This window comes from Bradyrhizobium sp. AZCC 1719 (assembly GCF_036924525.1).
GTDB lineage: Bacteria > Pseudomonadota > Alphaproteobacteria > Rhizobiales > Xanthobacteraceae > Bradyrhizobium.
The window spans coordinates 399,122-456,106 of sequence record NZ_JAZHRU010000001.1; the positions used below are offsets into that span (position 1 = coordinate 399,122).

Annotated in this window: 53 protein-coding genes (2 of these 53 only partly in view); 24 read left to right on the plus strand and 29 right to left on the minus strand. The window is 63.9% G+C overall.

Annotation, left to right across the window (positions count from 1 at the left end; genetic code table 11):
• On the plus strand, positions 1-421 hold the 3' portion of the coding sequence (gene ybaK / locus V1292_RS01965; RefSeq protein WP_334370071.1) for a Cys-tRNA(Pro) deacylase. Its footprint begins 53 nt before the window's first position; 421 of the gene's 474 nt are visible here — the last part of the coding sequence; the start codon falls outside the window, past its left edge; its stop codon occupies positions 419-421.
• A 22-nt stretch (positions 422-443) separates the two neighbouring features.
• On the opposite strand, the gene V1292_RS01970 is transcribed toward ybaK, so the two are convergent.
• Positions 444-749: a hypothetical protein gene (locus V1292_RS01970; protein ID WP_334370072.1), complete on the minus strand. Its 306-nt coding sequence runs from the start codon at positions 747-749 to the stop codon at positions 444-446.
• Positions 750-985: 236 nt separating this feature from the next.
• Between V1292_RS01970 and V1292_RS01975 the strand changes: the two genes are divergently transcribed.
• Positions 986-1,924, plus strand: a complete 939-nt coding sequence (locus tag V1292_RS01975; RefSeq protein ID WP_334370073.1) for a DMT family transporter — start codon at positions 986-988, stop codon at positions 1,922-1,924.
• Between the two features lie 34 nt (positions 1,925-1,958).
• Here the strand turns inward: V1292_RS01975 and V1292_RS01980 are convergent, their stop codons facing one another.
• Complete coding sequence (locus V1292_RS01980; protein WP_334370074.1) at positions 1,959-3,497, minus strand: L,D-transpeptidase; 1,539 nt, start codon at positions 3,495-3,497, stop codon at positions 1,959-1,961.
• Between the two features lie 345 nt (positions 3,498-3,842).
• On the opposite strand from V1292_RS01980, the gene V1292_RS01985 reads away from it, so the two are divergent.
• A complete protein-coding gene (locus V1292_RS01985; protein WP_334370075.1) occupies positions 3,843-4,658 on the plus strand; it encodes an MlaD family protein in 816 nt (271 codons plus the stop codon).
• Between the two features lie 105 nt (positions 4,659-4,763).
• On the plus strand, positions 4,764-5,918 hold the full coding sequence (locus tag V1292_RS01990) for an alpha-hydroxy acid oxidase (RefSeq protein WP_442895590.1): 1,155 nt from the start codon (positions 4,764-4,766) through the stop codon (positions 5,916-5,918).
• Between the two features lie 120 nt (positions 5,919-6,038).
• On the opposite strand, the gene V1292_RS01995 is transcribed toward V1292_RS01990, so the two are convergent.
• From V1292_RS01995 to V1292_RS02005, 3 genes are all read right to left on the minus strand, one after another.
• Complete coding sequence (locus tag V1292_RS01995) at positions 6,039-6,617, minus strand: amino acid synthesis family protein (protein WP_334376912.1); 579 nt, start codon at positions 6,615-6,617, stop codon at positions 6,039-6,041.
• Positions 6,617-7,483, minus strand: a complete 867-nt coding sequence (locus tag V1292_RS02000; protein ID WP_334370077.1) for a fumarylacetoacetate hydrolase family protein — start codon at positions 7,481-7,483, stop codon at positions 6,617-6,619. The genes V1292_RS01995 and V1292_RS02000 overlap by 1 nt, the downstream gene beginning before the upstream one ends.
• Before the next feature lie 160 nt (positions 7,484-7,643).
• Positions 7,644-8,345, minus strand: coding sequence for a GntR family transcriptional regulator (locus V1292_RS02005; RefSeq protein ID WP_057842170.1), 702 nt, complete (start codon positions 8,343-8,345; stop codon positions 7,644-7,646).
• A 111-nt stretch (positions 8,346-8,456) separates the two neighbouring features.
• Here V1292_RS02005 and V1292_RS02010 point away from each other — a divergent pair, with 111 nt between their 5' ends.
• From V1292_RS02010 to V1292_RS02030, 5 genes are all read left to right on the plus strand, one after another.
• Positions 8,457-9,452 carry a zinc-dependent alcohol dehydrogenase family protein gene (locus tag V1292_RS02010; protein ID WP_334370078.1) on the plus strand — a complete coding sequence of 332 codons (996 nt, stop codon included), beginning with the start codon at positions 8,457-8,459 and terminating at the stop codon, positions 9,450-9,452.
• A 52-nt stretch (positions 9,453-9,504) separates the two neighbouring features.
• The gene (locus tag V1292_RS02015; protein WP_334370079.1) at positions 9,505-10,413 is read left to right on the plus strand and encodes a VOC family protein; all 909 of its coding nucleotides are present in this window, start codon (positions 9,505-9,507) and stop codon (positions 10,411-10,413) included.
• 63 nt (positions 10,414-10,476) lie between these two features.
• Positions 10,477-11,487: a Bug family tripartite tricarboxylate transporter substrate binding protein gene (locus tag V1292_RS02020; RefSeq protein ID WP_334370080.1), complete on the plus strand. Its 1,011-nt coding sequence runs from the start codon at positions 10,477-10,479 to the stop codon at positions 11,485-11,487.
• Between the two features lie 319 nt (positions 11,488-11,806).
• Entirely contained in the window at positions 11,807-12,742 is a 936-nt protein-coding gene (locus V1292_RS02025) for a DMT family transporter (protein ID WP_334370081.1), read from the plus strand.
• 269 nt (positions 12,743-13,011) lie between these two features.
• Positions 13,012-13,938, plus strand: a complete 927-nt coding sequence (locus V1292_RS02030) for a Bug family tripartite tricarboxylate transporter substrate binding protein (protein WP_442894592.1) — start codon at positions 13,012-13,014, stop codon at positions 13,936-13,938.
• A 121-nt stretch (positions 13,939-14,059) separates the two neighbouring features.
• Here the strand turns inward: V1292_RS02030 and V1292_RS02035 are convergent, their stop codons facing one another.
• Positions 14,060-15,745: a methyl-accepting chemotaxis protein gene (locus V1292_RS02035; protein ID WP_334370083.1), complete on the minus strand. Its 1,686-nt coding sequence runs from the start codon at positions 15,743-15,745 to the stop codon at positions 14,060-14,062.
• Between the two features lie 254 nt (positions 15,746-15,999).
• Between V1292_RS02035 and V1292_RS02040 the strand changes: the two genes are divergently transcribed.
• The 4 genes from V1292_RS02040 to V1292_RS02055 all read left to right on the plus strand — a co-directional run bounded on the left by V1292_RS02040 (position 16,000) and on the right by V1292_RS02055 (position 20,440).
• Entirely contained in the window at positions 16,000-17,043 is a 1,044-nt protein-coding gene (locus V1292_RS02040) for a C-terminal binding protein (RefSeq protein WP_334370084.1), read from the plus strand.
• Between the two features lie 72 nt (positions 17,044-17,115).
• Positions 17,116-18,462, plus strand: a complete 1,347-nt coding sequence (locus V1292_RS02045) for an ABC transporter substrate-binding protein (protein ID WP_334370085.1) — start codon at positions 17,116-17,118, stop codon at positions 18,460-18,462.
• A 129-nt stretch (positions 18,463-18,591) separates the two neighbouring features.
• Complete coding sequence (locus V1292_RS02050; protein WP_334370086.1) at positions 18,592-19,548, plus strand: carbohydrate ABC transporter permease; 957 nt, start codon at positions 18,592-18,594, stop codon at positions 19,546-19,548.
• Positions 19,541-20,440 (plus strand): carbohydrate ABC transporter permease, encoded by a 900-nt coding sequence (locus V1292_RS02055; RefSeq protein WP_334370087.1) that lies wholly within the window; start codon positions 19,541-19,543, stop codon positions 20,438-20,440. Before V1292_RS02050 ends, V1292_RS02055 begins: the two co-directional genes overlap by 8 nt.
• Here V1292_RS02055 and V1292_RS02060 read toward each other — a convergent pair whose 3' ends face one another.
• From V1292_RS02060 to V1292_RS02085, 6 genes are all read right to left on the minus strand, one after another.
• Positions 20,441-21,274: an energy transducer TonB gene (locus V1292_RS02060; RefSeq protein WP_334370088.1), complete on the minus strand. Its 834-nt coding sequence runs from the start codon at positions 21,272-21,274 to the stop codon at positions 20,441-20,443.
• A 4-nt stretch (positions 21,275-21,278) separates the two neighbouring features.
• Positions 21,279-21,719 carry a TonB system transport protein ExbD gene (gene exbD / locus V1292_RS02065; RefSeq protein WP_334370089.1) on the minus strand — a complete coding sequence of 147 codons (441 nt, stop codon included), beginning with the start codon at positions 21,717-21,719 and terminating at the stop codon, positions 21,279-21,281.
• 3 nt (positions 21,720-21,722) lie between these two features.
• A complete protein-coding gene (gene exbB, locus V1292_RS02070) occupies positions 21,723-22,484 on the minus strand; it encodes a tonB-system energizer ExbB (RefSeq protein ID WP_442895591.1) in 762 nt (253 codons plus the stop codon).
• A 55-nt stretch (positions 22,485-22,539) separates the two neighbouring features.
• Complete coding sequence (gene hutX, locus V1292_RS02075; RefSeq protein ID WP_334370090.1) at positions 22,540-23,055, minus strand: heme utilization cystosolic carrier protein HutX; 516 nt, start codon at positions 23,053-23,055, stop codon at positions 22,540-22,542.
• Between the two features lie 13 nt (positions 23,056-23,068).
• Positions 23,069-23,404: an antibiotic biosynthesis monooxygenase family protein gene (locus tag V1292_RS02080; protein WP_334370091.1), complete on the minus strand. Its 336-nt coding sequence runs from the start codon at positions 23,402-23,404 to the stop codon at positions 23,069-23,071.
• 135 nt (positions 23,405-23,539) lie between these two features.
• Entirely contained in the window at positions 23,540-25,897 is a 2,358-nt protein-coding gene (locus V1292_RS02085) for a TonB-dependent hemoglobin/transferrin/lactoferrin family receptor (protein ID WP_334370092.1), read from the minus strand.
• Between the two features lie 254 nt (positions 25,898-26,151).
• On the opposite strand from V1292_RS02085, the gene V1292_RS02090 reads away from it, so the two are divergent.
• The 5 genes from V1292_RS02090 (at position 26,152) to V1292_RS02110 (ending at position 30,680) form a co-directional block, all read left to right on the plus strand.
• On the plus strand, positions 26,152-26,358 hold the full coding sequence (locus V1292_RS02090) for a hemin uptake protein HemP (protein ID WP_334370093.1): 207 nt from the start codon (positions 26,152-26,154) through the stop codon (positions 26,356-26,358).
• A 19-nt stretch (positions 26,359-26,377) separates the two neighbouring features.
• The gene (locus V1292_RS02095; protein WP_334370094.1) at positions 26,378-27,328 is read left to right on the plus strand and encodes a heme/hemin ABC transporter substrate-binding protein; all 951 of its coding nucleotides are present in this window, start codon (positions 26,378-26,380) and stop codon (positions 27,326-27,328) included.
• On the plus strand, positions 27,325-28,416 hold the full coding sequence (locus tag V1292_RS02100; protein ID WP_334370095.1) for a FecCD family ABC transporter permease: 1,092 nt from the start codon (positions 27,325-27,327) through the stop codon (positions 28,414-28,416). The genes V1292_RS02095 and V1292_RS02100 overlap by 4 nt, the downstream gene beginning before the upstream one ends.
• On the plus strand, positions 28,413-29,213 hold the full coding sequence (locus tag V1292_RS02105) for a heme ABC transporter ATP-binding protein (RefSeq protein WP_334370096.1): 801 nt from the start codon (positions 28,413-28,415) through the stop codon (positions 29,211-29,213). The genes V1292_RS02100 and V1292_RS02105 overlap by 4 nt, the downstream gene beginning before the upstream one ends.
• A gap of 114 nt (positions 29,214-29,327) precedes the next feature.
• Entirely contained in the window at positions 29,328-30,680 is a 1,353-nt protein-coding gene (locus V1292_RS02110) for an esterase-like activity of phytase family protein (protein WP_334370097.1), read from the plus strand.
• 152 nt (positions 30,681-30,832) lie between these two features.
• Here the strand turns inward: V1292_RS02110 and V1292_RS02115 are convergent, their stop codons facing one another.
• From V1292_RS02115 to V1292_RS02165, 11 genes are all read right to left on the minus strand, one after another.
• Positions 30,833-32,491 carry a mucoidy inhibitor MuiA family protein gene (locus tag V1292_RS02115; protein WP_334370098.1) on the minus strand — a complete coding sequence of 553 codons (1,659 nt, stop codon included), beginning with the start codon at positions 32,489-32,491 and terminating at the stop codon, positions 30,833-30,835.
• A 158-nt stretch (positions 32,492-32,649) separates the two neighbouring features.
• Positions 32,650-34,239, minus strand: a complete 1,590-nt coding sequence (gene serA / locus V1292_RS02120; RefSeq protein WP_334370099.1) for a phosphoglycerate dehydrogenase — start codon at positions 34,237-34,239, stop codon at positions 32,650-32,652.
• A gap of 168 nt (positions 34,240-34,407) precedes the next feature.
• Positions 34,408-35,580, minus strand: coding sequence for a phosphoserine transaminase (locus tag V1292_RS02125; RefSeq protein ID WP_334370100.1), 1,173 nt, complete (start codon positions 35,578-35,580; stop codon positions 34,408-34,410).
• Between the two features lie 79 nt (positions 35,581-35,659).
• Positions 35,660-35,854, minus strand: coding sequence for a hypothetical protein (locus V1292_RS02130; protein WP_334370101.1), 195 nt, complete (start codon positions 35,852-35,854; stop codon positions 35,660-35,662).
• Between the two features lie 176 nt (positions 35,855-36,030).
• Positions 36,031-36,501, minus strand: coding sequence for a GNAT family N-acetyltransferase (locus tag V1292_RS02135; protein WP_334370102.1), 471 nt, complete (start codon positions 36,499-36,501; stop codon positions 36,031-36,033).
• Between the two features lie 17 nt (positions 36,502-36,518).
• Positions 36,519-37,109, minus strand: a complete 591-nt coding sequence (locus tag V1292_RS02140; RefSeq protein ID WP_334370103.1) for a glutathione S-transferase family protein — start codon at positions 37,107-37,109, stop codon at positions 36,519-36,521.
• Between the two features lie 81 nt (positions 37,110-37,190).
• Positions 37,191-38,012 (minus strand): outer membrane protein, encoded by an 822-nt coding sequence (locus tag V1292_RS02145; protein ID WP_334370104.1) that lies wholly within the window; start codon positions 38,010-38,012, stop codon positions 37,191-37,193.
• Between the two features lie 213 nt (positions 38,013-38,225).
• Entirely contained in the window at positions 38,226-39,056 is an 831-nt protein-coding gene (locus V1292_RS02150) for an outer membrane protein (protein ID WP_334370105.1), read from the minus strand.
• A 286-nt stretch (positions 39,057-39,342) separates the two neighbouring features.
• A complete protein-coding gene (locus V1292_RS02155; RefSeq protein WP_334370106.1) occupies positions 39,343-40,602 on the minus strand; it encodes an MFS transporter in 1,260 nt (419 codons plus the stop codon).
• A 145-nt stretch (positions 40,603-40,747) separates the two neighbouring features.
• Positions 40,748-42,094 carry a phosphoglucosamine mutase gene (gene glmM, locus V1292_RS02160; protein ID WP_334376914.1) on the minus strand — a complete coding sequence of 449 codons (1,347 nt, stop codon included), beginning with the start codon at positions 42,092-42,094 and terminating at the stop codon, positions 40,748-40,750.
• Between the two features lie 207 nt (positions 42,095-42,301).
• The gene (locus V1292_RS02165; RefSeq protein ID WP_334370107.1) at positions 42,302-42,481 is read right to left on the minus strand and encodes a hypothetical protein; all 180 of its coding nucleotides are present in this window, start codon (positions 42,479-42,481) and stop codon (positions 42,302-42,304) included.
• A 105-nt stretch (positions 42,482-42,586) separates the two neighbouring features.
• Here V1292_RS02165 and V1292_RS02170 point away from each other — a divergent pair, with 105 nt between their 5' ends.
• Positions 42,587-43,723, plus strand: coding sequence for an alpha-hydroxy acid oxidase (locus V1292_RS02170; RefSeq protein WP_334370108.1), 1,137 nt, complete (start codon positions 42,587-42,589; stop codon positions 43,721-43,723).
• 173 nt (positions 43,724-43,896) lie between these two features.
• On the opposite strand, the gene V1292_RS02175 is transcribed toward V1292_RS02170, so the two are convergent.
• The 3 genes from V1292_RS02175 to V1292_RS02185 form a co-directional block, all read right to left on the minus strand.
• Positions 43,897-44,523, minus strand: a complete 627-nt coding sequence (locus V1292_RS02175; protein WP_334370109.1) for a hypothetical protein — start codon at positions 44,521-44,523, stop codon at positions 43,897-43,899.
• 126 nt (positions 44,524-44,649) lie between these two features.
• Positions 44,650-45,489, minus strand: a complete 840-nt coding sequence (locus V1292_RS02180) for a shikimate dehydrogenase (RefSeq protein ID WP_442895592.1) — start codon at positions 45,487-45,489, stop codon at positions 44,650-44,652.
• Positions 45,490-45,616: 127 nt separating this feature from the next.
• Entirely contained in the window at positions 45,617-47,665 is a 2,049-nt protein-coding gene (locus V1292_RS02185; protein WP_334370111.1) for an elongation factor G, read from the minus strand.
• 556 nt (positions 47,666-48,221) lie between these two features.
• Between V1292_RS02185 and V1292_RS02190 the strand changes: the two genes are divergently transcribed.
• From V1292_RS02190 to V1292_RS02210, 5 genes are read left to right on the plus strand one after another with little or no spacing between them, the layout of a single operon-like run.
• On the plus strand, positions 48,222-50,531 hold the full coding sequence (locus tag V1292_RS02190) for a TonB-dependent receptor family protein (RefSeq protein ID WP_334370112.1): 2,310 nt from the start codon (positions 48,222-48,224) through the stop codon (positions 50,529-50,531).
• A gap of 44 nt (positions 50,532-50,575) precedes the next feature.
• Complete coding sequence (locus V1292_RS02195) at positions 50,576-51,544, plus strand: ABC transporter substrate-binding protein (RefSeq protein ID WP_334370113.1); 969 nt, start codon at positions 50,576-50,578, stop codon at positions 51,542-51,544.
• A gap of 5 nt (positions 51,545-51,549) precedes the next feature.
• On the plus strand, positions 51,550-52,359 hold the full coding sequence (locus V1292_RS02200; RefSeq protein ID WP_334370114.1) for an ABC transporter permease: 810 nt from the start codon (positions 51,550-51,552) through the stop codon (positions 52,357-52,359).
• Positions 52,341-53,099 (plus strand): ABC transporter ATP-binding protein, encoded by a 759-nt coding sequence (locus V1292_RS02205; protein ID WP_334370115.1) that lies wholly within the window; start codon positions 52,341-52,343, stop codon positions 53,097-53,099. The genes V1292_RS02200 and V1292_RS02205 overlap by 19 nt, the downstream gene beginning before the upstream one ends.
• Positions 53,096-54,310, plus strand: a complete 1,215-nt coding sequence (locus V1292_RS02210) for an NnrS family protein (protein WP_334370116.1) — start codon at positions 53,096-53,098, stop codon at positions 54,308-54,310. Before V1292_RS02205 ends, V1292_RS02210 begins: the two co-directional genes overlap by 4 nt.
• Positions 54,311-54,337: 27 nt before the next feature.
• Here the strand turns inward: V1292_RS02210 and V1292_RS02215 are convergent, their stop codons facing one another.
• From V1292_RS02215 to V1292_RS02225, 3 genes are all read right to left on the minus strand, one after another.
• Positions 54,338-54,817: a DUF992 domain-containing protein gene (locus V1292_RS02215; protein WP_334370117.1), complete on the minus strand. Its 480-nt coding sequence runs from the start codon at positions 54,815-54,817 to the stop codon at positions 54,338-54,340.
• 326 nt (positions 54,818-55,143) lie between these two features.
• Positions 55,144-55,656, minus strand: a complete 513-nt coding sequence (locus V1292_RS02220) for a DUF992 domain-containing protein (protein ID WP_334370118.1) — start codon at positions 55,654-55,656, stop codon at positions 55,144-55,146.
• 133 nt (positions 55,657-55,789) lie between these two features.
• On the minus strand, positions 55,790-56,985 hold the 3' portion of the coding sequence (locus V1292_RS02225) for a pyridoxal phosphate-dependent aminotransferase (protein WP_334370119.1). The gene runs 7 nt beyond the window's last position; 1,196 of the gene's 1,203 nt are visible here — the last part of the coding sequence; the start codon falls outside the window, past its right edge; the stop codon is at positions 55,790-55,792.

The following is a 56,985-nucleotide window of genomic DNA, read 5'->3' on the forward strand; positions in this document are numbered from 1 at the left end:
CGCCCTGCACGCTTACGACTACGACCCGGATGCCGCGAGCATTGGGCTGCAGGCGGCGGAAGCGCTCGGCGTAGAGCCCGCGCGCGTGCTGAAGACGCTGATGGCCGAGGTCGACGGCAAGCCGGTCTGCGCCATGGTGCCGTCGGACTGCGAGGTCAGCATGAAAAAGCTCGCGACCGCGTTCGGCGCCAAGGCGGCGAAGATGATGCGGCCGGCGGATGCCGAACGGCTGACCGGCTATCATGTCGGCGGCATCTCGCCGTTCGGACAGAAGAAGCGTGTGCCGGTCGCGATCGAAGAAGCTGCGCTCGGCCATGCCAGCGTATTCCTCAATGGCGGCCAGCGCGGCCTGCAGGTCGAACTCGATCCCAACGACGCCGTGAAGGCTGCGGGCGCGATCGCGCGCGCTCTCGTGGCGTGAGCGGCCTTCGCCGCGGCGGAGCCTATTTGGCGAGTCTGGGCTGCGTCTGCGCCCATCGCATTGCCTCGATGATGGCCTGGCGCAATTTCGGGCGCTGCTCTTCATCGCATTCGATGAACGCCAGAATGGAATTGGCGCGAACGGCAAACTGGTGACGTGTTTCGGCTTCGGCTTCTTCGGCCGACATCGGCTTGTTCACGGAATGACCCATCATCTGCAAAAATTCAGTGTCACGGACAGGCGAAACGCTTGAGAGCGGAGTCGCGCAAACCGTGGTCCCAACGATCGAACGAACGCCCAATACTGAAAATAGCCCGGAATAACTCACTGCATGCGCCCCCGAAAAACAAACCAAGGTTGGGTCACATGAATCAATCGTCCTTTGATTGCATATTTGCCTGCCTGCTGGCAACCCCAAACAGCCAGCAAGGCGGGCTGCATGGTCGCGATGCATCTGCACCATTGATGAGCGGCGCAAATCGGTGTCTGTGACCAGGGCCGGGCCACATTCCGGCCCGGCGTCGATCGCCGGGCGGGCCGCGGCACCATGAACCGGTCCCTCGAATGTCGGCTACCGAACAGACTTCACCCGCACGATCCGGGAACTGGCTCGCCAATCAGCCTTATCTGCTGCTCAGCATCACCGCGCTGTGCTGGGCCGGCAATGCCATCGTCGGGCGGCTGGCCGCCGGCCACATTCCGCCGGTGACGCTGTCGTTCCTGCGCTGGTCGTTCGCGTTCCTGATCATCTTGCCGTTTGCCTGGAAGCATCTCGTCAAGGACTGGGCTGCGATCCGCGGCCGGCTCGGCATCATGGTCGTGCTCTCGATCACCGGCATCGGCGCCTTCAACACGCTGCAATATTGGGCGCTCGAGCACACCCAGGCGCTGAACACGCTGTTGTTGCAGTCGGCGGGACCGCTGGTGGTCGCGGTGTGGTCGCTCGTGCTGCTCGGGGTGCGGTTGACGCTGGCGCAGGCGGCCGGCGTTCTGCTCTCGATGGCCGGCGTGCTGGTGATCATCCTGCACGGCGATCTCACCACGCTGTCGAAGATCGACTTCAATATCGGCGACCTGATTTTCCTGGTCGCGCTCGCGATCTTTGGGATCTATTCGGTGCTGTCGCTGAAGCGCCCGGATATCCACGGCCTGTCGTTCGTCGCCTTCACCTTCGGCGCCGGCGCGGCCTGCCTGATTCCGCTGTTCATCTGGGAGCTGTTCGCGCGGCCGCTGATGCAGATCGACGCCGCGAATCTGCTGACGCTCGCTTACGTCGCGCTGTTCCCGTCGACGATCGCCTATCTCTGCTTCAATCGCGGCGTGCAGATGATCGGCGCCAACCGCGCAGCACCCTTCTTTCACGTGGTACCGGTGTTCGGCACCGTCATGTCGATCATCTTCCTCGGCGAGCACCCGCAGGCGTTCCACTTCATCGGCTTTGCGCTGGTGCTAACGGGAGTGTTTGTCGCGTCACGAAAGCCTCGAACTGCCCAGGACCTGTGAGCGAACATACGGCCTGCGCGCGGCGTGCCGCGTCTCACCACGTCCAGCCCGGTTGCATCTGTTGATAGTACTGCCCGCCGCGCCGGCGCGTAGTGCCAGGCTGGGGGTTCGAATTGGGCGAGAAGAAGGGGAAGAAGCTATCGCCACCCCAGTCGTTGCCGCTTGCAATGACATCGGGCGTAGGCTGGCGCGTAATGAAGCCGCCCTGCGGCTGGTTGCTCAGCACCGCGACGAACTCGGTGCGATAGTTGGTCTCGCGGCTCAGCGGCTCGTCCGAGACGATGATCGAGGATCGCGGCAATGCGGTCGGCGCGATGCGATCGAGCACATCCTGCGGGATGGCGATGCGGTCGAGTGCGCTTTTGGCGTCATCGGCGTCATCGATCGTGACCGCGGTCCAGCGCAAGCCCTTGTCGCTATGCGCCATCGCCGTGAAAACATGCGTGCCGATCCGCTTCTCGGGATTGCGGATCGTGACCGGAACCTCGATGGACGCATCGAACACCTCGCCGCCGCCGTCCGGCGCCGGCTTATGCGTGTTGCGCCGCACGTAGAGCTTCTGTGTCGCGCGGCTGATGTAGACGGAGACCGGCTCGAGCGCGAGCTTCGCCTCGCCCGCCGCCTTGGCGGCGTCGGCCTTCCTGGTCGCGGCCGCCTTGGCCGCATCCTTGGCCGCGGCGGCGGTCGGCCTCGACGTCGCGTCAGCCTGGGCGGTATCGAGCTGCGTCCCCAGCTCCGCGGCCCTGGCGGCGGCCTTCTGCTTGAGGTCCTCGGCTCGCGCCCTGGCCTCGTCCGTCTTTGCGGCGCCGATCGCTCTGTCGGCTACCGCGAGCTCAGCGTCGGCGCGCTTCTTGAGCCCTTCCAGCTTGCGCAGCGACGCCGTGAGGGATGCTGCCTCGCGTGCCGCTGTTACGGCGGCTTTCTTCGCCTCGTCGGCCGTCCTGGCGGCCTCCGCGGCCTCGCGCGCGAACGTCTCGGCACGCACCGGCGCGGCTGCGACGGCCTGCGCGTTTGGCACAAGCAGCGCGGGGTGAGAAAACTCGACCGGAGCCGCGTCGTTTGGCGAGATGATCACCCGCATTCCGATCCGCGTCTTGTCGAACAGCTTTTCCGCAAAGCCGAAGGGCATCCGCACGCAGCCATGCGAAGCCGCATACCCGGGCAGCGGCCCGCCGTGCAGTGCAATGCCGTTCCAGGTGATGCGCTGCATGTTCGGCATCTCGGCATCGTCATACATGTTCGAGCGGTGGTCCTTGTTCTTCTCGACGACGGTGAAGACGCCGGCCGGCGTCTCGCGTCCCGTGGTGCCGGTCGACACGGGCGCGCGCAGGATCCAGCCCTCGGCGTCGTAGAGAGTGACCTGCTGGGACTTGATCGACACGATCGCCATGATCGGCTCGCCTACATCGCGCGGCGCTGTCGCCTCAGTGGGTGCCGCGGGGCGCGCTTGTCTCGCCGCGGCGTCGACGGTCAACGCCGTAAGTAGCGCCATCGCCACGAGCGCCGCATTGGCGGGAGGCCCCCAGCGCCGCATCGCCACTCCGGATTGCGCCGTCGTAAATGGAGTTACCATGCGATGCCCCGGTTGAAATGCCTGCCCGCGCTTACATCGATGAAGTGTCGGATTTTGGATCAACTATCCGCCGCCGCCATCCACGCCGCCAATTCGCTCCTAAAAGGACGGCAAATCTCTCATATACGACGGCCAGCGCAGGAGGAAGGATCGTTTGCGGCTGAAATTGGCCCCAAACGGATTCGCTGTCCTGGCGGCCACTGTCCATTTTCAGAGCAGAGCGGACGAGAGGTGCATCGGTATGGCCGAGCTTTGAGTACACGTCGCAGTTCCGGGTGGTTCGCGGCGGTGACTTGCCGTCAGAAAGCCGTTATCTCTTAGGCCTGCTTCGTCAAGGCAACTTCGATGAAAGTCCGCGCCAGTAATGTGATGATCGGCACCTTGACCCTGGCCCTGATCGCCGGGTCGCTCGGTGCGTGGCTTGGCTATCAGAAGCTCGCCGGGATCAAGCAAAGGGTGCCGTTCCGCGTGATCTTCGAAGGCTCGGCTTCCGGCCTGCGCAACGGCGGCAGCGTGAATTTCGCCGGCATCCGGGTCGGCGAAGTGGTGTCGCTGAAGCTCGACCATCCGCGCCGCGTGGTCGCGCTCGCCATGATCGACGGCAACACGCCGGTGAAGAGCGACACCCAGGTCGGCCTCGAATTTCAGGGGCTGACGGGAATCGCCGCGATCTCGTTTACCGGCGGCACCGATGAGGCGCCGCCGCCGCCCAAGGGCGCGGACGGCATTCCGGAGCTCACCGCCGATCCGGAAGGAATGCTCAATACCCAGGAAAAAATCCGCGTCGCGCTGCGCAACGTCGACCGCGTGATTGCCGACAACGAGGTGGCGATCAAGGATACTTTGCGGAATTTCGAGACGTTCACCGCCTCGCTCTCAAACAGTGGCGCGAAGATCACGTCCATCATCGCAACCGCCGAATCCGGCATCGGCGCGGTCGACGGCGCAATGGACAAGACCAAGGATTTCCTCGGCAGCCTCGCTAGCGACAAATATGGCGGCGAACTGCTGCCGACCGTGATTTCGCTGCGCGAGCTGATCGAAAGTTTCGACAAGAAGTCCGGGCGGGTGATCGCCGAGACGCGAAAAATGCTCGGCGACGTCAGCGAATCCGTCAACAAGGCCGGCCAGAAATTTGGCGGGCCGCCTCCCCGGCGCTAACCTGCCTTCCGATAACAACCAAAAAAAGATGGAACGCCCGACGTGCTCGACAAATCCACAAGCTTGGCTGCGCCGCCTCCGACCGTGACCCGCACCGAGAGCGCAGTGCCGCGGGCTCTTCAGAAGTATCTTTCGCTCGACGATTTCGAATCCGTTGCGCGTCGGCGGATTCCAAAATTTCTCTACGGCTATATTTCCGGTGGCGCCGAGACCGATGCCGCGCTGCGCGACAACCGCAAAGCCTTCGACGAATACGGCTTCGTGCCGCGCGTGCTCAACGACGTCTCCGGCCGCGACCAGACCGCCACGCTGTTCGGCAAGACCTACGCCGCGCCGTTTGGCATTCCACCGATGGGCTCCTCGGCGCTGTGCGCCTATCGCGGCGATATCATGCTGACGCAGGCCGCTAGGTGCGAGAACGTGCCGATGATCTTGAGCGCCTCGTCGCTGATCACGCTGGAGGATGTCCGCGCCGCCAATCAGGCCACGTGGTACCAGGCCTATCTCGCAGGATTGCCGGAGCGGATCGAGCCGCTGGTCGATCGCGTGGCGGCGGCCGGCTACGATACCTTCGTCGTCACCGCCGACGTGCCGGTGCCGCCCAATCGCGAGAACAACATCCGCAATGGTTTTCAGGTGCCGCTTGCGATCACGCCGCGCGTGTTCTGGGACACGGTCACGCATCCGCACTGGCTGTTCGGCACCTGGGCGCGCACCGTGATCAACCACGGCATGCCGCATTTCGAGAATATGGACGCACAGCGCGGCCCGCCGGTGCTGGCGAAAAACCTGATGCGCAACATCGGCGCCCGCGACCAGCTCGCCTGGAAGCATGTCGAAATGATCCGCAAGAGGTGGAAGGGCAAGCTCGTGGTCAAGGGCCTGGTCTCGCCGGCGGATGCGAAGGTCGCACGCGAGAGCGGCGTCGACGGCGTGATGCTCTCCAACCATGGCGGCCGTCAGCTCGATTACACGATCTCGGGCCTGCGCACGCTGCCGGAGATCGCGGCCGAAGCCAAGGGCATGACTGTCATGGTCGACGGTGGAATCCGCCGCGGCACCGACGTGATCAAAGCGCTCGCGCTCGGTGCCCATTTCGTCTGGGTCGGCCGCCCCTTCCTCTATGCCGCGATCGCCGGCGGCCAAGCCGGCGTGCAACGCGCGATCGCGCTTCTGAAAGCCGAGATCGACCGCGATCTCGCGTTGCTTGGCATCCGCAAGCTCAGCGAGATCACGCCGGATCTGGTGCGGAAGTTCTAGCGTGATACGTAGGGATTCGTAGGGTGGGCAAAGGCGCTATTGCGCCGTGCCCACCATTCAACATCGCGCTTGTGACGGTGGGCACGCTTCGCTTTGCCCACCCTACCAGGCGTTAGCGCCTCACCGCTGCCCGTCGTGCACTGAGATCTGATCCACCGAAAGCCCGCCGATGCGCGCGTGGGCGCGGCCGCCGGTTGCCATCACCAGTCCGAACACGATCTCGTCGCGCCGCGGCGCGTCCCAGATCGTCATCTCGGCGGTGCCGAAATGACTGCGGACGTAAGCCGCCTCGATATGGCCGAGCGGCACCATCAGCCGCGTGCCAATCGCGCCGACGGTCTTGGCCGCAGGCACGATCGCCTTGGCCTGCGCGATCACTTCGCGGATCGCAGCGCCACCCGCCTCGTGCCAGACCGCGCCGTGCTCGAGCTCGCCGTCGCCGCCGACGATCGCACCCTTGCCATAGGCTTCGACAACGTCCTTGCCGCCCAGCCGCTCGCACAACGTCCGCGCCAGTTGCCGGCCGAGATCGCGCAAGCCGGCCTGAAACGACATCAGATCCGGCTCATAGCGGCCGGCATAGGGATTGTTGATGACGGCAAGCACGGTGCCGATCAATAGCGGCTGTGGCCGGCGCGGCCCGCGCTCGTGCCAGACTTCTTCGATCGAGACTTGCGTCTTCCTGATATCGTAGGCCATCACTGCGCGGCCTCATCGAACACGGGGTTACGCAGCACGCCGATCTTCTCCACCTCGACCTCGACGACGTCGCCCGGCACCAGGAACATCGGCGGCTTGCGCGTAAAACCGACGCCGGCCGGGGTGCCGGTAGCGATGACGTCGCCCGGCATCAGATCGAAGATCTCGGAGGCGTAGTTGATCAGCCGCGGAATCGAGAAGATCAGGAACGAGGTGTCGGACTTCTGTACGGTCTTGCCGTTGATGCGTGTCTCGAGCTTCAGCTTGGTCGGATCGGGCAATTCGTCCGTCGTCACCATCCACGGCCCGAACGGCCCGGTGCCGACGAAATTCTTGCCGGCCGCAATCTGCTGCGCATGCATCTGATAGTCGCGCACGCTGACGTCGTTATAGATCGAATAGCCGGCGACATGGCCCATGGCGTTGGCCTCGGAAATATAACGGCCGGGCTTGCCGATGATGACGGCGAGTTCGCCTTCCCAATCGAGATGCGTCGACACTTTCGGCCGGATCACCGGCGCGTCATGCCCGACCTGGGAACGCCAGACGCGCAGGAAGATCGGCGGAAACGCCGTAATCTCACGCTTCATGCCGTGGGCCACCGCCTCCTGGTGGTGGTCGAGATAGTTGCGCACGGCGCAGACGATCTTTTCAGGACGCGGGATCACCGGAAGGTATTTGACGTCGGCGAGCTTCAGGTCGGGCTTGTGGCCGGCCACGATATGATCGCGCTTTTCGAAATCGGGGCTTGCGATGAAGTCCTGCAGCGTGGCGTGGGACAGCTTGCTGCCGAGGTCGACCACGCCATCGCCGACGATCGCTCCCCAGGTCTCCCTGCCATTGTTCAGAAATGAAAGCAGCCGCATGGGACGTGTATCCTTCTCGGTTGGGACGGGCTGATGAACTGGAATTTCGTCAAAGACGACTATTTTCGAAAATATCGCCGAACGCAACCAAAATCCGCCGCCAGGGCGGCTTCCACCGAGCACTTTTATGAGAAAGGCGTCCGCTAGCGGGCGCAGGCGATCAGCCGGCGCTGATCACGCCGGAAGCGTATTTTGCGACGTTGTTGGAGGTGGTCTGGATGTGGCTGGCGATCAGATTGCACGCCTGATCGGCATTGCGCCCGATCGCGGCCTGCATCAGCGCGCGATGCTCGCCGGCCTTGTCGCGCGGGTGCGGCCGGAACATGGCCGACAGATTGCGGTAGCGCTCGGCGCGATCGAACAGCGAGTTTCGCACGGCAAGCAGCGTCGGCGATCCCGATGCCGAAACCAGCGCTTCATGGAACTGGCGGTGCGCCGCCTTCCATTCGGTATTGCTTGCATAATCTTCCGGGGCCCGCTCCTCGATCCTGGCGAGCCGGTGAAGCGACGAGATAACCCTTATTTCCCAGTCGTCGTCGCCCTTTTCGATCGAGCGTCGCATCAGATCGACCTCGATCAGGATGCGGGCATGCGTCAGGTCGTGCAAATCCTCGAGCGTCACCGGCGCGACCTTGTAGCCACGCTGCTCCTCGGCGACGACGAGCCCTTCCGCCGCCAGCAACGTCAACGCTTCGCGCAGCGTCGTGAAGCTGGCGCCGAACGACAGGCGCAGCGCATCGAACTTCAGCGATTCATTCGGCTTGAGCTGGCAGGTGACGATCTCGTTTCGCAGCCGGTGTGCGATGTCGGAGGCGAGCGTCTTGCCGAACTCCTTGCGCGCCTTGAGGGCTGTCGTTGTCATTGATTCTCTCGCGACCCCGAAGCCCGCGATCCTAACCAAAAAGAATCCCGTTGCAATGATTTTCGCAATGAGACATATTTTCGAAAATAGCTAAATTGAGGAGCCGCTCGGATGAAGGCTGTACTGGTGCATCGCCCTGGAGGCCCGGACGCGCTCGACTATGTCGATGTGCCGATGCCTGCGCTGGGCAAGCGGGACGTTCTGATCCGCGCCCAGGCCTTCGGCGTCGGCCAGCCTGACAAGCTGATCCGCAGCGGCGTCTACAAATGGATGCCGCCGCTGCCGGCCAATCCCGGCAATGATGTCGCCGGAATCCTCGAAGCCGTGGGTGCGCAGGTGAGCGGGCTGGTCGTCGGCCAAAGGGTGCTCCTGAGCGCGCGCGACCTCGCCCAGCGCGGCGGCTGCTACGCCGAATATGTCGCCGCGCCTGCGGACGCGGTGCATGTACTGCCCGGGAACGTTGCGTTCGAGGACGCGGTGTGCCTGCCGAACTACCAGGTCGCCTGGGCACTGCTGCACAATTGCGGCTCCGCTACGCCGCCCCACTCCGCCCTCGTCATCGGCGCGGCCGGCGGGGTCGGGACGTCGCTGGTGCAGCTCGCAAAACTGGCCGACATGAAGGTGATCGGCACCGTCTCCACGCCGGAGAAGGCCGCCTTCGCGCGAAAGATGGGGGCCGATGAGATCATCTTCTATCGCGATGAGGACGTCGTCGCCCGCACCCGCGCTCTAACTGACGGACGCGGTGTCAGTCTCGTCCTCGATCACGTCTGCGGCCCCGAATTCTATTCCTATCTCGGTGCGCTCGATAAATGGGGCACCATCGTCTCCTACAACGCGTTTGCCGGACTGCCGACCGAAAACCTGATGGGCGAGATGCGGAAGTATCTCGACATCTGCCCGGCGATCCGCTGCTTCTCCTTTCACATCTACGATAACGACCGCGAAGGCCGGCGCGACATCATGCGAAAGGTGATCGGCTATCTCGCCGAGGGCGCCATTCGCCCGTCGATCTCTCGGCGCTTCAAGCTTTCCGAAGTTCGTGCCGCGCATGAACTGCTCGATTCCGGTGCGGCGTTCGGCAAAATCGTGATGACCCCGGATTGAGCTGGATGCCCGCACAGCCCAAACATTCTGCCTGAATTCAAGAGGTCACGAGATGATCAAGGTCAAGCGGCTGCGACACGTCACTTTCACCACGCCAAACATCGAGGCGCAGCTCGACTACTACCAGTCCATCATAGGGCTCGGCGTCATCCAGCGCAGCGATGGCCGGATCCTGCTCGGCACCGAGTCCGAGGAGCTGACGCTGGTTCTCGAACGCGGCGCGGCCTCGCAATTGACCTCCATCGCCTATGAAGTTGCGCCCAGCCTCGATCCGGCCGACCTGCAGAAATCGCTGGCAAGCTTCAGTATCAAATCGGAGATCAGGAGCGACACGGCGCCGGGAATAGCGAAGGCACTCGTCTTCGACGATCCGGACGGACACCGGATCGAATTGTTTTCCAGATGGGAGTTCTGCAAGGCCGTTGAGCCGATCCGTGGCCTTGCCGTCGCCAAGCTCGGCCACGTCGCGCTCCATACGCCCGATCCCGAGCGAACCGCCAAATTCTTTGGCGACCTTCTCGGCTTCCGCGTCTCCGACCGCATCGAGGAAAATTTCGTCTTCATGCGCTGCGGCCCCGAACACCACGCGATGAACTTTGCGCGCGGCACCGACGGCCGCTTGCATCATCTCGCCTTCGAGCTGCGCGACGCCTCGCACATGCACCAGGCCTGCGACCTGCTCGGCCGCAACAAGTTCCAGATTCTCTGGGGACCGGTGCGGCATGGACCCGGCCACAACGTGGCGGTCTACCATTACAACCCCGACGGCTACTTGATCGAGCTCTATTACAGCATGGATCTGATGCTCGACGAAGAGCTCGGCTATTTCGAGCCGCGTCCCTGGCACCACGATCGTCCGCAGCGGCCGAAGACCTGGATCGGGTTGCCGCGCGACGTCTGGGGCGTCGGGCCAGCCAAGGAAGCAAGCGAATTTTCTCCGGCGATGCGCGGCGTGAAGTAATCGCGCACGCCACCACCAGCCGGAACTGACGTTCAAAAAAACAAAACACGAGGGATGAACCAGATGGCTCGATCGTTGAACGTCCTGCGTGGACGGTTGCTTGCCCTGCGCTGCTGCATCGCTGCCGCAGCGCTTAGCCTCACCTGCCTGGTGCCTTCCATCGCCGCTGCGCAAACTTATCCCAACCGGCCGATCCGGCTGCTGCACGGCTTTGCGGCGGGCGGCGCCGCCGACACTATGGCGCGCATCGTCTCCGACGGGCTTTCCAAGCGGCTGGGGCAGGCGGTGGTGGTGGAAGCAAAGCCGGGCGCCGGCGGCAATCTCGCTGCGGACGCCATCGCCAAGTCCGCGCCGGACGGCTACACGATTGGCCTCGTCACGGGGGCACATGCGATCTCGGGCGCGCTGTACAAGCAGCTCGCCTATAGCCCGATCGATAGTTTCGATATGCTGTCGACGATGGTCTACTACGCACTGGTGATCGCGGTGCGCGCCGACCATCAGGCGAAGACGCTTTCGGACCTGATTGCGCAGGCGAAAGCCAAGCCCGATGCCCTGAGCTACGGCTCGGTCGGTTTCGGCAGCACGCATCATCTCGCGGGCGAGCTGTTGAACGTCACCGCCGGCACAAAGATGGTGCACGTCCCCTATCGCGGTGACTCACTGACCGTCACCTCCCTGCTCGCCGGAGACGTTCCCGTGATCGTCGGGACAACCGTGCTGCTCGCAGGCCAGATCGAAAGCGGCGCCATTCGCGGCCTCGCCGTTACCTCGCCCGCGCGCACCAAGCTGCTGCCGAACGTGCCTTCCGCACAGGAAGCCGGCGTTGCGGGTTTCGACGTTCGCACCTGGGCCGGGCTGGTAGCTCCGAAGGGCACGCCGCCCGATATCGTGAAGCGACTGAACACGGAGATCCAGTCGATGCTGGCCGACCCTGCAACGAAGACGGCGCTGGAGACGGCAACCGGCGGCGAGGTCCGCGGCAGCACGCCGGAGCAAATGCGCGCGCTGATCACGTCGGAGATCGACAAGTGGTCGAAGGTGATCAACGACGCGGGTATCCCGCGCATTTGAGGGGTTGCAGTATCTCACCACGTCATTGCGAGGAGCAAAGCGACGAAGCAATCCATCTATCCGTGATGCCGCACGATGGATTGCTTCGCTTCGCTCGCAATGACGAACAGTAGCTGACGTTCGCGGTCAATCGAGAAGCCGCGGCGTACTGGATACTCCGCTTTCGCGGGGTATGACAGCGGGGGTGCTTCGCGCAGTGCCGTCGCAGTTTCCCAGCGCCATGAAGGAAAAGGCGCAAAACTGATGCGCAAGGCATTGTAGCATTGCGCGCGCGGGACTTGTCGTGCGGCGGAATTTTCGCCCTACTCGCTTCGCGACCATGACCAAGCCCGCACCAGTATCGCCTGCCTTCCATCCGGTCCGGTGGCTGACCAACCAGCCTTACCTGCTGCTGAGCCTGACTTCGCTGTTCTGGGCCGGCAACATCGTGCTGGCGCGCCATGTCGCCGGGCACGTACCGCCGTTGACGCTGTCCTGCGTCCGCTGGATCGGCACCTTTCTGATCCTGCTGCCGTTCGCCTGGCCGCATCTGAAGCAGGACTGGCCGGTGCTGCGCGCGCATCTGCCGATGATGCTGTTCCTGTCGCTGGTCGGATTTGCCTACAACAATGCGATCTCCTACTGGGCGCTGCAATATACCGAGGCGCTGAATGCGCTTCTGATCCAGTCGGCGGGGCCGCTGTTTGTCGCGCTGTGGTCGCTGGCGCTGTTCGGTGTCCGCCTGACGGGTGCGCAGCTCGCCGGCATCACCATCTCGCTCGTGGGCGTCCTGACCATCATCCTGCGCGGCGATTTTAGCGCGCTCGCCGGCATCAGCTTCAACCGCGGCGACCTGATGTTTGCAAGCTCGCTGGTGTCGTTTGGCCTCTATTCGGCGCTGATCCCGCGCCGGCCGGTGACGCACGCGCTGTCGCTGATTTCATTCACCACCTGCTGCGGCGCGCTGATGCTGGTGCCGTTCTCGATCTGGGAATTTTCGACCGGCACCACGCTGAAATTCGACCTGATCTCGATGGCAACGCTCGGCTATGCCGTGATCTTTCCCTCGACGCTGGCGTACCTGTTCTTCAATCGCGGACTGGCGCTGATCGGGCCCAACCGTGCCGCGCCGTTCTTCCACCTGGTGCCGGTGTTCGGCTCGGCGATGGCGATCCTCTGGCTCGGCGAACAGTTGCGATTATTCCATCTGGTGGGCTATGCGCTGGTGCTGGCCGGCGTCGTGATCGCTTCAAGGCGAGCTTCGGCCAAGGCATGAACTCTCGTGTCCCGGCCGCGGTGCAGCGCGACTTCGCGCTGCTCCGCAGAGCCGGGATCCAGCCACAGTGGGCCCCGGTTCAGCAGCGCATCACTTCGTGCTGCGCTGCGCCCGGGGCACGGCATGTTGCGTGGTGTGTCCTGCGGGCTTCCACTTTGTCCCTCGGCAGGCTAGCTTGCCGGCCATTTCAACAGAACAACAACCGAGGAAACAACTATATGTTCGCGTTATTGAAGCGGTATCGGCCTGTCGCCGCAGCGGCTCCCCTGATGCTGGCGATGATCGCCACGGCTGCCGCGCAGGCCCCCTACCCGAACCGCAACATCACGCTGGTGCTGCCGTTCGCGGCCGGCAGCGGCACCGATACCACCACGCGCATCATTTCGAAGGAGCTCGGCACCGCGCTCGGCGCCGGCATCGTGATCGAAAACAAGCCGGGCGCCAACGGCTCGCTCGCCGCAAGCCAGGTCGCCCGCTCCGCGCCGGACGGCTACACGCTGATGGTGTCGACCAACACACCGCATTCGGCAAATCCTTATTTGATGAAGAACATGACCTACGACCCGGTCAAGGACTTCACGCCGATCGCGCGCAGCGGCGACCTGCCCTTCATGCTGGTGATCCACCCGGATATTCCGGCGAACTCGGTGGCCGAACTGATTGCGCTGGCGAAGAAGGAGCCGGGTAAATACTCCTATGCCAGCGGCAGCTCGGCTGCGATCGTCTCCGGCGCAACGTTTGCCCGCCTCGCCGGCATCGATCTGCTTCACGTCCCCTACAAGAGCTCGCCGCCCGCCTTGACCGATCTGATCGCCGGCCGCGTCTCAATGATGTTCATCGACGTGCCGACCGGCCTGCCCCACGTCAACGCCAAGGCGCTGAAGGCGCTCGCGGTCACCACCAAGCAGCGCTCGGCATTGTTGCCCGATCTCCCGACCATGAACGACACGGTGAAGGGTTTTGATATCACCTCGTGGCAAGGCTATTTCGGCCCCGCCGGCATGCCGAAGGATATCGTCGCCAGGCTGAACGCGGAAATCCGCAAGGTCGTCGAGCGCCCCGACATCAAGAGCCAGCTAGCGGAGCGCGGCATGGAAGCATTCTCCGGCACGCCGGAAGAGTTCGACGCCTTCGTGAAGGAGCAGCTCGTGGTGTGGGAGAAGCTGATTGCGGGCGCGGGAATCGAGAAGCAGTAAGGCGGCTGCCGCATTGTGTAGGGTGGGCAAAGGCGCCTTAGCGCCGTGCCCACCATCTATTCGTTGGACCGTCTTTGTGAATGGTGGGCACGCTACGCTTTGCCCACCCTACAATTCTGCCTTACGCCACGCGCACCTTGCCTAGGAACTCATCCACCGCGCTGCGCAGCATGCCGGACTGGGTGTCGAGTTCACGGGCGCTCGCCAGCACTTCGGATGCTGCCTTGCCGGTTGCGGCCGCAGCGGTGCTGACGCCGCCGATATGGGCCGAGATCTCGTTCGATCCGGCCGCCACCGACTGAATGTTGCGGGCGATTTCGCGGGTGGCGCCGCCCTGCTGCTCGACGGCGGTCGAGATCGAGACGGTGATCTCGCTCATCTGCGCGATGGTCTCGGAGATGCCGCCGATCGACGCCACGGCTTCGCTGGTGGAAGCCTGCATGGCCGCAACCTGCGCGGAGATTTCCTCGGTCGCCTTCGCGGTCTGGTTGGCGAGCGCCTTCACTTCCGACGCCACCACCGCAAAGCCGCGGCCGGAATCGCCGGCGCGCGCCGCTTCGATGGTGGCGTTCAGCGCAAGCAAATTGGTTTGGGCAGCGATCGAGTGGATCAGCTTGACCACTTCGCCGATCTTCTCGGCGCCGGTCGAGAGCGCGCCGACGGTGGCGTTGGTACGCTCGGCGTCGCTGACCGCCTTGGCGGCGATCTCGCTGGAGCGCGTCACCTGGCGGGAAATCTCGGTGACCGAGCTAGAGAGCTCCTCAGCGGCGGACGCCACCGTGCCGACATTGTCGGACGAACGCTGCGACGCTGCGCCGACGGTCGCCGCCCGCGCGCTGGCGTCGCTGGCGGTCGTGGTCATGGATTGCGCGGTGCTCTGCATACCGGCGGCCGCCGTCGAAACCGAGCGGACGATGCCGGTCACGCTGCGTTCGAAGTCGCTGGCGATGCTTTCCATCGCCGCCCGCCGTTCGGCCTCGGCGCGCGCCTGCACCTCGGCTTCCTTCTGCTCAAGCCCGCGGATGCGAACCGCGTTGTCCTTGAAGATCTGCACGGTCGCGGCCATCGCGCCGATCTCGTCGCCGCGGCCGATGCCGGGAATTTCGCCGTCGAGCCGGCCCTCGGCGAGGTCCTGCATGCGGGCGCCGAGCTGACCGAGCGGCTTCGAGATACTGCGGCCGATCATCCAGGCGATGCTGCCTGCAACCAGCGCGATGCCGAGAATGGCAAGCCCGAGCACTGCCGCGATCGGCTTCATTTTGGCGTCGAGGTCGTCGAGATAGGCGCCGGTGCCGACGAACATGTTCCAGCCCGGGATCGGAACCGCGTAGGAGAATTTGCGGATCAGCTCTTCTTGTCCGGGTTTGCGGAATTCATAGCGCAGCATGATTTCGCCGTTCGCCGCGATGCCGTCGCGCAGTTCGCGCACCAGCTTTCGGCCACCGGTGTCGATATCCATACGGTTCTGGCCGATCTGGCTGGGAACCGGGGCGAGCACGGCGACGCCATCCATCGTGTAGGCGAACACGTAGCCGTTGCCATTGTCGAAGGTCAGCGTATTGCCGCGCTTGCTGAACTCGGCAATCGCCGCCTCCTTGGTCATCTGGCCGGCGGCAACCTGCTTCTGCAGGCCGAGCGCCATGTTGCGCGCCATATCGACGATCGCCTTGGTCTGCTCGATCCGAGCATTGAGCATCTCACGCTGCATCAAATAGCCCGCGAGCACACCGGCGACGCAGAGGCCGAGCAGGGTCACGCCCACCAGAATGCCGAGTTTGGGGGTGATCTTGAGATTGGTCAGCTTCACGGGGATCTCCGGAAAATAGGCGCGTAGCACGCGATTGGCCGATTGATTCGGCGCACAATATCGTGAGACCCTTTAGCGCTTTGTTACGAAGGCCAGCGGAAATCCGGCAGAAAGCGATGCTGCCGACCAAGCAGCAACCGGCAATTGTAGCCGAAGCAAGTCAAGTCGCGTAAAAGGTGAAAAGTACGTCAACGATGAAAGTGGCGGCGCCCGCCGCCTCAACCAACACCGAAAAATAAAATCGGGAGCAGGAAATGCCGAAATTCAGGGTGGTGACGCCGAAGGGCGCGAGCTTCACGGTCGCCGGCGGCGGCTATGACTATGAGAAGGAAGCGCTCGATCCGATCGGGGCCGAAATCATCGAGGCGCCGGCCAACGAGGCGGAATTCATCGCTGCCGCAAAAACCGCGGACGCGATCTACGCCAAGGGCATGCCGATTACCAAAGCCGTCATCGACGCGCTGGAAAATTGCAAGGTGATCACGCTCGGCAGCGTCGGCGTCGACAGTGTCGACGTCAAGGCCGCCACCGCCCGCGGCATCCCGGTCACCAACATTCCCGACACCTTCATTGAAGAGGTCGCCGACCACGCCATGATGCTGCTGCTGGCGGGTTTTCGGCGGCTGGTCGAGCAGGACAAGATGGCGCGCACCGGCCGCTGGTCCGAGGGCCGGCCTGCGCTTTTGAAGATCCCGCGGCTGATGGGCCAGACGCTCGGCTTCATCTCGTTCGGCCGGGTGGCGCGCGCCGTCGCCAAGCGCGCCGCCCCCTTCGGCCTGCGCATGATGGCCTATGACCCGTTCATCCAGGAAACGCTGATGTACGACCACGGCGTGATCCCGGCGACGTTGTCGGAGGTGCTGCAACAGTCGGATTTCGTCTCGATGCACGCGCCGGCCCGGCCCGAGGTGCATCACATGCTGACCGAGAAGCATTTCCGCCAGATGAAAAATTCGGCCGTCTTCATCAATACCGGCCGCGGCGCCACCGTGGACGAGGAAGCGCTGATCAAGGCGCTGCAGGAGGGCTGGATCGCGCACGCCGCCCTCGACGTGCTGGAAAAGGAGCCGCCGGCGCACAACAATCCGATACTTTCGATGGAAAACGTCACCCTGACCGCCCATGTGGCGTCGGCCTCGGCACGTTTTGACGAGGCGCGCAAGCGCCGTGTGGGCTACGAATTGTCACTGGTCCTGTCCGGCATGTGGCCGGTAAGCTGTGTCAATCCGTCGGTGCTGCAAAACACCTCGCTCCGTCGCTGGCAACCCGTCAGCATGGACCGAGGGCCCAACAGCTAACACGGCGAAAGCGTTTTGAACGACAGGGTTCACCGGCGATTCAACGCCGGGAACCGATACAGGGAGAGCACCATGAGGAACGACATCACCCGTCGCGATGCGTTGGCTTTGGGCGCCTCGGCAGCGGCTCTGGCCGTGACCGGCGCATCGGCGCAAACCGCATCCACCATCAAAGCCGCCGACGTCCCCGCCCCCAAGTTCGCAATCGAAAAAGGCGCATCCTTGCGCATGCTGCGCCCGGTCCGCTTCGTGCAGGCCGATGAGGACGTGTTCCGCGCCAACGCGGCCAAATTCTCCAAGGAGACCGGCATCGAGGTCAAGGTCGACTTCGTCGGCTGGGAAGACATCAGCCAGCAGACCGCGGTGACCTCGAATTCCGGCGCCGGCCCGGATATCATCATCGGCTTCTCCGATGCGCCGCACATCTATGTCGACAAGCTGGTCGAACTGAACGACGTCACCGATTATCTCGGCAAGCGCTATGGCGGCTGGCTGCCGCTGGCGCAGACGTACGGCAAGCGCGGCAAGAGCGACAAATGGATCGGATTGCCGTTCGGCGCGACTGCCGGCCCGCTGATCTACCGAAAATCGGTGCTGCAATCGATCGGCTACGACAAGGTCCCGGAAGACAGTGCCGGATTTGTGGACCTTTGCCAGAAGCTGCACAAGGCCGGCAAGCCGGCCGGCTTCGCGCTGGGCAACGCCAAGGGCGACGGCAACGGTTTTGCCAACTGGGCGCTGTGGTCGCACAACGCTTCGCTGCTCGATGAAGAGGGTAATATCATCATCAACAGCAAGGAGACCATCGAAGCGCTGAAGTGGGTCAAGGCACTGTACCCGACCTTCATCGCCGGGACGTCGTCGTGGAACGACGTCAGCAACAACCGCGCCTACTCCTCGCAGGAAATCTCGCTGACCGCCAACGGCGTCTCGCTGTACTTCTCGCTGAAGAACGATCCGGCGACCAAGGCGATTGCCGAGGACAGCGAGCATCAACTGCTGCCGAAGGGCCTTGCCAAGGTCTCGCCGATGGCCGGCCTGACGCTGAACGCGATGCTGTTCAAGCACAGCCCCTATCCCAATGCCGCAAAGGCGTTCCTGCAATTCATGATGGAAAAGGAACAGTACGAGCCGTGGCTCAACGCCAACTCCGGCTACTGGTCGCAGCCGCTTGCCGCCTATGCCGACGCCGCGGTCTGGTCCAGCGACCCCAAGGTCTCGATCTTCAAGAACACCATGCAGAGCACCTACTACGATGGCTACAAGGGGCCGATTTCGACCGCAACCGGTGCGGTCAGCGCCGACTACGTGCTGATCCAGATGTGCGCCGCGGTCGCGACAGGTGCCCAGACGCCGGAGGCCGCCGCTGCGGAGGCGGAGCAGCGTGCGAAACGGTACTTCCGGCGGCAGGGGCGGTAGGGCCGCCGCTGAACCGCACTCTGGATCAACCGTCATTGCGAGCGAAGCAAAGCAATCCATAGCGCCGCAGAGGAGGAATGGATTGCTTCGTCGCTTCGCTCCTCGCAATGACGACGGTGGACGCATTCAATGTCTGTAACTACTCTCCCATCGCGCGGCGTGGCGCTCCGGCAACCGGGCTGGATCGCGCGCCTGTTCGACTACAAGCCGTTCCTGATCGTGATGTGCCTTGCGCCGGCGATCGGGCTGTTGACGGTGTTCCTCACCTACCCGCTCGGCCTCGGCGTCTGGCTCGCCTTCACCGACACCACGATCGGCCAGCGCGGCATCTTCATTGGCCTGGAGAATTTCCAGTATCTGTGGACCGATCCCTTGTGGTGGGGCGCGGTGTTCTACAGTGTGTTCTACACGGCGATCGCGACCTTCGGGAAATTCGCGCTCGGCTTCTGGTTGGCGCTCCTGCTCAACAACCACTTCCCGCTCAAGAGCCTGTTGCGCGCCATCGTGCTGTTGCCGTGGATCGTGCCGACGGTGCTGTCGGCGCTGGCGTTCTGGTGGATCTACGATCCGCAGTTCTCGATCATCTCCTATCTCTTGGTCGACGTGCTGCATATCCGCTCGACCAACATCGACTTCCTCGGCACGCCGTGGCCGGCGCGCTTCTCGCTGATCGCAGCCAACATCTGGCGCGGCATTCCGTTCGTGGCGATCTCGCTGCTGGCGGGGCTGCAGACCATCTCACCCTCGCTCTATGAAGCTGCGATGCTGGACGGCGCCACCGCCTGGCAGCGCTTCCGCTACATCACCTTGCCGATGATGATGCCGATTCTGGCGATCGTGATGACGTTCTCGATCATCTTCACTTTTACCGACTTCCAGCTCGTCTATGCCATCACCCGCGGCGGTCCGGTCAATTCCACGCACCTGCTGGCGACGCTGGCGTTCCAGCGCGGCATCGCCGGCGGCGAGCTTGGCGAGGGTGCAGCGATCGCGGTCTCGATGATCCCGTTCCTCGTGTTCGCGACGTTGTTCAGCTACTTCGGCCTGGCGCGTCGCAAATGGCAGCAGGGAGAAGCCAATGACTGACGCAGCTGCCCAACAATCCACCAACGCCGCCAGCGCCACGCCAGACACCATGGCGTGGGATTCCCGCGCGCGGCGGGTGATGATGATCTATCTGCCGCTGGCCTGCTTCGTGCTGATCCTGCTGTTCCCGTTCTACTGGATGGCGATCACCTCGTTCAAGCCGAACGCGGAGCTTCTGAACTACAAGCAGCACAATCCGTTCTGGATTTCCTCGCCGACGCTGGCGCACATCAAGCATCTCTTGTTCGACACCGCCTATCCGACCTGGCTCAAGACCACGATGTTCGTGGCGATCGGCTCCACCTTCCTGTCGCTGTTCGCTTCGACGCTCGCAGCTTACGCGATCGAGCGCTTGCGCTTCCGCGGCAGCCCCTATGTGGGCTTGGGTATCTATCTCGCTTATCTGGTGCCGCCCTCGATCCTGTTCATTCCGTTAGCCACCGTGATCGTGCAGTTTGGCCTGTTCGATTCACCGATGGCGCTGATCCTGGTATATCCGACCTTCCTGGTGCCGTTCTGCACCTGGCTATTGATCGGCTATTTCAAGTCGATTCCTTATGAGCTCGAGGAATGCGCACTGGTCGATGGCGCCACACGGCTGCAAATCCTGCGGCGGATCACGCTGCCGCTCGCGGTGCCCGGCCTGATCTCGGCCGGCATCTTCTCTTTCACGCTGTCGTGGAACGAGTTCATCTACGCGCTCGCCTTCATCCAGAGCGGCGCCAACAAGACGGTGCCGGTCGCGATCCTGACCGAGCTCGTCACCGGTGACGTCTACCAGTGGGGCGCGTTGATGGCAGGCTCGCTGCTCGGCTCGCTGCCGGTCGCGCTGTTTTATTCGCTGTTCGTGGATTATTACGTGTCGTCGCTGACCGGCGCGGTGAAGGAGTAGCTAGCGAAGCCCAAACGACACCGGCATGGTGAAGCTCATCGAAGCCTGCTTCATGTCGGGCGGAAACGGCGGGAATGGTTGCGCCCGACGAAGCGTCGCCAGACTCTCCGCATCGAGCGCCGCATGGCCGGTTGATCCGACCAGTTTGCTCGCCATCACCTGACCGCTGCGACTCAGGGTGAAATTCACCCGGCCAACGCCCTGTTTGCCGGCGGCCTTGGCCTCCGGCGGATATTGCTTGAAGCGACGCAGGTGGGCGAGGACGAGTTGGTTGTAGGAAGCAATGGCCGCCGCTGACGCGCCAGAGCTGACCGCCGACGCAGCCGGTGCCTGACGCTCAGCCCGAGGGGAAGCCGTTGTGCGCGGCGCGGGCGGAGCCTCCGTCGGCTTCTTTGCCTCCGCACGCACTACCTTTGGCTTTACCGGAGCTGGCTTTTTCTCGGGCTCGACCTTGGCGGGCTCGGGCTTCGGCGGGGTAGGCTCGGCCTTCTGCTCCGGCGGGGCGACGACCTCCGGTTTCTCCTGTGGAGGTGTCGGCGCAATCTGCTCCGGCACGACCTCCTGCTGCGCCGCCTCGGGCGGCGGCGAGGCGTCGGCCTGCTGCATCACCGGTCCCGGCGCGAGGTCCATCGGTGTCGGCTGCGGCGCGGAAGAGACTGGCGCCATGTCGACCATGATCGCCGGCGTCGAGACGCCAGGCGTGGGCCGCTGCGTGGTCCAATTTATCGCAACGGCGACCAGCGCGGCATGCGCCGCCACGATCGCAAACGCCGATGCGCCCCAGCGCCGGACGGCGACCTGGTCGGAGACATCGTGGAGCGCGAACGCGTTCATGGCCTTAGCTTCGGCCGTCGAGGCCGACCAGCGCGATCTTGAGATAGCCGGCGTTGCGCAGAAGGTTCATCACCTCCATCAGGTCGCCATAGCTGACCGCCTTGTCGGCGCGCAGAAAGATACGCTCGTCCTTTTTCCCCTGCGTGGCGCTATCGAGCGTAGAGGTCAGCGCATCGCGCGCGATCACGTCCTCGCCGACCGCAACCGACAGGTCCGGCTTCACGGTGACGAACACAGGCTTGTCCGGGCGCGGCGACGGCTCGACCGCGCTGGCCGGGAGATCGACGCCGAGATCAACGGTAGCGAGTGGCGCGGCAACCATGAAGATGATCAGCAGCACCAGCATCACGTCGATGAACGGCGTGACGTTGATCTCGTGATTCTCGACAAGATCGTCGCCGCCGCGCGCCCGTCCGCCGACAACATGTCCGAGCTTCGCGCCCATTGCCTACTCCGCAGCGCGCGCCAGGCGGAACGCACCGCGGTCGCCCTCGCGGCTGATCAGGAGCAGCACCAGCGCCGAGGCATCGCCGAGCAGCGCACGATGGGCTGAGATCGTGCGCGTGAGATGGTTGTAGATCACGACCGCCGGAATCGCCGCGACGAGACCGAGCGCGGTTGCGAGCAACGCCTCCGCAATACCGGGCGCGACCACGGCAAGGTTGGTGGTCTTGGCCTCGGAAATGCCGATGAACGAATTCATGATGCCCCAGACCGTCCCGAACAGGCCGACGAACGGCGCGGTGGCGCCAATGGTGGCGAGCACGCCGGTGCCGCGCGCGATTTGCCTGGACATCGCCGCCTCGACCCGCTCCAGCCGCAGCGCGACACGCTCCTTGAGACCGTCGTCGAAATGTCCGCCGGAGAGGCTGGCTTCGCGTGCGGCGGACTGAATGATCTGCGCCACCGCATCGTTGCCGCCGCGGGTTTCCTGCTCGGCCTTGGCCAACACCGTATCGGTTTCCAGCATGCTCAAGCGCCGTTTGGCCGTCGCGGTCTTGCGGCGGATTTCGATGGTCTTGGCCAGCCAGATCGTCCACGTCACCAGCGAGGCGAAGGCCAAGCCCACCATGACCGCCTGCACCACCACGTCCGCATTCACGAACATGTTCCAGGGCGACAGGTTGCGCGGCAGCAGCGCAACGTCGGTGGCGGCGAGCGCCGCGCCTGGCATTCCAGCCACACCGGCAACGCCGCACCAACGGATCATAACGTTCAGCATCGTTCGCTGCATGATCGTCTCCCGGGCTGACAATGCGGATCGGTTACGCCGCGCGGGCGGGCGCGATCCTTTCCGCCAACGCATGAAAGCGCTGCAACTGGTCGCCGCGCAGCGCGCGCTGCTCGTCGCGGCCGACGAACACCTTGAACATGATGCCGCCGTCGACATTGACGAATGCAATGAAGGCCGACGACTTGCCCATGAAGGGCCGCTCGACAAAAGCGATGGCTCCGCAGCGCTCGTGCCGGAGATGGCCGTGCAGCCCCTTCGGCTGCATCAGGTTGAAGTAGCCGCGGCCGATCTCGCCGGCGGGGATGGCGCCGGTAAACTCGAAGATCGCATCGTCGGTGTGGACGATCAGCGTCACCTCGCCCCATTGCGCGACGTCGGCCATCGCGGCGGCGAATTCGTCGCCGGGGCCGATGCGCACCATCGTGTCGGGCAGCGCTTCGAGCACGGCGCGCGGCGTGACCTTGCGCTCCCGCGCGACGTCCTCGATCACCGCACCCGGATTCTCCGCCATATAGGCCTTGAGGTCGGCAAACTCCGTGCTCAGCATGGCACCCTCCCCGTCAAGCGGCGGCGCTGGATTTGCGCTCGCTCAGGATCACCTCGAACCCTTCGAACTTGGGGTGGCCGAGATAGAGGCTTTCGCCGGTCTGATTGTCTGCGCGGGCATGCGCGCGGCGGAACTCTTCCGAACGGGTCCAGGCTTCGAAGGCCGCCTTGTCGACCCAGACCGTGTGCGACGAATACAGCGTGTGATCCTCGGCGACGGGTCCCTTCAGCAGGTGAAACTCGACGAAGCCGGCCATGTTGCTGAGATAGGACTCGCGCGTGCGCCACACCTTCTCGAAAGCCGCTTCAGAGCCAATCTTCACCTGAAACCGGTTCATCGCGATAAACATTTGAAATCTCCTTGCTGGGTTGCTGGGGTGCGCCTGGCGTACCGTTTGAGTTGGTTGGAAACATGGATGCACCGAAGCCGCGCTGGAGCATCAGCGCGGCCCGGTGCAACTTGATCGGTTTGTCAGCCCGTCGAACTAAACTCCGCCAAAGTGAATTTTCAATCCGGCTTTATAGACCCTACCCGGTCCGGGGCTCGACCACAGCACGTCGTTCTGCGTGCTGTTGTCGGACGAACTGCGCGGAATCGCATAGGGCCGATAGTACTGGTTCAGGAGGTTGTCGATCGAGGCCGAGAAGACGATGTCCTTGGTCGCATTCCAGGTCAGGTAGAGATTGACCAGTTCATAACCGGTCGAGGGCAGATAGTTGGCGGGCACGTCGTTGTTGGCGCCGAACGAGGACCACTGCGCTGCCAGGATCAGCCTGCGATCGAGCAGCCGCACGCCACCGGTCGTGGTGATCTTGCGCGGCGTGATGGTCGAAAGGCCGATATTGGTCGCGACGTTCTTGCCGCGGATCAGATGGCCGGCAACACCGACATACCATGAGCCAGCATCGTACACCGTCTCGGCCTCAACGCCTTCGATCCGGGCCTGCCCGATGTTCTGGTACTGGTAGAACTGGGGGAGCGTGCCGAACGGCGGCATCGCAGTAAATCCGAACGGGACGAGGTCGATGTAGTCACTGACGTCGTTACGGAAGATGTTGAACTTGCCGCGGAAACTGTCGTTGGCGGCAAAGATGCCGTCATATTTCAGGTTGACGCCCGCTTCCTTGTTCTTGCCGACCTCCGGCCGCAGGTTGGGATTGGGCAGGAAGCAGAACAGGCCGAAGTTGCCGTCCGGGCAGTTGAAACCAAACGGCGCACCGCCGTTCGCATGGGAGCCGTTGATCAGCGTTTCCGTGATCGCGGGCGCGCGATAGCCTTCGGCATAGCTGACATAGGGCGTAAAACCCGCCACCGGCGTCACGCCGATGGTGATCTTCGGCGAGAAGCGGTCGCCGCCGCCGCCGGTCGCCACCGTCGCCGAATGAAGGTCATAGCGGTCGTACCGGATCGCACTGATGATTTCGAGCCAGGTCGAGTAGTTCTGCTTCAGTTGCGCGAAACCGCCGGAGACGGTCCGCAGGCCGCTGGGCGTGGTGATGTTCGAATTGCCCCGGCTGTCGCTCGTTCTCACATCGTCCTGAAACGCGTCGAACCCGACCGTGAATGCGTTGCGCCAGTCGCCGACATTGAAGCGCGTGGTGTTGTTGACGTCGATGCCTAGAGTATCGAGCACATAGCCGCGCCTGTCGCCCACGCAGCCCGAAATGTTGTTGCCAGGATTGGCGAGCGAACAAACGCCGCCGCCGCTTGTGATGCGGTTGTTGTAGGTCTTGATCTGGTCGTTGTCGGTCCGATTGCCGTAGACCGTTGCGTTCCAGTCGAACCACATATCATCGGGCTTCGAGTACTTCCAGGTGATGGTGCCCGTGTAGTTCTTGGCGTCCGATGCATAGACGGAGGAGCCGGCAATCGCCGCCGCGGGCGTTGCGGTCGTCGTCGGGCCGCGGTTGAACTGTCCGATGCTGTATTTGTAATCCTGGAAAATGCCGCCGAGCTTGATCTCGTGGCCGTCGGCCGGCCGCACCGTGAGCTTCATCAGGCCGGCCGCGATCTCGTTGCCGGTGTTGCCGATCTCGGTGCCGTTGCCGTCTTTGTAGTTGCCTTGCGTGCGGTAGACCGCGCCGCCGAAGACGTCGACGTTGGGATCCGCGCGCACGCCACCGAAGATCGAGCCGAGGCCGCGAGCACTGTTGGTACCGCCAGAGCCGGTCATGTCGACGCCCCAGCGCTCGCCCGGACGCACGACGTCGTCGATGTCCTTGGTGCGGAACGAGACCACACCGCCGATCGCGCCGGAGCCGTAGATGTTGGCAGTTGGCCCGCGCACCACGTCGACGCCGCCGACGAGCTCCGGATCGAGGAAGAACGAGCCGTTGGCGTTGTGGCCGGTACGCTGGTAGTTCTGCCGCGCACCATCGACGACGACGGCAACGCGGCCGAAATCCTGCAGGCCGCGGATGTTGATGACGGTCGAGGGATCGTCGCCGCGCTCCTGGAACGAGACGCCGGGCACATTGTAGAAGATGTCGGACAATCGGTTCGGCTGCAGGCCCTGAATCTGCTCGAGCGTCACCACGCTGACCGGCGCCAGCGCGTCGATGGCGCGCTCCTCGGTCTTCGACGCCACGACCGTGAGGGTATCGAGCGATTGCACCGGGCCGGTCCCAATCTGCGCGCGCGCGTTCATTACAGGCGCAGCGGCCTGCTGGTCCGCTTGCGGCTTCGCCGGCTTGCGCCGCGCTTGCTTCTTCTGCTCAGGCGAAGACGTAGCGGCCTGCGTACCCGCCGTCTGCGCGTTGCCGGCTTCCCCGACCAGCAATGCAATTGAAAACACCGACGCGCCCAACAAGAAGGCACGCGAAATCCTAGCCCCGTCAGCCATACAACCCCAGCCCCGATATCTGTTCTTGGCTGGCGGGCGCTGCGCGTAACTTGCGAGCTGCTTGCTGGCTGCCACATTCAGGATGCAGGCATTGTGCCAGCATCGCATCATGCTTGGTTACGTGGCGGTTTCCGGGCGGTCAAGAACCGCATTCGGCACTTTATATCAATTGTAAAGTGCGGCGGTTGGATTGCGGCCCCGCCCAACTATACAAGCGTAGATCGATTGAATTTTTCGGGGCACCAAAGCGCAAAATGTCCGCGACAACAGGAGACAAGCTCGGAGCCGCCCGGACGCAAGCCGGCAATCCCGCTCCCGCAGCAAGATCCCTTGCCATCAGCGGCAACCGGATCGACAGCCGCGAACTGTTCGCCACCGAGCGCGAAATCATCATCGCGCATGGCGAGGAGCATTACCGTCTGCGGCTGACGTCGCAGAACAAGCTGATCCTGACGAAGTGACCGACCTGGTGAACCGGAAATGACAGTTTGTCGCACGCTCGCAGTGTCGGCCGCCGCGGGCTGCTTCCTGCTCGGCGGCGTCGCGCTCGCTGCGGGCGTTACGGTGCATGATGCCCGTAATCGCGACGTCACGATCGCAGACCCCGCGCGGATCGTCTCGATCGGCGGCGCGATCACGGAAATTCTCTATGCGCTCGGTTTCGAGGACCGTCTCGTCGGCGTCGACTCGACCAGCCTCTATCCGGCCGCGGCGCGCGAGAAACCCGATGTCGGCTACATGCGCCAGCTTTCGGCCGAGGGCGTGCTCGGGCTCAACCCCTCCCTGGTGCTGGCGGCGCAAGGGTCCGGGCCGAAGGAAACCATCGACGTCCTGGAGGCCGCCAAGGTGCCGCTGGTGCTGGTGCCGGACACGTTCTCGGAAGCAGGCCTGCTCGACAAGATTAAGCTGGTTGGCCACGCCATGGACGCGGACAAGCGGGCCGAATGCCTGACCGCGGCGGTGTCGGACGATCTGGCGCAACTGCGCGAGCTGCGCGCCAAGGTAACGAAGCCAGTGCGCGTGATGTTCGTGATGTCGCTGTTGAACGGCCGGGCGATGGCCGCCGGAAAGAACACCGCGGCGAACGAGATCATCGCGCTGGCCGGCGGCGTCAACGCCATTCACGGCTATGACGGCTACAAGATCATCAATGACGAGGCGATCGTCGCGGCGAAGCCCGACGTAGTGCTCTCGATCCAGCGCGGCAAGGATTCGGTGGTCGCGGAGACGGTGTATCTTCATCCGGCCTTCGCGCTGACCCCCGTTGCGGCCAACAAGGCCTTCATCTCGATGGAAGGCCTTTATCTGCTCGGCTTCGGGCCGCGCACGGCGGCCGCCGCCCGCGACCTCTCGATCAAGCTCTATCCGGCGCTGGCGCCGCAGGCCGAGAAATTCAAGCCTGCGGCACTCAACGCCGACTGCCGGAAATGACCGTTCTGACCGAGGGTAGCGCCAAGCGCCGCAGCGGATACGCGTTGCGCCCTCCCGCCTCACTGACCCTCATCTGCCTGTTCGCCGCGCTGGCCGGCGCAGCGCTGATCGCGCTGACGGTAGGCGCTGCCGGAATTCCGCTGGCGCGGCTGCCGGCCGCACTCGGCCTGTGGGGTGACGCTGGGGCCGGTCCAAGCCTCGCGCGCGACCAGCTCGTGCTGTGGTCGATCCGGATTCCACGGATCGGCGCGGCCGCGATGATCGGCGCGCTGCTCGCGGCATCGGGCGCCATCATGCAGGGGCTGTTTCGCAACCCCCTCGCCGACCCCGCACTGGTCGGCGTTTCCTCCGGCGGCGCGCTGGCGGCGGCGGCTGCGATCGTCTTCACCGACAGCCAGATCGGTCAGAACTTCCGCTTCATGCAGCATCAGTTGCTGCCGATCGCGGCCTTCGCCGGTTCGCTCGCGACCACCGTCATCCTTTATTCGATCGCAAGCCGCTCCGGGCGGACGTCGATCGCGATTTTCCTGCTGGCCGGCATTGCCATTGCCGCCATCGCCAATGCCGGCATCGGGCTCCTCGTGTTCGTCGCCGACGATCGCCAGTTGCGCGACATCACGTTCTGGCTATTGGGCTCGCTGAGCGGCGCGACCTGGCCCAAGCTCGCCACGCTGGCGCCGGTGCTGGGGTGCGCCGCTATCGCCTGCCTCTCGATTGCGCGTGGGCTCGACGTGCTGGTGCTCGGCGAGGCCGAGGCGTTCCATAGCGGCGTCGACGTCGAACGGCTGAAGCGGATTTCGATCATATTGGTGTCGGCGATGACGGGTGTGGCGGTTTCGGTCTGCGGCGTCGTCGGCTTTATCGGCATCGTGGTGCCACATCTGTTGCGGCTGGTGATCGGGCCGGCGCACCGGTTGCTGTTACCCGCTTCCATGCTGCTGGGCGCGGTGCTGCTGGTGGGCGCCGATACGCTGGCCCGCACCATCGTCGCGCCCGCGGAAATGCCGATCGGCATCCTGACGGCTGCGATCGGCGCGCCATTCTTTCTGGCGATGCTGCTCCGCCAGCGCGGGCTGGTTTCGCTATGACCGCCATTCTCGAAGCGCAGTCGGCTTCAATGGTCGTTGGCGGCGCCACGCTGGTCGATGGCATTGATCTTTGCGTCGCTCCCGGCGAGATGGTCGCGATCGTCGGCCCCAACGGCGCCGGCAAATCGACGCTGCTGCGAATGCTGTCCGGCGATCTGCGCCCGACGCGCGGCCAGATCAGGCTGAAGCAGCGCGACATTCAAAGCTATCCGCCGCGCCTTCTCGCTCTCCACCGCGCGATGCTGTCGCAGCATGTCAACGTCACCTTCCCGTTCACGGTCGAGGAGATCGTTCATATGGGTGCGGGTGATGCCGGCCGCGCCGCGGCGCAACGGCTGGTCGATGCGGCGCTCGGCGAGGTCGATCTGGCGCATTTCAGCCAACGGCAATTGCCGACGCTCTCGGGCGGCGAACAGCAGCGCGCGCATTTCGCCCGCGTGCTGGTGCAACTCGCCTGCGGCGAGGCGCAGCATGGGCCGGGCCTCTTGCTGCTGGACGAGCCGACCTCGAGCCTCGACATGCGCCACCAGATCGACCTGGTGGAAACCGCAAAGCGGCGCGCGCAGAACGGCACGGCCGTCATCGCCGTGCTGCATGACCTCAATCTCGCCATGCGCTTCGCCGACCGCATCGTGCTCTTGCATCGGGGTAAGCTCGCCGTCGATGGCGGCCGCAGCGATGCGATCACGGCCGAGACCATCCGCCGGATTTTTGAGGTCGATGTGAAGATCGACTATACTGACGCCGGCGTGCCGTTCCTGCTGCCGCAAACCATGCGGCCGGCTGCAGCGCAGTAACACCTAGACCTCAGCCTTATCCAACGCCGTTACGCGGCTTTCACAAAACTGTCAGCCGGCTGTAACAGCCGCTGCGCAAGACACACCGCATCGCTATTCAACAGGAGATCCGCCATGCGCGTGTCATTGCTCTGCTCCGTCGCGTCCATGTTTCTGGCCGGCGCCGCCTTCGCCCAAGGTGAAGGCGAGTTTCCCGCCACGCTGAAGGGCCACGCCGTGCTGCCGGCGCAGACCTTTATCGATGCGCCCGCTGATGCGCCTGACGATCTCAAGACATCAGGCAAATACACCACCGGCCGCCGCGTCGACGCCGCGGGCACCGTGATGGGCAAGTCCTACGAACGCCCGACCGGCGTTTCGCTGCCGTTCAAGGGCCAGCCGCTGCAGGGCCATTCCGGCATCAAGGTGATGGCTGACGGCTCGTTCTGGGTGCTTACCGACAACGGCATGGGCTCGCGCTACAACTCGGCCGACTCGATGCTCTATCTGAACCGGCACAAGATCGACTGGGCGAGCGGCAAGATCGAGCGACAGGAAACCGTCTTCCTGCACGATCCCGACAAGAAGGTGCCGTTCCGCATCCTGCATGAGGACACCGCCAAGCGCTATCTCACCGGCGCGGATTTCGACACCGAAGGTTTTCAGATCATCGGAGACACCTTCTGGATCGGCGACGAGTTCGGGCCCTATGTGCTGAAGGCCGACAAGACCGGCAAGGTCCTGGCGGTGTTCGAAACGACCGCCGACGGCAAGCCGGTGCGCTCGCCCGATCACTGGTCGGTGCAGTCGCCTGCAGCTCCAGGCGCCAGCTACACCACCGTCAACCTCCGCCGCTCCAAGGGCTATGAAGGTTTTGCCGGCTCGAAGGACGGCAAGTTCCTCTATGGCCTGCTCGAGGGCCCGCTGTGGAATGCCGAGAAGAAGGACTTTGAGAAGGTCGACGGCAAGGAAGCCGCGCGGATCCTCGAATTCGACGCCGCGGCCGAAAAATTCACCGGCCGCTATTGGCACTACGTGTTCGAGCAGAACGGCCACGCCATCGGCGATTTCAACATGATCGACGGATCGCAGGGTCTGATCATCGAACGCGACAATGGCGAAGGCACCGCCGACAAGGCCTGCCCGGCCGGCCAGCGCGGCGAGAACTGTTTTGCGGACCTCGCCAAATTCAAGCGCGTCTACAAGATCGAGCTCTCCGACGCCAATGTCGGCAAGCCGGTGCGCAAGATCGCCTATATCGACCTGATGAAGATCAAGGATCCCGACAAGAAGGCGCGCAAACCGCTCAATGACGGCGTGCTGACCTTTCCGTTCTTCACCATCGAGAACGTCGAGCGCGTCGACGAGACGCATATCATCGTCGGCAACGACAACAATCTGCCGTTCTCGTCGAGCCGCGATCCCAACAAGGCCGACGACAACGAGTTCGTGCTGCTGGAGGTGGGGGAATTCTTGAAGGCGAAGTGATTCTATCGTCTCAGCCGCTCTACCCGTCGTCGCCCGGCTTGACCGGGCGATCCAGTACGCCGCGGCGCCTATCGTGTGTACATTCTGGCGCTGCGGAGTACTGGATGCCCCGCCTTCGCGGGGCATGACGGAGAAGATGATCGGTTAACGCCTCACCCCGCAGGCACCATCACCACGCCCTTGTCCTTGGGCCAGCGTATGCGCCACGCGAAGTTGATATCCCTCACCTCGCCCGGCTTGGCCTCGAACGCCCATTCCAGCACGCCGCGCTTGTCGCGGAGGTTGCTTGCCGTCGGCGGCGTCGTGGACGACAGCATCTCGACCTGGATTTCCTCGTTCTCGCTGACCGGCAACTGATCCTCTATCGCGATCCGGATCGGGAAATCATGGCCGTTGCGCACGGTGGTCTTGAACGCGCGCTCGTCGGTCTTCGACGTCGTCACGATCAGGCCGGCCGATCCCTCGTTGCGCTTGAGAACCGCGCGTTCGATCTTGATCTTGTCGTCGGCGCCGAAGCCGAGCCGCACGGTCTCGTCCTTGGCCGCGGCGGCCATATGGCCACGGCCGACGAACACGCCGTCGCGGTAGATCGAGACTCGGCCGGGCAATAGCGGCGCGTCCTCGTTCTGCTTGAAGTTCGCCTCGAGGAACGCGGTCGGGTCTTTCACCGGGGCGGCGCGGACCGCGAGATCAGGCGCGAGCGTTACGCTAGAGACGCGTAGGCTCTTGGCGCCTTCGCTGGCACCGAGGCTGACGCGGCCGGGAATTTTGAACACCACCTGGAAGCCGCTGACATCAGCCGTGGCCTGCTGTTCGTCGGCACGTTCGGCGAGGGATTCCGCCACCTTCGCGGCAGGCGCTGGCACCGAGCGGAACCTGTTATCTATCGCACCGCTGACGGACGCCCGAGGCCGCGGCGGTTGCGGATACTGCACGATCAGCGGATTGAGTTCGAGCGCGCTGCCGCCGCGCGCCGTGCGCACGGTGGAGACGCTGAGCGCGACGTTCGACCAATCCTCTCCGGTGGCCTGCGTGATTTCGGCGCGGCGCACCAGTTCGAGCGCGGGCTTGCGGTCTTTCGCGCCGGTATCGAGACGGGCATCATAGAGCGGCGTCCAGCGCGCGCTGCGCACCGCATAGGTCACCCGCAGCGTCGCCTTGGTCGCGGCAGCCGCCGCGAGCTCGATCCGCACCTCCAGCTTGTTCGGCGGCTTCTGCGCCTTGTCCTGCTCGAGGCGCGCGATTTCGCGGTCGAGGTCGCGCTGCTTGCGTTCGGCATCGCGGATCGTGGCCTCGGTGCTGGCGACTTCTTCGCCAACCGCGGCAAAGGCCGCGCGCCATTCGGATATCGGCCGCGCCTCGCCCTTGTCGCCGATCCCGACCGGCGCGATATCCGCAAATCGCTCGGCGAACTTGCGCCGCGCTCTCGCCGCATCGATCGCGCCCTGCAAATTGACCCGCTCGTCCTTCAGCGCCTCGATGCGCTTGTCGAGTTCGGGCAAATTGACTGGCGGTGCCGCGCGCGGCGGCTTGGCGTCGATCGCGCCAATCGTGAGCTTTGCGCCGGCCTCACCCTCGACCCGCAGCGACGTGGGGTCGAGCGTGAGCGGAAAATCCTTGAGAACAGCGGAATTCTCGCCGGCCGGCAGATCGAGCGTGACGAGGCGCGTCACGCTGGCGCCGTCGGGATAGACGGTGACGGCATCCACCGCCGAGCTCGCGGCGATGTCGGCGGCCTGCGCCTCACCGGCGGCAAGCGCCGTCAGAACGACGAGGCTCGTCGTCAAAAAGCTGTTCGCAATCAATCGCATGGATACCCTCCTGAACCGCCCGCCGGATGGCGGCGGACAAACAACGCCCACCACTCCCGGTCATGAGACGCGGCGAGGAAGGAATCGGTTCGATCGGGATTTTCGCCGCGGCAGCACCGCAGCGAAGGACCTTCCCCGGAAGGAAGGGGATGCGCGTTTTAAAACGCCAACGCCTTGGCCTGCTTCACCTGCGGCAGTGCCTGCACCTTGGCAAGTACGTCGGCCGGCACGGGACCGTCGATCTCGACCAGCGCGATGGCGTCGCCGCCCTGCTTGACGCGGCCGAGATGGAAGGTGGCGATGTTGATCTTGGCGTCGCCGAGCAGGCTGGCGAAGCTGCCGATGAAGCCGGGCTTGTCTTCGTTGGTGACATAGATCATCGACTTGCCGAACTCAGCGTCGACGCGGATGCCCTTGATGTCGACCAGCCGCGGCTTGCCGTCGTGATAGACGGTGCCGGAGACGGAACGCTCCTGCCGTTCGGTGGTGACGGTCACCGTGATCAGGCTTTCGTAGTCGCTCTGCGCCGCGCGCACGATCTCGTCGACCACCATGCCGCGCTCCTTCGCGACGACCGGCGCGGAGACCACGTTGACCTCGCCCAGCATCGGGCGCAGCAGGCCCGACAGCACCGCAGAGGTGATCGCCTTGATCTTCATCTCGGCGACGTGTCCCTCATAGGTGATCTCCGTCTTCAGGATGCCGCTCTCGGTGAGCTGGCCCGCGAACGAGCCGAGCTTTTCGGCGAGCTCGATGAACGGCTTCAGCTTCGGCGCTTCCTCCGCCGTGATCGAGGGGAAGTTCACCGCGTTCGAGATCGCGCCGGTGAGAAGATAGTCCGACATCTGCTCGGCGACCTGCAGCGCGACGTTCTCCTGCGCTTCCGTGGTGGAGGCGCCAAGATGCGGCGTACAGATCACGTTGGGATGGCCGAACAGCACGTTCTTGGTGGCGGGCTCCTCGACGAAGACGTCGAAGGCGGCGCCGGCGACATGCTTGGAATTCAGCGCATCGAGCAACGCCTGCTCGTCGACCAAACCGCCGCGCGCGCAATTGATAATGCGGACGCCCTTCTTCATCTTGGCGAGCGCCGCCGCGTCGATGATGTTCCTGGTCTTCTCGGTCAGCGGCGTGTGTAGCGTGATGAAGTCGGCGCGCTTGAACAATTCGTCGAGCTCGACCTTCTCGACGCCGATATCCTTGGCGCGCTCCGGCGACAGGAACGGATCGAACGCGACCACCTTCATGCGCAGCCCCAGCGCGCGGTCGGCGGCGATCGAGCCGATATTGCCGCAGCCGACCACCCCTAAGGTCTTGCCGGTGATCTCGACGCCCATGAAGCGGTTCTTCTCCCACTTGCCGGCCTGCGTCGAGGCGTCGGCCTGCGGAATTTCACGCGCCAGCGCCAGCATCAAAGTGATCGCGTGTTCAGCGGTGGTGATGGAATTGCCGAACGGCGTGTTCATCACGATGATGCCCTTGGCGGTCGCCGCGGGAATTTCGACGTTGTCGACGCCGATGCCGGCGCGGCCGATCACTTTCAGCTTCTTCGCCTTGTCGATGATCTTCGCGGTCGCCTTCGTCGCCGAGCGGATCGCCAGGCCATCGTAGTTGCCGATGATTTCGGCGAGCTTGTCCTTGTCCTTGCCGAGATTGGGCTGGAAGTCGACCTCGACGCCGCGATCCTTGAAGATCTGGACGGCGGCGGGAGATAGCGCGTCGGAAATGAGAACTTTGGGTTTGGACATTGCGGTGTTTCCTTCACACCTTCCCCTGGAGGGGGAAGGTCGGCGCGAAGCGCCGGGATGGGGTGAAACTGTCGATGCGAATTCTGCGTGCGTCGGGTGCGGAGAGATCACCCCGCCCCGCCGCACCTACGCTGCGTCGACCCTCCCCCTCCAGGGGAGGGTCGAGCATCAAGCCGCCTTCGGCAGCGCGGCCTTGGTCTCGGCAAACGCCCAGTCGATCCACTGCGTCAGCAGCGCGACGTCGGAGGCTTCTACCGTGGCGCCGCACCAGATCCGCAGGCCCGCGGGCGCATCGCGGTAATAGGCGAAGTCGTAACCGGCGGCTTCCTTCTCCACCAGCGCAACCAGCTTCTTGGAGAACTCGGCCTGCGCGTCGGCGGTCAGCGAGGTGATCGCGGGATCGATGAACTTCAGGCACACCGAGGTGTTGGAGCGGATCGACGCATCCTTGGCCAGGAAGTCGATCCACGGCGTTTTCGCCTTCCAGTCCGACAGCACCTTGGTGTTGGCGTCGGCGCGCGCGATCAGGGCCTTCAGGCCGCCGATCGATTTCGCCCAGTTCAAGGCATCGAGATAGTCCTCGACGCACAACATCGACGGCGTGTTGATGGTCTCGCCCTCGAAGATGCCCTGATTGAGCTTGCCGCCCTTGGTGAGGCGGAAAATCTTCGGCAGCGGCCAGGCCGGCTTGTAGGTCTCGAGCCGCTCCACCGCGCGCGGTGAGAGGATCAGCATGCCGTGCGCGGCCTCGCCGCCCAGCGCCTTCTGCCAGGAGAACGTCACTACATCGAGTTTTGCGAAATCGAGTGCTTGCGCAAACGCAGCCGACGTCGCGTCGCAAATCGTGAGGCCTTGGCGGTCCGCGCTGATCCAGTCGGCGTTCGGCACGCGCACGCCTGACGTCGTGCCGTTCCAGGTGAAGACGATGTCGGAAGCCTGATCGACCTTACTCAAATCGGGAAGATCGCCATAGCCGGCGTGCAGCTTGGTGACGTCCTTGAGCTTCAATTCCTTGACGATGTCGCTGACCCAGCCCTCGCCGAAGGATTCCCAGGCGATCGTGGTGACGGGGCGCGCACCGAGCAGCGACCACAACGCCATTTCGACCGCGCCGGTATCGGACGCCGGCACGATGCCGATCTTGTAGTCGGCCGGCACTTCCAGCACTTCGCGCGTCAATTCGATCGCGAGCTTGAGCCGCGCTTTACCGATCTTCGCGCGGTGCGAGCGGCCGAGGGCTGCGTCCTTGAGATTTTGGGGATTCCAGCCGGGGCGCTTGGCACAGGGGCCGGAGGAAAAATGCGGCACGTTCGGCCGCGAAGCGGGCTTCGCTACGGTCATGATCTATCCTTCCAGATAGTAAGCCTCCCGTTGGGGGGAGGTGTCCCGCCGCGGTCATTAGGGGAATCGGGCCCGATCGTCAAGAAGCTTCGGGTGCTTCACGCTCGATTGATGGCTGTTCGTCCTCTGAAGACTGCGGCCCTTGCTGCAGAAGTTCGGCTGCATCGGTGACCAGCTTGGCGGCCTCCCGCCGGCTCGATACCTTCAAAATACTGGTCTCCCCGGCCTGCACGACATATTCGCTTCCGATCCGGACAATCGAATATTTCTTCATTGGAAATCCCCAAAGCCGCCCAAGCCCCATGGGAGACGCCGGCATAGCGGAGACGCTCCTGTCCGTAAAATCACGGACGCACGCGTAGTTTATCGCTTGTTAACTGGATCGAACACCGACAACTACCTCAGGCATTGGTCGCAAATGCGCTTCAACCGCAGGCGAAGTCAGAGAAGTCAGAATCGCAACGTCATGCCGACATGGCTGCGCGCAAAACCCAAGCGCTCGTAAAACCGCTGCGCATCGACGCGGGTGTGATGCGTCAGCAATTCGACCAGTTTGCATTCCCTCGCGCGCGCTTCCACAACCGCCCACTGCACCATCTGCTCGCCGATGCCGCGGCTGCGGCAGTGGCTGGCGACGCGGACATCCTCGATCAGGCCGCGCGAAGCGCCCTGCGAGCTCAGCCCCGGCAGAATGCATAGCTGCAGGCAACCGACCACAGCGGCCTCGCCGTCCTCGGCGACGACGAGAAAGATGTTCGGATCGTGCTGCAGCCGTTCAAAGGCCGTGAAATAGGATTGGGGCAGTGGATCTTCGATCCGCTCGCGCGCGCCGCCGAGCGGATCGTCCGCCAGCATGGCGATGATGGCGCCGACGTCCTCGCGGCGCGCGGGGCGGATAGTGATCCTCGCAATCTCAGCCATGATGCATTCCGGTGAAGTCAGCGCGCCGGCGCAAGGGCGAGAAATTTCTCGGTCTCGCCGATCCAGCGGCGCACCGCGGCGTAGCCGTCGAGATGGAAGCCGCCTTCGTGCGCCACGCGGGTATAGGCCAATAGCGATATGTCGGCGAGCGTGACGGCGTCGCCGACCAGGAACGGCGTCAGCGCAAGCTGATGCTCCATCCGCGCCAGCGCCGCATAGCCGCGCTTGACCTTTTCAGGGTCGAGATCGGAGGCCGGCTTCTTCAGGTAGAACATCTGGAAGCGGCAGACGGCGATGTAGGGCTCGTGGCTGTATTGTTCCCAGAACAGCCACTCGTCCATCTTCGCTTCCGCGAACGCAGCTTGCGGAATGAGACGAGAACCGCGGGCGAGATAGCGGATGATGGCGTTGGATTGCGCCAGCGCGCGGCCGTCGTCGAGTTCGATCGTCGGCACCTGGCCGGCGCCGTTGAGCTTGAGGAAGTCCGCGGTCCGCGTCTCGCCCTTGAGCGTATCGACCGCTATCCAGGTGTAGGGCAGCGCGAGAAGATCGCACACCCACTTCACCTTCAGGCAGTTGCCGGAATTGGTATCGCCGTAGACCTTCATGCGCCGCCCTCGTTGGGGCGGCAGTGCAACAGGCGGCAGCAATTCTGTCAACGGTGCCGGACCGGCGCCGCCGTGACGGGATCAGAATTTGTAGCCGAGGCCGGCGCGGACCGTGTTGATGCTGGTGTCAATCGAAGAGGCAAAGCGCACGTATTCCCATTCCGCGCGCAGGAACAGGCCCGATATCAGCATCACTTCGGTGCCGATGCCGAACGAGTAGCCGTAGATCAAGTGGCTATACTGGCCGTCGGTAGCGCTGACATCGAACGGTACGTTCTGGAATCCCGGCGCGGCGGCCGGATTGACCTGATTTCCGAAAACACGGGCGGTACGAATGATATCGGCCTGCCCCAGCGCGATGCCGGCAAACATATAAGGCAGGAACGAACCATACGCGTAAGCGCCGCGGACGCGAAGCGTTCCCATGTCGGAAATATTCATCCGCGCAGTCCCTTCATAGGTGGCGCCAACCGTATATCCGGAAGGAAGCGTGAAGAACCGCGACATGCTGCCGGTCTGCGAGCCGCCGAACTTGCCGTGCGTGTAATTCAGTTCAACGCCTACGACGACGTCGGTCCACTGGAAGTTGTAGCCGACGAATCCGCCGAACCCCTCTCCGTGGGCCGAAACTTTTCCCATGATCGGCCACTCCGATATTCGCTGGACGTTCTCCATCTCCGTGCCGTCCAAGAGGCGCGCCGCGATGGTCCTCGTTGAATTCGCAAAATTCATGTTGGAAGTGCCATAGGCGGCATGTCCACCGATGTAGCCGCCTTGCCAATTCACCGTGCTGCTAGGCCCCTCGATGAAACTGCCGCGTAGGGACGGAAAGTCCGGCATATCGGCCGCCCGCGCACCGCTTACTGCTCCACACATTGCCGCCACCAGCAAAAAACGACGCATCGCAACGCTCCATCGGAAAACTCTGAACTTGGCGCTGATCATCGCCTGTTAACCTTAACCAATGGTTGTTGCGCCTTCCGATTGGCGCAATCTTGCCGAAAAGCAGGCAAACATTTTTCGCAGTTGCAGCTCTGCATCGCGATCCGTCAAAAGCAAAACGGCGCGGGAAGAGCTCCCGCGCCGTTTGCAAATGTTAACGAACGAAGGTCGCGATTAACCTTTGCGGATCAGCGGCGGCGGCGCGTAGACCTCCGGGCTGGTGAGATCCCAGCGCACGCCGAGCTTCACGTCATGCGAGGTGATGTCCTTGATCTTGATCGACGATGCACCTGAGATGCTGTTGTCGAACGCACGGTAGTTGCCGGGGGCTGCATCGCCGAGATTCATGTAGCTGTAGGCGAGTTCGACGGTAAACGCTGGACTGACCTTATAGGCAAGACCGGCATGGGCCGCCCAGGCCAAATTCCACTTCCCATTGTCGGCGAAGTAAGTAACGCTGTTGGACAGGACGCCTGCGGTGTAGCGAACGCCGTCGTCGCGGAAGCCGCTGAGCTTGTTGTACGACCCACCGACACCGGCGCCGATGAATGGCGTGATGCACCACCAGGTTCCGAGGTCGACATAGGCATTCGCCATGACAACCCACTCGGATTTGCTGCCGGTGTAGTTGTTGACTCCGATGTCGTCGGGCCCAAGGACGACTGTGTCCGAGCCGTGGAGGTTGGCGCGACCGCGGTACTGGCCGATCACGTCCGCACGGAACCAGTTGTTGAAGCGATAGCCGACACCGAGGTCGAACAGCATCGAGCTGTCGAAGCCGAGACCCACGGTCGTCGTTGGGAAGGTCTGCGCAGTCAAGCTGTCGATTCTCTTCGCGCTCTGATTGGTCATGCCGATATCGCCGCGCAGATACCAGCCGCCGAAATCCTCGACCACCGGGGCCGGAGCATAAGGAGGCGGCGCAATCGCCATGTCGGCGGCAAACGCCGCCTGGGACAATAAAGTGGCCGCACCGGCGGCAATGAAAGACTTAACGCTACGCATGGGCTCGTCCTTTTGTCCGGTGAGGCTGACTGCAAAGGGGCCTCACTTCAAAAACTCACGGACGGACGATGGCATTAAATGCTTAAGCGGCGCTTAACCCTAATTTTTAAGGTTGACAATCTCTGACTTTCTTCGCGGCGATGTTTGCGACGCGAGTTTCGATGCATTTGCAACACGACAAGCGACAGCGTCATACATCCTAACGATGTATTGAGAATCGGCGTGTTGCCGCGCCGTTAAGACTTTGTTGATGCGGCGAGCTACGCCCTCGCCTCGCGATAATTCGTCAGCGCGCGTGCTGCGGCATCTTCGGCAGGAACACCGCGAGCAGACCGAGCGCCGGCAGGAATGCGCAGAGGTGATAGACGAAGGCGATGCCTGTGTGATCGGCAAGCTTGCCGAGCACCGCCGCGCCCAGTCCACCGATGCCGAAGGCGACGCCGAAGAACACGCCGGAGATCATCCCGAAGCGATGCGGCATCAGCTCCTGCGCGAACACGATGATCGACGACGTCGCCGATGAGATAATCAGGCCGATCAACACCGTCAGCACCGCGCTGCCGACGAGGCCGGCATAGGGCAGCGCCAGCGTGAACGGCAGCGCGCCGAGGATCGAGAACCAGATGACGTATTTGCGCCCGAAGCGATCGCCGAGCGGCCCGCCGAAAAATGCGCCCACCGCATTGGCGGCAAGAAACAGGAAGAGATAGAGCTGGGCTGCCTGCGTCGATACCTGAAACTTTTCGATCAGATAGAAGATGTAGTAGCTCGACAGGCTCGATACGTAGAGCTGCTTCGAAAACAACAGCGCAACCAGCACCGCGAGCGCGATTCTGACGCGCCGGGAATCCGGCAAGTCCGGATGACGTTCCACCACAGCCGATTTCTTCGTCGTGATCTGCGGCTTGTACCAAACGCCGATCCGCCACAGGATCACGATCGCCAGAAACGCGATCGACGAGAACCAGGCGATCGAGGGCTGGCCGAACGGTACCACGATCAGCGCGGCCAGCACCGGTCCCATCGACGTGCCGAAACTGCCGCCGAGCTGAAACACCGATTGCGCGAAGCCGTAGCGCCCGCCGGAAGCCAGGCGCGCGATCCGCGCCGACTCCGGATGAAACACCGCCGAGCCAAGCCCGACCAGCGCTGCCGCGATCAGGATGATCGGATAAAGATGCGCGACGCTGAGCAGCAGCAAGCCGAAAAACGTAAAGCCCATGCCGATCGCGAGCGAGAACGGCTGCGCCTTCTTGTCGGTGAAGTGCCCGACGACGGGCTGCAGCAGCGACGCGGTGAACTGGAACGCCAGCGTGATCATGCCGATCTGCGCATAGTCGAGCGCGTAGGCGTCCTTCAAGATCGGATAGACCGAGGCGATCAACGACTGCATGGTGTCGTTGAGGAAATGCGAGAAGCTGATGCCGGCGAGCACAATGTAAGCCGGCCCTGCCACGGCCGCTTTCGCAGCGAGCCCCGGCGCCGCGTCCGACACGACCACCGGCGCGGTCGCGGTTTCCTCCGTTACGATGACGGGCTTGTTCAACGGCGCATTCCCGAAATGGATTCGTGGACGCAATGCCGCCTTTTACGCCGCACGCCCGGTTGCGACCAGCAGCAATAGCCGATAGCTGCGATGCGCTCCTGCGCACCGCCGATCAGCAATCGCGCGTCCTCTGGATAAAGCGTGCTTATGCCGCCGCGGCGTGGCCGAGCGCGTTGACGATCTGGTCGACGACTTCCTCGACCAGGAGGCGGTCGTCGCCCTCGCCCATCACGCGGATCACAGGCTCGGTGCCGGACGAACGGACCAGCAGCCGGCCGTGGCCGTTGAGGCGATTCTCGCCGTCCAAGATCGCCGATTTCACCTCGGCGTGGTCAAGCGGCTTGCCGGAGCGATAGCGCACGTTCTTCAAGATCTGCGGCAGCGGGTCGAAGCGATGGCAGACCTCCGACACCGGGCGGCGAAGCTTTTGAACCACGGCCAGCACCTGCAGCGCGGCGACGAATCCGTCGCCGGTCGTGGCGTAGTCGGAGAGAATGATATGACCTGAGGGTTCGCCGCCGAGATTGTAGCCCTGCGCGAGCATCTGCTCGAGCACGTAGCGGTCGCCGACCGGGGTACGCACCATGCCGAGCCCCTGCCCTTCAAGGAAGCGCTCGAGGCCGAGGTTGGACATTACGGTGGTGACGATGCCGGGCTTGGCGAGCCGGCCCTCTTCATTCCAGCTCTGCGCGATCACCGCGAGCAACTGGTCGCCGTCGACGACGTGGCCGCGCTCGTCGACCAGGATGACGCGATCGGCGTCGCCGTCGAGCGCAATGCCGATATCGGCGCGCATCTCGCGCACCTTCTTGGCAAGCGCCTCCGGTGAGGTCGAGCCGCATTCCTTGTTGATGTTGAAACCGTCAGGCTCGACGCCGATCGCGATGACGTCTGCGCCCAATTCCCACAGCGCTTCCGGCACCACCTTGTAGGCCGCGCCGTGCGCGCAATCGATCACGACGCGCAGGCCGTCGAGCGAGAGCTCGCGCGGCAACGTGCGCTTGGCGAATTCGATATAGCGGTCGTGGACGCCGTCGATGCGGCGGGCGCGCCCGAGGCTGGCACTCTGCGCCAAGCGACGGTCGATCGGCTCGTCGAGCAGTTGCTCGATCTGCTTCTCGACATCGTCGGACAGTTTGAAGCCCTGCGGACCGAACAGCTTGATGCCGTTGTCCTCGAACAGATTGTGCGACGCTGAAATCATCACGCCGAGATCGGCGCGCATCGACTTGGTCAGCATCGCGACCGCCGGCGTCGGCATCGGGCCGAGCAGCAGCACGTCCATGCCGACCGAGGTAAATCCGGCCACCATGGCGTATTCGATCATGTAGCCGGAGAGACGCGTATCCTTGCCGATGACGACGCGGTGGCGGTGATCGCCACGCTGAAACACCAGACCGGCCGCCTGCCCCACCTTGAGCGCGAGCTCCGGCGTGATCAGACCATTGGCGCGGCCCCGAATTCCGTCGGTACCGAAATATTTGCGGCTCATGTGACCCCCAGCCATTCCAGGTCTTCAGGCCATCACGGCCACGAATCCCGAACGCCTCCATCGTAGCGTGCTGGGGGTTATAATCCTTCGCCCGCTAAAATGGCTTCAAAAAATATGATGAATCATTACGGCCATTGGCGGCCAAAAGGCAATATAACTATTTGTTATGTCTGGATATTCACGCCAAGCAGCCATCGGCCTGCCGGCTTAACCGCGCCGCTTGACGTGCTGGTCGCCTTTCGAAGGCGCCGGCTGGGTGACATTGACCGGGTCGGATGCCGGAAAGGTCTCTTCCAGCCCCTCCTCCAGCGCGTCGTCGAGCTGGCGCTTTTCCTCGCTATCGGCCGGGCCGGTCCCGGTGGGGGCGGCGCTGCGTGGTCCGGTCATGGGATGTTCTCCCGGGAATGGCGCCGCGAGATGCGATTTGGCTGGCCATCCAACCATGCTAGATGACGACGCAGCGAAGAAGTTTCAAGAAGGGCCGGGACGTCCATGAAGCACATCACCTGCATTGAGGATCTGCGCCAGTTGCACAAGCGCAGGGTTCCCAAGGCGTTTTTCGACTACGCCGACCGTGGCTCCTACACCGAGGACACGCTGCGGGCCAATTCCGAGGATCTGCGGCAGATCAAGTTCCGCCAGCGCATTCTGGTCGACGTCTCCAAGCGCGATCTCTCCACGACGATCCTCGGCGAGCCCGCCGCGATGCCCTTGATTCTCGCCCCGGTCGGCCTGCTCGGCATGCAGCATGGCGACGGCGAGATCCATGCCTGCCGCGCCGCGCAGGCCGCCGGCATTCCCTTCACCCAAAGCACGATGTCGATCTGCTCGATCGAGGATATCGCAGCCAGCGTCGACAAGCCGTTCTGGTTCCAGCTCTACGTGATGAAGGACCGCGGCTTCATCAAATCGCTGATCGAGCGCGCGATCGCGGCGAAATGCTCGGCGCTGGTGCTGACCGTCGATTTGCAGGTGATCGGCCAGCGCCATCAGGACATCAAGAACGGCATGACGGTGCCGCCGGAATGGTCGCTGTCGAAGCTGATCGATTTTGCGAGCAAGCCTTCATGGGTCGCGGGTGTGCTGCGCGGCAAGCGCCGTACCTTCGGCAACATCGTCGGCCACGTCAAAGGCACCGAGGATCTCACCAAACTCTCGGAATGGACGGCCTCGCAGTTCGATACCTCGCTAAGCTGGAAGGACCTCGACTGGATCCGCTCGATCTGGCCGGGCAAGCTGATCCTCAAAGGCATTCTCGACGTCGAGGACGCCGAGGAAGCCGCCAAGACCGGCGCGCAGGCGATCGTGGTCTCCAACCATGGCGGCCGCCAGCTCGACGGCGCGCCGTCCTCGATCGAGGTGCTGCCCGAAATCGTCGATACCGTCGGCTCGAAGATGGAGATCATGTTCGACGGCGGCATCCGCTCCGGCCAGGACGTAGTGCGCGCGCTCGCGCTCGGCGCCAAATCCTGCATGATCGGCCGCGCCTATGCCTATGGCTTAGGGGCTGGCGGCGAAGCCGGCGTCGCCAAGGCGCTCGACATCCTGGCCAAGGAAATGCTCACCACGATGGGGCTGTGCGGCGTCAATACGATTGCCGAGATCGACGATCGCGTGCTGGCGGTTTAGAGAGAGCTCTTTCTTCCCTTCTCCCCTTGTGGGAGAAGGTGGCGCGCAGCGCCGGATGAGGGGTCTGTCTCCGCGGAGAGAACCCCTCACCCGTCTCAATCGCGCTTGCCGCGCGATTGATCCACCCTCTCCCACAAGGGGAGAGGGTAAGAGGCGACGCCGCCAGAACTAACTCACATCGGTGGCGTGATGCCGTCGCGGCCGACATTGACGCGGTTGGCTTCCAACATGCCGTCGTCCTTCTTCACCGCGCCGAAGATGATGATCTTCGCGCCCGGCTTCAGTTCGGACTTGTCGCCGGCGACGAAGGTGACAACAGGCGTATCCGGCGGCACCACGACTTTCTTTTCGCCGTCCTTGTATTTGACCAAAATATTCTGCCCGTCGGTGCCCTTCACCGTCTGGGCGACGGTGGCGTTGGTCATGGTCGAGTTCGGGCGCTGATCCCACGGCCGAAAACCTTCGGCCGCACCGCGCTGGTTCTCCGGGAAGATATGCACCGCGACCGCCTTCTGGGTGCCGTCCGGCTCCGGCATGCCGGTGACGCCGATGTAGGAGCCTTCCTTGATCTCGGACAGCGCGGTCTTCGCCACGCCGAACACGGCGACATTGTCGGTGAGACGGACCTTCATGTCGGCGCCCTCGCGCGACTTGATCGACAGCATGGACCCGTCGACGGCCTCAATGGTGCCGCGAATGCGCACCGTCGGCGACTGCTGTGCCCAGACCACCGATCCGAGCAGGATGACGCAGATCAGCGAGGCCGCGAGCACGCGCGGCCATGAAGAACATTTCGGCATGGTAGTCCTCCCAAAGTTGGATCGGCGCCCAATCCAACGCCAACACCGGGAGGAAAGGCCTATTCCACGGCTGGCGCCCCGCCTACCGATCATCAAGGCGTGATCGGGTTCAGGCGCGCCGGCCGATCATGTATTCGTGAGATCGGCTTCGACGAGCGCACGAAGCTCCGGCGTCACCTCGGGGCGCCGTCCGAACCACAGTTCGAATCCCCGCACCGCCTGATGCAAGAGCATGCCGAGCCCATCGGCGGTCTTCAGCCCGCGCGCGCGTGCAGCGGTCAGCAGCGGCGTGTCGAGCGGCACGTAAACGAGATCGGCGACGACGGCGCGTGACGGCAGCCGGCCGACATCGAGTTCCAGCGGCGGCTGGCCCTTCATGCCGAGCGAGGTCGTATTCACCAGAAGCCCGGCGCGCGGCAGGAGATCGCCGAGCGCATCCCACGCCACGGGCAACACGCTCGCGCCGAATTGATCCGCCAATGCGCGCGCGCGCGCCATGGTGCGATTGACGAGATGAATGCGCTTGACGCCGCGTTCGCGCAGCCCAAACACGACGGCGCGCGACGAACCGCCGGCGCCCAGCACCAGCGCATCCTCTGCCTGGTCCCAGCCGCTGGCGCAGGCGTCGAGATTGTCGATAAAGCCTTCGACGTCGGTATTGGTCGAGCACAATTCGCCGTCTGCGAACCACAGCGTGTTGGCGGCGCCAACTGCGCGGGCGCGCTCGTCCGGCTTCGACAGCGCAAGCGCTCGCTCCTTGTGCGGGATCGTGACGTTGGCGCCGACAAAGCCGCGCAGCGACAGGCGGAAGACGAAATCCTGAAACTCGTCGGGCGGCACCGCCTCAATGACGTAGCCGCCCTCGATACCCAGCGTCCGCAGCCAGTAATGATGGATCAACGGCGAGCGCGAATGCGCGGCCGGCCATCCGATCAGGCACGCGGCGGGGGGTTTAGGCACGGCAATAGCCTCCTCCAAAGACGTCGATGGCCGGGATAGACCCGGCCACGATTATCAATTTATCTTCTGCTGAAATGAGTCAAGCCGCGCGCTGGCCGCCGCAGACGGAGCTGCGGCGGCCAGGCCGGGACACTTACGCCGCGACGCGATGCGCGGCGATGATCTGGTCAGCGGCGCGGCCGGTGACCTCGGCCATGCGGTCGAACTGGCGGATGAACCCGCCGGCGCCGGCGGTGGCCGAGCGCAACTCCACGATCAGATCGCCGATCTCCGCCTCCGGCATGGTGGCGCGGACGCAGTCCCATCCCGGCCAGCCCTCGCGGGTGTCGAAGCCGAGAATCTGGCCGCGTCGCGCCGACAGGATGGCGTTGATCTTCGCCGTCGCTTCCGTCGGGCAGACGATCTCCACCATGTGGATCGGCTCCAGCAGCACCGGCTGGCACTGCGGCAGCGCCTCGGTCATGCCGATTCGCGCCGCGGTGCGGAACGCGAGATCGGACGAATCGACGCTGTGATAGGAACCGTCGATGAGCGTAACCTCAACATCGATGACGGGAAAACCGAGCGGACCCTTGGCGAGGCCGTCGACCACGCCCTCTTCCACCGCGCCGATGTAATTTTTCGGCACCGCGCCGCCGACCACCTTTTCGTGGAACTCGAAGCCCGAGCCCCGCGGCATCGGCTTGATTTCCAGCACCACGTCGCCGAACTGGCCATGGCCGCCGGATTGCTTCTTATGACGGCCGCGCTGGGTCATCGGTTTGCGGATGGTCTCCTGATAGCCGATCGCCGGCGGCTGCGATTTGACGTTGACGCCGAAGCGGTCGCGCAGCCGCTCGAGCGCCACGCGCAGATGCATCTCGCCCTGCCCCCACAGCACGATATCGTGAGTGCGCTGGTTCTGGATCATCGTTAGCGACGGATCCTCCTCGTTCAGCCGCAGCAGCGCTTGGCCGAGTTTGACATCGTCCTTGCGATCGACCGCCGACAGCGACATCGCCAGCACCGGCGGTGTCGGCGCGATCTGCACCAGTGCCGCCGGCGCGGTCTTGCCGCTGGACAGCGTGTCGCCGGTCTTGATCGCGTCGAGCTTGCCGAGCGCGATCGTCTCGCCGGCTTCCGCCGCGGCACGCTTGGTATCGTGCGCGCCGTTGACCGCGAGAATGCCGGACACCCGTCCGGCTTCGCCGGAGGAGGATTGCAGCGTCGCGCCGTCGTCGAGGTGGCCGGCGAGCAGCCGCGTCAGTGACAGCTTGCCGCCGTGCTGCAGATGCAGGGTCTTGAACACATAGGCCAGCGCCTCCTTTTGCGACGATGCGCCGAGGCGTTTCGCCGTTTCAGCAACGCCGGGCGATTCATGCCGCAGCGCCTTCATCAGCCGCAGCACGCCGTTTTCGCGGCTCGCGGCGCCCAGCAGAACCGGGCAGATCAACCCTTCGCGCAATTCGCGGGCGAGATCGTCGAACACCGCATCGCGCGGCGGCTGGATGTCTTCCAGCAACTGCTCCATCAACGCGTCGTCGTGATCGGCGAGCTTCTCAAGCATCGAGAAGCGCGCTTCCTTCTCGCGGTCGAGATCGCCGCCTTCCAGCGCGATCACTTCGGAAGGCTTGTGCTCGCGGTAGACGAAGGCGCGCTCCAGTGCGAGGTCGACAAAGCCTTCGATCAAGTCGCCGTTCCAGATCGGAATCTGCCGCAGCACCAGCGGCACGCGCGAGGCCGGCTGCAGGGTCGCCAGCGTTTCGCGGATGCGCTTGTTGGCGCGGTCGATCTTGTTCAAAAACAGAAAACGCGGAATGCCGAGATCTTCCAGCTCGCGCAGGATGATCTGCAGTTGCGGCAGCTTCTTCTCGTCCGCCTCGCAGACCACGACCGCGGCATCGACCGCGGGCAACGCGGCGCGCATGTCATGCGCGAACTCGACCGAGCCGGGACAATCGATAAAGGTGTAACTGTCGCCCATGAAGGTGGTGGTGGCGGCGCTCAAGGCCACGCCCATCTTGTGATGGCGCGCTTCGGGGCTGGCATCGCCGACGGAAGTTCCGGCATCGACGCTGCCGGCACTTTTAATGGCGCCCGTTCGCGCCAGTATGGCTTCTAGAAGTGTGGTTTTACCGCTCTGGAAAGGGCCCACCAGCGCAATGCACCGTGGACCTTGGGGACTTCTGACGTCTTGTCCCATTGCCGCCTCCCTGTTTTGGAGCTCGGCCCGTGATTGGGTCGGCGACCTCTGATGCTCCGCCTGTCGCAACGATTTGGCAAGCGGGAAAACATCGCTGCGGTGCGAGGTGATACGCGCAGGCGCAAACAGCGCGATCTGGCCTCCAACCGGGCGGTGCGGGAAGTTCCGCCCAGTCGGGAGGCGCTACTGCGTCCACCCGCATCCGGCCCCGACGTTCGCCACGATGGCCAGCGCCTATCCGAGGGACGGGACGGCTGCGCCACCGTCACCGTGGGCGATCTTTAGAACGAAAGTAATGTTGACCCAGTCACTCTTTGCGCCAGCGCAAAGAGCACCTGATCGCACGCATCCAGGTTGCGGGCGATCAAGACAGCCCGATTGCCATCCAGATCAACCTCAAAACTCATGAGCTGCCCAGGGCGTCGCTTCGGTGACGGCCTGGGCAGACGTGACGATATTCGCGTGGGCAGGGGAATTGTTCGTGACCAGGAGAAGTGTGTTGATTTCGACGGCACCGTCGTGCCTTTTGCCTTCGTGCGGGACACGAGGCACAAAATTGCTGTCGCGAACCGCGTCGGCATTGTTGCTGTCGGCTGCGGCGAGCCAGCCCTGTCTTGCGCAATCGGCCAGTCCGGGCGCGGCGGTAGCGCTGGACCCGGTCACGGTGGAGGCTCCGCGACGCTCCACGCCGGCGGTCGCGCGTGGACGAACGATGGGGCCGCGCCGTGCGGATCCATTGCCAAGCCGCGAAAGTGCAGCGGTTACGGCTGCTGCGGACGCCGCCGCGCCGGCGTCGGTGCGCGCGCGCTTTGACGCTCTCGCCGGCGGCGTGGCCCTCGTTGACCGCCAGGATTTCCCCGTCACGGCGAATCCCACCGTGTCGAAGGCATTGAGCGGCGTCCCGGGCGTCGTGGTCCAGGACTTCTTCGGCGGCAATGACCAGCCGCGGATTCAAATTCGCGGCTCGGGCCTTCAGCAAAATCCGGTGGAGCGCGGAATTCTGGTGCTGCAGAACGGCCTGCCGATCAACCGCGCCGACGGCTCCTACATTGTGGGCTTTGCGAACCCGCAACTCGCCGAATCCATCGAGGTCTATCGCGGTTACATGGCCAATCGGCTCGGCGCGACCGTGCTCGGCGGCGCGCTCAATTTCGTCTCGCCGACCGGCTCGACCCAGCCGGGCGCTCAGATCACGGTGAGCGGCGGAAGCTTCGGCCAGATCGGGAGCGCCGGTCAGGCCGGCTTCAAAAAGGACAATTTCGATGGCCTCATTCAATTCGATGCGAGCCGTCGCGATGGCTTTCGCGACTACAATAGCTCCGAGCGCGTCGCCATCAGCGGCAATGTGGGCGTCAAGCACTCGGAGAATGTGAGCACGCGGTTTTTCGCCGGCTATACCGATCTTGGCTTCGACGTGGCGGGACCGCTGACCAAGAGCGCGATGTATGCCGATCCGCGTCAGGTCCATGGTGGACCGCGCGTCGTCGGCGGCGTGGCCATCAACCCGGGCCCCAATGTGCTGCGCGACAAGCCCCGGCGCGAAGCAAGCCAGTTCCTCGTCGGGTCGAGAACCACGGCGACTTTCGACGCCCACCTGGTCGACGTCGCGATTGGATACACCCATACCGACGACATGTTCCGGTTTCCGATCTCATCAGGCATCCGGACGACGGAGGGCGGCGACCTCACCGGGGTGGTGCGATACGCCTATAATCCCGGCGCTGCCGTTCTGCCACTGCTGGAGACCACGGCCCAGTTCACCACGGGCTCTGCAAGCCGCGAGAATTACATCAATCAGGCCGGATCGACCGGTGCGAAATTCGGACAAAGCGAGCTCGATGCCACCACGCTCGCGCTCTACTCCGGACTCAATATTCCGATCTGGCCGGCCTTCACGCTTTCACCGGCCATCTCCTATGCCCATGCAACGCGCGACAACGACGATACCTACAGGCTCGCGACACGTCCGACCATCGCCTACAATCCAGCCAATCCCACGATGCTGCTGCCGAACGGCGCGGTGCCAACGCAAAGCACGAGCTACTCGCGCGCCTATGAGGGGTGGAGTCCAAGTCTCGCGCTGTCATATCGGCCCGACAGCATCAGCACCGTCTTTGCCGCGGTGAGCCGCAGTTTCGAGCCGCCGACCCACGACGATCTTCTCGCCACCGTGAATGGCACGCCGAACTCGAGTCCCGGCCGGCCGACACCCGGCAATCCGTTCCTTGCAGCCGCGGCGTTCACGACGCCCGATCTCAAGGCCCAGACCGCAACAACGGTCGAGGCCGGCTGGCGAGGCCGAACGGACAGATTTTCCTGGGACGCGGTGACCTACTACTCCTGGGTCGACAACGAGTTGCTCAGTCTGCGCGATGCGACCGGAGCGTCGCTCGGTGCAATCAATGCCGACAAGACCACGCATTTCGGAGTCGAACTGGGCTTCGGCGCCAGGCTGACGGAGCGGCTTTCGGGTCGCGTTGCCTATACCTATCAGGATTTCCGCTTCGACAATGATCCGCTGCGCGGCAACAATCGCCTTGCCGGCGCGCCTCGTCACCTCGTCAACGCAATGCTGCAGTTTCAGGCGACGGAAAGCTGGCGACTTCAAGGGGCCGTACGCTGGAATCCCGAAAGGACGCCCGTCGACAACATGAACACGCTGTACGCCGACCCGTACGTCGTCGTCGACCTGCGCACCGAATACAAGATCAACAAGACCTTCTCGGTGTTCGGCGAGATCACCAATCTGTTCAACGAGACCTACGCATCGTCGACGCTGATCGTCGACCAGGCGCGTCCGGATCAAGCGGCCTTTCTGCCCGGCGACGGGCGCGGATTCTACGCCGGCATGAAAGCAAGATTCTAGCGCGGGCGACGGTGCATGCCGCTCGCATCACTGAGGAGACCATCATGCTGAACCGTCGAACATTCATCGCCGGCCTGCCGCTGGCGGCGCTTGCGGCGCCCAGTATCGCGCGCGCAGCGGAGCCGGTAATCTTCTGGGGACCGCCGGCGACCCCCTCTGTCATTCTCGCGCAGGCCATCGACAGCGGCCTGCTGAAGCCGATCGTGCCGGAAGCCACGTTCAAGGTCTGGAAGACGCCGGACGAGATGCGCGCGGGCATCAGTTCCGGATCGATGGCGGCGACCGTCGTTCCGACCTATGTCGCCGCCAATCTCCACAATCGAGGCATCGGCCTGCGGCTCGTCAATGTGTTGACCGACGGTCTGCTGTTCGTCGTGGCTCCTGCCGGAACCGTCAACGGCATCGCCGGCCTCAAGGGCAAACGGATAGCCGTGCCGTTCCGCAACGATATGCCGGATTACATTTTCCGTCGCCTGCTTGCCGCCGCCGACATGAAGGCATCCGATCTGACCATCGAGTATTCGGGCACGCCACTGGAGGCGGTCCAGATGCTCATGATGGGACGCGTTGATGCCGCGCTGCTCAGCGAACCCGCCAGCAGCGCGGTGATCGCCAAGGCTTCGACGTTCTGGAAAAATCTGGAGCGCGCCGTCGATTGCCAGAAGGCATGGCCGAGCGTTGCCGGAACGACGACGATCGCCCAGGCTGGCCTCGCGATCACCGACCGATTTGCCGCCGAGATCGGTGCATCCGGTGTCACGGCGCTGCATGCCGCGCTGGAACAGGCGCTGCAGGCGGTGATCAAGAATCCGGCGGCGGCTGCATCAGCATCGGCCGCCGCGCTCGATCTTCCGGCTGCCATGGTCGAAAAATCAATCCCCTTCAGCAGGCTGGTCGTGCGTACCGCCTCCGCCGCGCGCGCAGACCTCACAAGCCTGTTCGACCTTCTTGCAAAGGACGATCCGCGCATCATCGGCGGCAAACAGCCGGATGACCGGTTCTACGCGTTGTGAAGCTGGTGCCGCGTGGCCTTGCACTGGCGGGATGGGCAGGCCGATACGTCTGGTCGGGCTGGGCCGGCGTGGCCGGTCTGTTCTGTCTGGCCGCGGCATGGCAGGCCGGCCATGAATTCTACGGCTCCTTTGTCCTGCCCGCGCCGCTGGAAACCCTGCAGGCGATATCCGCCATCGTTCGCGAGCCTTCCTTTGCCAAGGTTGCCAGCGAGACGGCTGAGCGTTCGCTCGCGGGCTTCGTCCTGGCGGTCGGCATCGGGACCACGGCCGGTGCAATAGCGGGCTATTCCTTCGCGGCGATGCGACTGATGCGCCCGATCGTCACCGTGATCCTCGGCGTGCCGCCGATCGCGTGGATCGTGCTGGCGCTGATCTGGTTCGGATCATCAGGTGCTTCCGCCGTCATGACCGTTGTCGTCGCCGCGCTTCCGATCTCGTTTGCCGGCGGGCTCGAAGGCGTCGCGACGCGCGACCGCGCGCTTGACGCCATGGCCCGCTCGTTCGGTGCCGGAATCTGGATGCGCTTTCGCACCGTTACCGCGCCTCATCTGATCTCCTATCTGTTCCCGGCCTGGACCACGACGGCGGGGACGGCGTGGAAAGTGACGGTTATGGCCGAGCTTCTCTCCAATTCCGGAGGAATCGGCGGCGAACTGGCAACGGCCCGTGCGCTGTTCGACATCCCAAGAGTGATGGCCCTGATTGTCGCCGTCGTCGCCTTCGCGCTGATTACGGAATATGTGTTCCTGCATCCCCTGCGCGATCGGCTTGAGCGCTGGCGCGAGGCCGGCCTGCCATGGGGCGTCAAGCGATGAAGCTCGCGCTCGACAGCGTCGGACACGCCTTTCTCGGTCGTCCCGTGTTCGAGAAGCTCGACCTCTCGCTCGCAGTAGGCGAGGTCGTTGCCCTGATCGGGCCATCGGGTTGCGGCAAGACCACGGTGCTGCAGATCGCGGCTGGCCTGATCGATCCGTTGCGCGGCCGGGTGCGTCGCGCCTATCGGCGCCATGCCGTGGTGTTCCAGGAGCCGCGGCTCCTGCCGTGGATGACCGCGCGCGACAACATTGCCTACGGCCTGTGCGCGATTGGAGCCGCAGCGACAGCGCGCGTTCAAGCCGTGGAGCGTCGGGCGCGCGAGGTCGGCCTGCATCCGGAAGATCTCGACAAATTTCCGGTGGAGCTCTCCGGCGGCATGCGGCAGCGCGTCGCGGTCGCCCGTGCGCTGGCGGTCGACCCCGATGTCGTGTTCTTCGATGAACCGTTCACGGCTGTCGATGTCGGACTCAAGCGAGCGCTGCAGGACCTCGTGATCGAAGCTGCGGCGCGCGAAAACTTCTCCGCGCTGTTCGTAACGCATGATCTTGCGGAAGCGGTCCGCGTCGCTCATCGGCTTGTCGTACTTTCCGGCAGCGTCGAGGGGCTGGCGGCAAGCCGTGTCATCGAAGGCAAGCCGGGCGAGCGCAACGACCGCATTGTCTTCGAGATGGTCGAGACGTGGTCGCGCGATCCGGCGTTTCACGCGTTGTTCGACGGCGAGCGGGAGCGCATCCGGTGACGTCCCGCTGTTTATCCGAACCCGGACCAACCGCTTCCAATCCGTGGCTTGTAGAAGGTCTGCGTCTCTTTTTCCCCGTCGCGGCATGCCACGCGATGCTGTCGCCGCTGGTATGGGTGGCGTTGTTCGTCTTCGCGCTGCCGTTTGCCCATGATGTTCCCGTGAGCCAGTGGCACGCCCATGAAATGATCTTCGGCACCTACGGCGCGGCACTTGCGGGTTTCCTCACCGCTGCGGTGCCGGAATGGACCGACACGCGCCCGCGCCGGGGCCGCGCGCTTCTTGCGCTACTATGGCTGTGGCTGCCGGGACGGGTGATCGGATTTGTCGGACTCGACGCACTCGTCGCCGTGGCGGCGGTCAGCGATCTCGCCTTCCTGGGATTGCTGTTCTGGTACGTCGTCAAGGCCCTGATCGACCGTGGCAGCACGCGGCATGCGTCCTTTGCCGTGTGGACAGGCCTGTTCTGGGTCATCGAACTCGGGGTGCGCGTCGCGTGGATGGCCGGCATGACTGATGTCGCCGCGCGATTGCTTCATGCCGCTTTGATGGTGTTCGTGGTGTTCTTCTCGCTTGCCATCGCCCGCATCAATGTCGCGATCATCAACCTTGCGCTCGACCCGAGTGGCGAAACCACGCCGTACCGTCCACATCCCGGCCGGCAGAACCTGACGGCCGGACTGGTCGCACTCTACGCCGTGGCGGCGCTCGCCGCTCCGGGTTCGACCGTGCCGGCGTATCTCGCGCTGGCCGCCGCAGCCGCCTTCTTCGACCGCCTGGCCGAATGGTTCGTCGGCGCCGCCGTTTTTCGGACGCATGTGCTTGCGCTTGCCGGCGCCAATCTCTTCGCAGGTGTCGGGTTTCTGTTGATCGGCCTGGCGGGCCTGGGATCTCCACTCGTTGCGACAACGGGGTTTCACGTGTTGTCGGTCGCCAGCCTCGGCCTCGCCGTGTTGAGCGTATTCATCATCGCGGGGCTCCGCCACACCGGTCGGCCGCTTGATCTGCCCTGGCAGGCGCATGCGGCGGTCATCGCGATGATAGCTGCCGGTCTCGTCCGGGTGCTGCCGGAAATCGGGATCGGCACGTTTCTCCTGGGCAAACACTATGTCTTGAGCGGCGGCCTCTGGTCGTTCGCCTTCGCGATCTGGCTCGTTGGCTTCGTGCCGCTGCTGAAACACCCGCTTCATGAAACGGCGCGTCAGGCTTGACGGCATTGTTGTCGATCACGGCCTTCACTACCGCCCCGGCCGCAGCTCCAGACTTTCCAATCCGGCGGCGATGCTGACCCCTACCTGGCCTTGGAGGCTGAGCGGCTGCAGCGCGATCGAGTTCGCGGAGCCGCCGACCAGCACGTTGCCGCCGACACCGACGCCGAGCGTCGCGCTGCCTTGTGCGCCAACATAATCGCCGGAAAGGCCGCCCGGCCCGAGCCGCGCAACAGGTGCGAACACGCCCCAGGCCAGCGCCGATTCCTGGGTGATGCCGAGATCGAGTCCGACTTTGCGGATGGTGGCGACATAGCGATCTTCCGGCATCCCTTCTGCGCGCAGCACGCAACCGAGGTGAGTGACGGAACCGACGACGAAACCGACGCTGGCGCCGCCACGGCACTCCAGCACGCCGACCTGCACACGCTGCTGCTGTGCACCGGCGCCGCCGATGGATGAAGCCAGCGTAGCGAGAACGACAGCGGCGAGGATAAGGGAACGACGCATGAAGTAAGCTCCGGAAGAAAGCGATACGAGCAAAGAATGCAAATCGGCGCGCCGTGCCCGCGGCGCTTGCCGTTCTATGCCACAGCATCACAGGTAGTACCAGAATGGCGGAAGCTGAAGCGGGCGCTCGCCATTCAGTCGTCATTCCGGGGCGATGCGCAGCATCGAACTAGGGTATGCAATTGCATACCCGAGAATCTCGATCGAGTGAAATGAGCTCCAGATTCTCAGGTGCGCAATTGCGCACCATAGTTCGCGCTTCGCGCGCCCCGGAATGACAGCCACAAAAAAGGCCCGCTTGCGCGGGCCTTTTCCGTAAGGCGTCATCAGCCGCGGTGACGATGGCGGCGAACGTGCCGGCGCGGGCCGAACTGCACCGGTTGCAGCTCGAGGCCGGCGATGCCGGCGGCGACGTTCAATCCGGTCTGGCCTTGCAGGCTGATCGGCTGCAGCGCATAGGCGTTGGCGGGACCGCCCACCAGGAAGTTGCCGCCGCCGCCGACGCCGATCGATGCATTGGCGCCGACGCCACCATAGCTGCCGGCGAGTTCGCCGCGCCCGAGCCGGCTGTTCGGCGCACTGACCGCCCAGGACAACTGGGTCTGCTCGGTGACGCCGAGATCGAGACCGATGCGCTGCACCTTGGCGATGTAGGGTTCAGGCCGGCGGCCTTCGCTGCGGAACACGCATTCGAGGCTGGTCACCGAGCCGACCACGAAGCCGACATTCTGGCCGCCCTGGCATTGCAGGATGCCGGCGCGAACCGGCGGTGCCGCGTCAGCGCTCGCAACCGGCGCGAGCAGCGCAAGCGTGGCGAATGTCAATGTCAGGAAGCGCATGTGTCCCAGTCTCCGCATGTTGATGAACAAATTTAGCGGAGCGGACAGGATGGAAGCGCCGTGTCGAAAGCATGGCGCTTCCTCAAGAAGCCGTCAAAACATCGCGCTGTGCTTCACGCGCGATGTGATTTGACTATTTCAAATTGCCACAAAAGCGCTGGATGCGTTTGCAGGCCTCTTCGAGGTCGGAGGTATTCGTCGCGTAAGAAATCCGGAACGCCGGTCCAAGCCCGAATGCAGAACCCTGCACGACGGCGACGCCTTCGCTCTCCAGCAATTCCGTGACGAAATCCTCGTCATTGGCAATCACCTTGCCCGAAGGCGAGGTCTTGCCGATGGTGCCGGCGCAGGACGGATAAACGTAGAACGCGCCCTCGGGCCGTGGGCATTCGATGCCCTTGGCCTGGTTGAGCATCGAGACCACGAGGTCGCGGCGCTCCTTGAACATCTTGTTATGCACCGGGATGAAATCCTGCGGACCGTTCAACGCTTCGACGGAGGCCCACTGCGCGATCGACGACGGGTTCGAGGTCGATTGCGACTGGATCGTCGCCATCGCCTTGATCAGGTCGGCCGGGCCGCCGGCGTAACCGATGCGCCAGCCGGTCATGCAATAGGCCTTCGACACGCCGTTCACCGTCAGCGTGCGCTCGTAGAGTTTCGGCTCGACCTGCGCAGGCGTCGCGAACTGGAAGTCGTCATAGACCAGGTGCTCGTACATGTCGTCGGTCATCACCCAGACATGCGGATGCTTCACCAGTACGTCGGTGATCGCCTTGAGTTCGGCGCGCGTGTACGCGGCACCGGTCGGGTTCGACGGCGAGCACAGGATGATCCATTTGGTCTTCGGCGTGATCGCCTTTTCCAGATCCTCGGGCCGCAGCTTGAAGCCGCTCGATGCCGGGCACACGACGGGGACCGACTCGCCGCCGGCCAGCGCCACCATTTCCGGATAGCTGACCCAGTACGGCGCCGGGATGATCACCTCGTCGCCGGGATTGAGGGTTGCCATCAGCGCATTGTAGAGCACCTGCTTGCCGCCGGTGCCGACGATGACCTGGTTCGGCTTGTAGGTCAGGCCATTCTCGCGCCGGAACTTGTTGATGATGGCTTCCTTCAGCTCCGGAATGCCGCCGACATCGGTGTACTTGGTCTTGCCGGCCTCGATGGCGCGGATCGCCGCCAGCTTGATGTTGGCGGGCGTGTCGAAGTCCGGCTCGCCGGCGCCAAGGCCGATGACGTTGCGGCCCGCCGCTTTCAGCGCGCGCGCTTTATCCGTGACCGCGATGGTCGCGGACGGCTTCACACGGGCGAGCGCGGCGGACAGGA

Bases quoted from the DNA above. Each gene is read 5' to 3' on its own strand.
- V1292_RS02105 (WP_334370096.1), top strand. From the start codon at position 28,413: ATGACCGCCATTCTCGAAGCGCAGTCGGCTTCAATGGTCGTTGGCGGC.
- V1292_RS02140 (WP_334370103.1), bottom strand. From the start codon at position 37,109: ATGAAGGTCTACGGCGATACCAATTCCGGCAACTGCCTGAAGGTGAAG.
- V1292_RS02085 (WP_334370092.1), bottom strand. From the start codon at position 25,897: ATGGCTGACGGGGCTAGGATTTCGCGTGCCTTCTTGTTGGGCGCGTCG.
- V1292_RS02220 (WP_334370118.1), bottom strand. From the start codon at position 55,656: ATGCGCTTCCTGACATTGACATTCGCCACGCTTGCGCTGCTCGCGCCG.
- V1292_RS02205 (WP_334370115.1), top strand. From the start codon at position 52,341: ATGGGGCGTCAAGCGATGAAGCTCGCGCTCGACAGCGTCGGACACGCC.
- V1292_RS02020 (WP_334370080.1), top strand. From the start codon at position 10,477: ATGGCTCGATCGTTGAACGTCCTGCGTGGACGGTTGCTTGCCCTGCGC.
- serA (WP_334370099.1), bottom strand. From the start codon at position 34,239: ATGTCCAAACCCAAAGTTCTCATTTCCGACGCGCTATCTCCCGCCGCC.
- glmM (WP_334376914.1), bottom strand. From the start codon at position 42,094: ATGAGCCGCAAATATTTCGGTACCGACGGAATTCGGGGCCGCGCCAAT.
- V1292_RS02125 (WP_334370100.1), bottom strand. From the start codon at position 35,580: ATGACCGTAGCGAAGCCCGCTTCGCGGCCGAACGTGCCGCATTTTTCC.
- V1292_RS02175 (WP_334370109.1), bottom strand. From the start codon at position 44,523: ATGCCGAAATGTTCTTCATGGCCGCGCGTGCTCGCGGCCTCGCTGATC.
- V1292_RS02090 (WP_334370093.1), top strand. From the start codon at position 26,152: ATGTCCGCGACAACAGGAGACAAGCTCGGAGCCGCCCGGACGCAAGCC.
- V1292_RS02030 (WP_442894592.1), top strand. From the start codon at position 13,012: ATGCTGGCGATGATCGCCACGGCTGCCGCGCAGGCCCCCTACCCGAAC.
- V1292_RS02095 (WP_334370094.1), top strand. From the start codon at position 26,378: ATGACAGTTTGTCGCACGCTCGCAGTGTCGGCCGCCGCGGGCTGCTTC.
- V1292_RS01980 (WP_334370074.1), bottom strand. From the start codon at position 3,497: ATGGTAACTCCATTTACGACGGCGCAATCCGGAGTGGCGATGCGGCGC.
- V1292_RS02170 (WP_334370108.1), top strand. From the start codon at position 42,587: ATGAAGCACATCACCTGCATTGAGGATCTGCGCCAGTTGCACAAGCGC.
- V1292_RS02045 (WP_334370085.1), top strand. From the start codon at position 17,116: ATGAGGAACGACATCACCCGTCGCGATGCGTTGGCTTTGGGCGCCTCG.
- V1292_RS02145 (WP_334370104.1), bottom strand. From the start codon at position 38,012: ATGCGTCGTTTTTTGCTGGTGGCGGCAATGTGTGGAGCAGTAAGCGGT.
- V1292_RS02215 (WP_334370117.1), bottom strand. From the start codon at position 54,817: ATGCGTCGTTCCCTTATCCTCGCCGCTGTCGTTCTCGCTACGCTGGCT.
- V1292_RS02025 (WP_334370081.1), top strand. From the start codon at position 11,807: ATGACCAAGCCCGCACCAGTATCGCCTGCCTTCCATCCGGTCCGGTGG.
- V1292_RS01995 (WP_334376912.1), bottom strand. From the start codon at position 6,617: ATGGCCTACGATATCAGGAAGACGCAAGTCTCGATCGAAGAAGTCTGG.
- V1292_RS02055 (WP_334370087.1), top strand. From the start codon at position 19,541: ATGACTGACGCAGCTGCCCAACAATCCACCAACGCCGCCAGCGCCACG.
- V1292_RS02040 (WP_334370084.1), top strand. From the start codon at position 16,000: ATGCCGAAATTCAGGGTGGTGACGCCGAAGGGCGCGAGCTTCACGGTC.
- V1292_RS01985 (WP_334370075.1), top strand. From the start codon at position 3,843: ATGAAAGTCCGCGCCAGTAATGTGATGATCGGCACCTTGACCCTGGCC.
- V1292_RS02000 (WP_334370077.1), bottom strand. From the start codon at position 7,483: ATGCGGCTGCTTTCATTTCTGAACAATGGCAGGGAGACCTGGGGAGCG.
- V1292_RS02195 (WP_334370113.1), top strand. From the start codon at position 50,576: ATGCTGAACCGTCGAACATTCATCGCCGGCCTGCCGCTGGCGGCGCTT.
- exbD (WP_334370089.1), bottom strand. From the start codon at position 21,719: ATGGGCGCGAAGCTCGGACATGTTGTCGGCGGACGGGCGCGCGGCGGC.
- V1292_RS02100 (WP_334370095.1), top strand. From the start codon at position 27,325: ATGACCGTTCTGACCGAGGGTAGCGCCAAGCGCCGCAGCGGATACGCG.
- V1292_RS02015 (WP_334370079.1), top strand. From the start codon at position 9,505: ATGATCAAGGTCAAGCGGCTGCGACACGTCACTTTCACCACGCCAAAC.
- V1292_RS02135 (WP_334370102.1), bottom strand. From the start codon at position 36,501: ATGGCTGAGATTGCGAGGATCACTATCCGCCCCGCGCGCCGCGAGGAC.
- V1292_RS02130 (WP_334370101.1), bottom strand. From the start codon at position 35,854: ATGAAGAAATATTCGATTGTCCGGATCGGAAGCGAATATGTCGTGCAG.
- V1292_RS02080 (WP_334370091.1), bottom strand. From the start codon at position 23,404: ATGTTTATCGCGATGAACCGGTTTCAGGTGAAGATTGGCTCTGAAGCG.
- V1292_RS02185 (WP_334370111.1), bottom strand. From the start codon at position 47,665: ATGGGACAAGACGTCAGAAGTCCCCAAGGTCCACGGTGCATTGCGCTG.
- V1292_RS02010 (WP_334370078.1), top strand. From the start codon at position 8,457: ATGAAGGCTGTACTGGTGCATCGCCCTGGAGGCCCGGACGCGCTCGAC.
- V1292_RS02005 (WP_057842170.1), bottom strand. From the start codon at position 8,345: ATGACAACGACAGCCCTCAAGGCGCGCAAGGAGTTCGGCAAGACGCTC.
- V1292_RS02165 (WP_334370107.1), bottom strand. From the start codon at position 42,481: ATGACCGGACCACGCAGCGCCGCCCCCACCGGGACCGGCCCGGCCGAT.
- V1292_RS02150 (WP_334370105.1), bottom strand. From the start codon at position 39,056: ATGCGTAGCGTTAAGTCTTTCATTGCCGCCGGTGCGGCCACTTTATTG.
- hutX (WP_334370090.1), bottom strand. From the start codon at position 23,055: ATGCTGAGCACGGAGTTTGCCGACCTCAAGGCCTATATGGCGGAGAAT.
- V1292_RS02050 (WP_334370086.1), top strand. From the start codon at position 18,592: ATGTCTGTAACTACTCTCCCATCGCGCGGCGTGGCGCTCCGGCAACCG.
- V1292_RS02110 (WP_334370097.1), top strand. From the start codon at position 29,328: ATGCGCGTGTCATTGCTCTGCTCCGTCGCGTCCATGTTTCTGGCCGGC.
- V1292_RS01975 (WP_334370073.1), top strand. From the start codon at position 986: ATGTCGGCTACCGAACAGACTTCACCCGCACGATCCGGGAACTGGCTC.
- exbB (WP_442895591.1), bottom strand. From the start codon at position 22,484: ATGATCCGTTGGTGCGGCGTTGCCGGTGTGGCTGGAATGCCAGGCGCG.
- V1292_RS02115 (WP_334370098.1), bottom strand. From the start codon at position 32,491: ATGCGATTGATTGCGAACAGCTTTTTGACGACGAGCCTCGTCGTTCTG.
- V1292_RS02060 (WP_334370088.1), bottom strand. From the start codon at position 21,274: ATGAACGCGTTCGCGCTCCACGATGTCTCCGACCAGGTCGCCGTCCGG.